Annotated in this window: 51 protein-coding genes, 1 tRNA gene and 3 pseudogenes (2 of these 55 running past the window's edge); 28 read left to right on the top strand and 27 right to left on the bottom strand. The window is 68.1% G+C overall.

Going from position 1 to position 56761, the window contains the following annotated elements; genetic code table 11:
- From ACTWP6_RS05735 to metH, 3 genes are all read right to left on the bottom strand, one after another.
- Positions 1-511, bottom strand: the start of a protein-coding gene (locus ACTWP6_RS05735) for a sugar porter family MFS transporter (RefSeq protein WP_260753404.1). 962 nt of this gene lie to the left of the window's left edge; the window shows 511 of its 1473 coding nt (coding positions 1-511); its start codon is at positions 509-511; the stop codon falls past the left edge of the window.
- 110 nt (positions 512-621) lie between these two features.
- A complete protein-coding gene (locus tag ACTWP6_RS05730; RefSeq protein ID WP_260753405.1) occupies positions 622-1305 on the bottom strand; it encodes an HAD family hydrolase in 684 nt (227 codons plus the stop codon).
- Between the two features lie 148 nt (positions 1306-1453).
- Positions 1454-5233, bottom strand: a complete 3780-nt coding sequence (gene metH, locus ACTWP6_RS05725; protein WP_443187099.1) for a methionine synthase — start codon at positions 5231-5233, stop codon at positions 1454-1456.
- 398 nt (positions 5234-5631) lie between these two features.
- Between metH and ACTWP6_RS05720 the strand changes: the two genes are divergently transcribed.
- Positions 5632-6522 (top strand): PAC2 family protein, encoded by an 891-nt coding sequence (locus tag ACTWP6_RS05720; protein WP_443187098.1) that lies wholly within the window; start codon positions 5632-5634, stop codon positions 6520-6522.
- A 27-nt stretch (positions 6523-6549) separates the two neighbouring features.
- Here ACTWP6_RS05720 and ACTWP6_RS05715 read toward each other — a convergent pair whose 3' ends face one another.
- The 9 genes from ACTWP6_RS05715 to ACTWP6_RS05675 are packed head-to-tail and all read right to left on the bottom strand — an operon-like array spanning position 6550 to position 14291.
- On the bottom strand, positions 6550-7995 hold the full coding sequence (locus ACTWP6_RS05715; protein ID WP_443187097.1) for a DUF1254 domain-containing protein: 1446 nt from the start codon (positions 7993-7995) through the stop codon (positions 6550-6552).
- Positions 7995-8873, bottom strand: coding sequence for an SDR family oxidoreductase (locus ACTWP6_RS05710; RefSeq protein ID WP_443187096.1), 879 nt, complete (start codon positions 8871-8873; stop codon positions 7995-7997). The genes ACTWP6_RS05715 and ACTWP6_RS05710 overlap by 1 nt, the downstream gene beginning before the upstream one ends.
- A 28-nt stretch (positions 8874-8901) precedes the next feature.
- Positions 8902-10140: a cysteine--1-D-myo-inosityl 2-amino-2-deoxy-alpha-D-glucopyranoside ligase gene (mshC, locus tag ACTWP6_RS05705; RefSeq protein WP_443187095.1), complete on the bottom strand. Its 1239-nt coding sequence runs from the start codon at positions 10138-10140 to the stop codon at positions 8902-8904.
- A 47-nt stretch (positions 10141-10187) separates the two neighbouring features.
- Positions 10188-10967 carry a 3'(2'),5'-bisphosphate nucleotidase CysQ gene (locus ACTWP6_RS05700; RefSeq protein ID WP_443187094.1) on the bottom strand — a complete coding sequence of 260 codons (780 nt, stop codon included), beginning with the start codon at positions 10965-10967 and terminating at the stop codon, positions 10188-10190.
- 17 nt (positions 10968-10984) lie between these two features.
- Positions 10985-11791: an SCO1664 family protein gene (locus tag ACTWP6_RS05695; RefSeq protein ID WP_260753414.1), complete on the bottom strand. Its 807-nt coding sequence runs from the start codon at positions 11789-11791 to the stop codon at positions 10985-10987.
- Positions 11778-12362, bottom strand: coding sequence for a DUF3090 domain-containing protein (locus tag ACTWP6_RS05690; RefSeq protein ID WP_443187093.1), 585 nt, complete (start codon positions 12360-12362; stop codon positions 11778-11780). Before ACTWP6_RS05690 ends, ACTWP6_RS05695 begins: the two co-directional genes overlap by 14 nt.
- A gap of 19 nt (positions 12363-12381) precedes the next feature.
- Entirely contained in the window at positions 12382-13086 is a 705-nt protein-coding gene (locus ACTWP6_RS05685) for a histidine phosphatase family protein (RefSeq protein ID WP_260753422.1), read from the bottom strand.
- Complete coding sequence (locus ACTWP6_RS05680) at positions 13083-13913, bottom strand: undecaprenyl-diphosphate phosphatase (RefSeq protein WP_260758150.1); 831 nt, start codon at positions 13911-13913, stop codon at positions 13083-13085. The genes ACTWP6_RS05685 and ACTWP6_RS05680 overlap by 4 nt, the downstream gene beginning before the upstream one ends.
- A 54-nt stretch (positions 13914-13967) precedes the next feature.
- Positions 13968-14291: a hypothetical protein gene (locus tag ACTWP6_RS05675; RefSeq protein WP_260753424.1), complete on the bottom strand. Its 324-nt coding sequence runs from the start codon at positions 14289-14291 to the stop codon at positions 13968-13970.
- A 123-nt stretch (positions 14292-14414) separates the two neighbouring features.
- Here ACTWP6_RS05675 and ACTWP6_RS05670 point away from each other — a divergent pair, with 123 nt between their 5' ends.
- The 3 genes from ACTWP6_RS05670 to ACTWP6_RS05660 are packed head-to-tail and all read left to right on the top strand — an operon-like array spanning position 14415 to position 16771.
- Positions 14415-15449, top strand: coding sequence for a YncE family protein (locus ACTWP6_RS05670; RefSeq protein ID WP_443187092.1), 1035 nt, complete (start codon positions 14415-14417; stop codon positions 15447-15449).
- 17 nt (positions 15450-15466) lie between these two features.
- Positions 15467-15706 carry a DUF5703 family protein gene (locus ACTWP6_RS05665; RefSeq protein WP_260758152.1) on the top strand — a complete coding sequence of 80 codons (240 nt, stop codon included), beginning with the start codon at positions 15467-15469 and terminating at the stop codon, positions 15704-15706.
- Complete coding sequence (locus tag ACTWP6_RS05660) at positions 15707-16771, top strand: quinone-dependent dihydroorotate dehydrogenase (protein WP_443187091.1); 1065 nt, start codon at positions 15707-15709, stop codon at positions 16769-16771. It begins immediately after the preceding gene.
- 121 nt (positions 16772-16892) lie between these two features.
- Here ACTWP6_RS05660 and ACTWP6_RS05655 read toward each other — a convergent pair whose 3' ends face one another.
- Positions 16893-17429 (bottom strand): YbhB/YbcL family Raf kinase inhibitor-like protein, encoded by a 537-nt coding sequence (locus ACTWP6_RS05655; protein WP_443187090.1) that lies wholly within the window; start codon positions 17427-17429, stop codon positions 16893-16895.
- 27 nt (positions 17430-17456) lie between these two features.
- Positions 17457-18803 (bottom strand): M20/M25/M40 family metallo-hydrolase, encoded by a 1347-nt coding sequence (locus ACTWP6_RS05650; RefSeq protein ID WP_443187089.1) that lies wholly within the window; start codon positions 18801-18803, stop codon positions 17457-17459.
- A gap of 81 nt (positions 18804-18884) precedes the next feature.
- Between ACTWP6_RS05650 and ACTWP6_RS05645 the strand changes: the two genes are divergently transcribed.
- Positions 18885-18970 (top strand) — tRNA-Leu (locus tag ACTWP6_RS05645).
- Positions 18971-18996: 26 nt separating this feature from the next.
- On the opposite strand, the gene ACTWP6_RS05640 is transcribed toward ACTWP6_RS05645, so the two are convergent.
- Positions 18997-20145 carry a tyrosine-type recombinase/integrase gene (locus tag ACTWP6_RS05640; protein ID WP_443187088.1) on the bottom strand — a complete coding sequence of 383 codons (1149 nt, stop codon included), beginning with the start codon at positions 20143-20145 and terminating at the stop codon, positions 18997-18999.
- Positions 20132-20644, bottom strand: a complete 513-nt coding sequence (locus tag ACTWP6_RS05635; protein ID WP_443187087.1) for a helix-turn-helix domain-containing protein — start codon at positions 20642-20644, stop codon at positions 20132-20134. Before ACTWP6_RS05635 ends, ACTWP6_RS05640 begins: the two co-directional genes overlap by 14 nt.
- A gap of 146 nt (positions 20645-20790) precedes the next feature.
- Here ACTWP6_RS05635 and ACTWP6_RS05630 point away from each other — a divergent pair, with 146 nt between their 5' ends.
- The 13 genes from ACTWP6_RS05630 (at position 20791) to ACTWP6_RS05570 (ending at position 29201) form a co-directional block, all read left to right on the top strand.
- Positions 20791-21036: a helix-turn-helix domain-containing protein gene (locus tag ACTWP6_RS05630; protein WP_443187086.1), complete on the top strand. Its 246-nt coding sequence runs from the start codon at positions 20791-20793 to the stop codon at positions 21034-21036.
- On the top strand, positions 21033-21236 hold the full coding sequence (locus ACTWP6_RS05625) for a hypothetical protein (RefSeq protein ID WP_443187085.1): 204 nt from the start codon (positions 21033-21035) through the stop codon (positions 21234-21236). Before ACTWP6_RS05630 ends, ACTWP6_RS05625 begins: the two co-directional genes overlap by 4 nt.
- Positions 21237-21500: 264 nt before the next feature.
- Entirely contained in the window at positions 21501-22319 is an 819-nt protein-coding gene (locus ACTWP6_RS05620; RefSeq protein ID WP_443187084.1) for a hypothetical protein, read from the top strand.
- Positions 22316-22921 (top strand): hypothetical protein, encoded by a 606-nt coding sequence (locus ACTWP6_RS05615; protein ID WP_443187083.1) that lies wholly within the window; start codon positions 22316-22318, stop codon positions 22919-22921. The genes ACTWP6_RS05620 and ACTWP6_RS05615 overlap by 4 nt, the downstream gene beginning before the upstream one ends.
- Positions 22922-22927: 6 nt before the next feature.
- Positions 22928-23224, top strand: a complete 297-nt coding sequence (locus ACTWP6_RS05610) for a hypothetical protein (RefSeq protein WP_443187082.1) — start codon at positions 22928-22930, stop codon at positions 23222-23224.
- Positions 23221-23973, top strand: a complete 753-nt coding sequence (locus tag ACTWP6_RS05605) for a DUF7213 family protein (RefSeq protein ID WP_443187081.1) — start codon at positions 23221-23223, stop codon at positions 23971-23973. Before ACTWP6_RS05610 ends, ACTWP6_RS05605 begins: the two co-directional genes overlap by 4 nt.
- Positions 23970-24554: a hypothetical protein gene (locus ACTWP6_RS05600; RefSeq protein ID WP_443187080.1), complete on the top strand. Its 585-nt coding sequence runs from the start codon at positions 23970-23972 to the stop codon at positions 24552-24554. Before ACTWP6_RS05605 ends, ACTWP6_RS05600 begins: the two co-directional genes overlap by 4 nt.
- 131 nt (positions 24555-24685) lie before the next feature.
- The gene (locus tag ACTWP6_RS05595; RefSeq protein WP_443187079.1) at positions 24686-25522 is read left to right on the top strand and encodes a phage major capsid protein; all 837 of its coding nucleotides are present in this window, start codon (positions 24686-24688) and stop codon (positions 25520-25522) included.
- Positions 25523-25671: 149 nt separating this feature from the next.
- Positions 25672-26112 carry a hypothetical protein gene (locus tag ACTWP6_RS05590; protein ID WP_443187078.1) on the top strand — a complete coding sequence of 147 codons (441 nt, stop codon included), beginning with the start codon at positions 25672-25674 and terminating at the stop codon, positions 26110-26112.
- A gap of 102 nt (positions 26113-26214) precedes the next feature.
- Positions 26215-26409 carry a ribosome modulation factor gene (locus tag ACTWP6_RS05585; protein ID WP_443187077.1) on the top strand — a complete coding sequence of 65 codons (195 nt, stop codon included), beginning with the start codon at positions 26215-26217 and terminating at the stop codon, positions 26407-26409.
- Complete coding sequence (locus tag ACTWP6_RS05580) at positions 26406-27038, top strand: hypothetical protein (RefSeq protein WP_443187076.1); 633 nt, start codon at positions 26406-26408, stop codon at positions 27036-27038. Before ACTWP6_RS05585 ends, ACTWP6_RS05580 begins: the two co-directional genes overlap by 4 nt.
- A 136-nt stretch (positions 27039-27174) precedes the next feature.
- Complete coding sequence (locus ACTWP6_RS05575) at positions 27175-27690, top strand: hypothetical protein (RefSeq protein ID WP_443187075.1); 516 nt, start codon at positions 27175-27177, stop codon at positions 27688-27690.
- A 203-nt stretch (positions 27691-27893) separates the two neighbouring features.
- Positions 27894-29201, top strand: a complete 1308-nt coding sequence (locus ACTWP6_RS05570; protein WP_443187074.1) for an acyltransferase family protein — start codon at positions 27894-27896, stop codon at positions 29199-29201.
- Here ACTWP6_RS05570 and ACTWP6_RS05565 read toward each other — a convergent pair.
- Both ACTWP6_RS05565 and ACTWP6_RS05560 read right to left on the bottom strand, forming a co-directional pair.
- Complete coding sequence (locus tag ACTWP6_RS05565; RefSeq protein ID WP_443187073.1) at positions 29180-33112, bottom strand: molybdopterin-dependent oxidoreductase; 3933 nt, start codon at positions 33110-33112, stop codon at positions 29180-29182. The genes ACTWP6_RS05570 and ACTWP6_RS05565 overlap by 22 nt on opposite strands.
- 2 nt (positions 33113-33114) lie before the next feature.
- Positions 33115-34557, bottom strand: coding sequence for a nitrate/nitrite transporter (locus ACTWP6_RS05560; RefSeq protein ID WP_443187072.1), 1443 nt, complete (start codon positions 34555-34557; stop codon positions 33115-33117).
- A 209-nt stretch (positions 34558-34766) separates the two neighbouring features.
- Between ACTWP6_RS05560 and ACTWP6_RS05555 the strand changes: the two genes are divergently transcribed.
- Genes ACTWP6_RS05555 through ACTWP6_RS05545 form a run of 3 tightly spaced genes read left to right on the top strand, consistent with a single transcriptional unit; the run spans position 34767 to position 37905 of the window.
- Positions 34767-35120 carry a molybdopterin oxidoreductase gene (locus ACTWP6_RS05555; RefSeq protein WP_443187071.1) on the top strand — a complete coding sequence of 118 codons (354 nt, stop codon included), beginning with the start codon at positions 34767-34769 and terminating at the stop codon, positions 35118-35120.
- A gap of 2 nt (positions 35121-35122) precedes the next feature.
- Positions 35123-37591: a nitrite reductase large subunit NirB gene (nirB, locus tag ACTWP6_RS05550; protein WP_443187070.1), complete on the top strand. Its 2469-nt coding sequence runs from the start codon at positions 35123-35125 to the stop codon at positions 37589-37591.
- Positions 37588-37905, top strand: coding sequence for a Rieske (2Fe-2S) protein (locus ACTWP6_RS05545; RefSeq protein WP_260753441.1), 318 nt, complete (start codon positions 37588-37590; stop codon positions 37903-37905). The genes nirB and ACTWP6_RS05545 overlap by 4 nt, the downstream gene beginning before the upstream one ends.
- A 4-nt stretch (positions 37906-37909) precedes the next feature.
- Here the strand turns inward: ACTWP6_RS05545 and ACTWP6_RS05540 are convergent, their stop codons facing one another.
- A complete protein-coding gene (locus tag ACTWP6_RS05540) occupies positions 37910-38536 on the bottom strand; it encodes a TetR/AcrR family transcriptional regulator (RefSeq protein ID WP_260753443.1) in 627 nt (208 codons plus the stop codon).
- A 105-nt stretch (positions 38537-38641) separates the two neighbouring features.
- Between ACTWP6_RS05540 and ACTWP6_RS05535 the strand changes: the two genes are divergently transcribed.
- Both ACTWP6_RS05535 and ACTWP6_RS05530 read left to right on the top strand, forming a co-directional pair.
- The gene (locus tag ACTWP6_RS05535) at positions 38642-39589 is read left to right on the top strand and encodes a metal-dependent hydrolase (RefSeq protein WP_260753444.1); all 948 of its coding nucleotides are present in this window, start codon (positions 38642-38644) and stop codon (positions 39587-39589) included.
- Complete coding sequence (locus tag ACTWP6_RS05530; protein ID WP_443187069.1) at positions 39582-40739, top strand: hypothetical protein; 1158 nt, start codon at positions 39582-39584, stop codon at positions 40737-40739. The genes ACTWP6_RS05535 and ACTWP6_RS05530 overlap by 8 nt, the downstream gene beginning before the upstream one ends.
- Before the next feature lie 6 nt (positions 40740-40745).
- On the opposite strand, the gene ACTWP6_RS05525 is transcribed toward ACTWP6_RS05530, so the two are convergent.
- The 4 genes and pseudogenes from ACTWP6_RS05525 to ACTWP6_RS05510 all read right to left on the bottom strand — a co-directional run bounded on the left by ACTWP6_RS05525 (position 40746) and on the right by ACTWP6_RS05510 (position 44184).
- Entirely contained in the window at positions 40746-41141 is a 396-nt protein-coding gene (locus tag ACTWP6_RS05525) for a universal stress protein (RefSeq protein WP_443187068.1), read from the bottom strand.
- Positions 41138-42677, bottom strand: a pseudogene (locus ACTWP6_RS05520) (tripartite tricarboxylate transporter permease). Before ACTWP6_RS05520 ends, ACTWP6_RS05525 begins: the two are co-directional and overlap by 4 nt.
- On the bottom strand, positions 42677-43198 hold the full coding sequence (locus ACTWP6_RS05515; RefSeq protein WP_443187067.1) for a tripartite tricarboxylate transporter TctB family protein: 522 nt from the start codon (positions 43196-43198) through the stop codon (positions 42677-42679). Before ACTWP6_RS05515 ends, ACTWP6_RS05520 begins: the two are co-directional and overlap by 1 nt.
- A complete protein-coding gene (locus tag ACTWP6_RS05510) occupies positions 43195-44184 on the bottom strand; it encodes a Bug family tripartite tricarboxylate transporter substrate binding protein (protein WP_443187066.1) in 990 nt (329 codons plus the stop codon). Before ACTWP6_RS05510 ends, ACTWP6_RS05515 begins: the two co-directional genes overlap by 4 nt.
- Before the next feature lie 102 nt (positions 44185-44286).
- On the opposite strand from ACTWP6_RS05510, the pseudogene ACTWP6_RS05505 reads away from it, so the two are divergent.
- Both ACTWP6_RS05505 and ACTWP6_RS05500 read left to right on the top strand, forming a co-directional pair.
- Positions 44287-45898, top strand: a pseudogene (locus ACTWP6_RS05505) (ATP-binding protein).
- Positions 45891-46556: pseudogene (locus ACTWP6_RS05500) on the top strand (response regulator). The pseudogenes ACTWP6_RS05505 and ACTWP6_RS05500 overlap by 8 nt, the downstream one beginning before the upstream one ends.
- Here the strand turns inward: ACTWP6_RS05500 and ACTWP6_RS05495 are convergent.
- Both ACTWP6_RS05495 and ACTWP6_RS05490 read right to left on the bottom strand, forming a co-directional pair.
- The gene (locus tag ACTWP6_RS05495) at positions 46553-51079 is read right to left on the bottom strand and encodes a Calx-beta domain-containing protein (protein WP_443187065.1); all 4527 of its coding nucleotides are present in this window, start codon (positions 51077-51079) and stop codon (positions 46553-46555) included. The pseudogene ACTWP6_RS05500 and the gene ACTWP6_RS05495 overlap by 4 nt on opposite strands.
- Positions 51080-51126: 47 nt before the next feature.
- A complete protein-coding gene (locus tag ACTWP6_RS05490) occupies positions 51127-51678 on the bottom strand; it encodes a hypothetical protein (protein ID WP_443187064.1) in 552 nt (183 codons plus the stop codon).
- 694 nt (positions 51679-52372) lie between these two features.
- Here ACTWP6_RS05490 and ACTWP6_RS05485 point away from each other — a divergent pair.
- Positions 52373-53602, top strand: coding sequence for a cytochrome P450 (locus ACTWP6_RS05485; protein ID WP_260753452.1), 1230 nt, complete (start codon positions 52373-52375; stop codon positions 53600-53602).
- Between the two features lie 70 nt (positions 53603-53672).
- A complete protein-coding gene (locus tag ACTWP6_RS05480; RefSeq protein ID WP_443187063.1) occupies positions 53673-54404 on the top strand; it encodes a type 1 glutamine amidotransferase in 732 nt (243 codons plus the stop codon).
- Here the strand turns inward: ACTWP6_RS05480 and ACTWP6_RS05475 are convergent.
- A complete protein-coding gene (locus tag ACTWP6_RS05475) occupies positions 54386-55735 on the bottom strand; it encodes a TIGR01777 family oxidoreductase (RefSeq protein WP_260753455.1) in 1350 nt (449 codons plus the stop codon). The two genes, ACTWP6_RS05480 and ACTWP6_RS05475, sit on opposite strands and share 19 nt — an antisense overlap.
- 100 nt (positions 55736-55835) lie before the next feature.
- On the opposite strand from ACTWP6_RS05475, the gene ACTWP6_RS05470 reads away from it, so the two are divergent.
- Complete coding sequence (locus ACTWP6_RS05470; protein ID WP_260753456.1) at positions 55836-56480, top strand: phosphoribosyltransferase; 645 nt, start codon at positions 55836-55838, stop codon at positions 56478-56480.
- A gap of 9 nt (positions 56481-56489) precedes the next feature.
- On the opposite strand, the gene ACTWP6_RS05465 is transcribed toward ACTWP6_RS05470, so the two are convergent.
- Positions 56490-56761: the 3' portion of a phage holin family protein gene (locus ACTWP6_RS05465; RefSeq protein WP_260753458.1), read on the bottom strand. It continues 100 nt past the right edge of the window; the window shows 272 of its 372 coding nt (coding positions 101-372); the start codon falls outside the window, past its right edge — the gene reads right to left on this strand; it ends in the stop codon at positions 56490-56492.

Raw genomic sequence — 56761 nt, 5'->3', positions numbered from 1 at the left:
CGAACGACGCGAAGATGCCTGTCACTATGGCCAGCTGTTGCAGCGATCCGAGCCGACCGCGAATCCCGGGTGGGGAGGTCTCGGCGATGTAGGCCGGCGCGATCACCGATGCCACCCCGACGCCGATACCGCCGACGATGCGGAACAGCACCACGGTCCACACCTCGTGGGCGAAGCCGGTGCCGAAGGCGCTGACCAGGAACAGCACGGCGGCGATCTTCATCACCGCGATGCGGCCGATGCGGTCGGCGATACGTCCGGCGGTCATCGCGCCGGCGGCGGCACCCAGCAACGCCGAGGCGACCGCGAAGCCCAGTTCGGCGTTGCCGATGCCGAAGTCCTCCTGGATGGAGTCCACCGCACCGTTGATGACCGCGCTGTCGTAGCCGAACAGCAGGCCGCCGAGCGCGGCCACCGACGCGATCCGGATCGCGGTCTTGCCGGACGAGAAGTCCTGGCCTTTCTCATAGATCTCCGGGCTCTCCCCGACTGGACCACCGTGACCGGCCATGCGACGACCTTTCCCGCAACGACGCGTGATGAGAATCACATTTAATCACTCGAGACTTCCAGCGGTGGGTGTTCCCGGAAGTACGCGGGACTACGCCTGCGGGGTCGCGCTCAGGCGGTTCGGTCAGGAAGTTCTGCGTCGATCTCGTGATAGATCCGGCGCAGTCCGGCCACGTCGAGGGCGGCCAGTGAGTCGACGTGCCGGCGGCGCAACCCGCCGGGGACCGGCACCTCGTTGGGCACGATGAGCACCGCGCACCCCGCGCGTTCGGCGGCGGCGGCACCCGTCACCGAGTCCTCCACGGCCAGGCACTCCGACGGCGGCAAACCCAGCAGATCGGCGGCGCGCAGATACGGGTCGGGCGCCGGCTTGCCGCTCGGCACTTCGTCGCCGCACACCGTGACCGAGAAGTAGTGCCTGCCGATGCTGTCGAGCGCGCGCTCGGCGAGCTGGCGCGCGGTATTGGTCACCAGCGCCGTCGGCATGCGTTCGGCGGCCAGCGCTTCCAGCATCTCCCGGGCGCCGGGACACCACGGCAGGCCGTCGTCGAACAGGTCGGCGGTGTGGTCGTGCAACCAGCGGATCGACTCGGTCATCGCCACCGGGTCGGGATCCAGGCCCAGTTCGGCGTAGGCGGTCTGCATCGTCTCCTCCGCCGACGCGCCCACCAGCGCGGTCCTGGTCTCACGGCTCAGCACCCCGCCGTAGCTCTCATAGAGCGCCGAAAGTGAGACATCCCACAGCTTTTCGGAATCCACGAGGGTTCCGTCCATGTCCCACAACACAGCTCGCACGCGACCATTCTGGCATGCGCGGGGGAGGTGACGCCAACCGCCGGATACGCGGACCCGCCGGGGAGCTCCAGCACTGCGCACGCGGCCGACCTCCGGAAAGGACGCGCAATGCTCCTGAAACGCTTTGCGCCGGTGCACCTTTGGCGACTCAGTCCTCCGGGTTGTAGCCGAGATTGGGAGCGAGCCAGCGTTCGGCTTCCTGCAGGGTCCAGCCCTTGCGCCTCGCGTAGTCGGCGACCTGATCCTGGGCCAGCCGGCCGACCACGAAGTACTGCGACTGCGGATGCGAGAAGTACCAGCCGCTGACCGCGGCACCGGGCCACATCGCCATCGACTCGGTCAGCTCGATACCGGCGCGCTCCGTGACGTCCATCAACCTGAAGAGCGTCACCTTCTCGGTGTGCTCCGGGCACGACGGGTAGCCGGGCGCGGGGCGGATTCCGACGTACTTCTCCGCGATGAGCGCGTCGTTGTCCAGCTGCTCGTCAGGCTGATAACCCCAGAACTCCGTTCGGACCCTCTGGTGCATCCGTTCGGCGAACGCCTCGGCCAGCCGGTCGGCGAGCGATTCCAGCAGGATCGCGCTGTAATCGTCGTTGGCCGCTTTGAATTCGGCGATCTTCTCACCGCTGCCGATCCCCGCGGTGACGGCGAACGCGCCGATGTAATCGGCCAGACCGGTGTCTTTCGGCGCGATGAAGTCGCTCTGTGAACGGTTGGGAATACCTTCGCGGTGCTCACCCTGCTGACGCAGATTGTGCAACGTGGTCAGCACCTCGGCGCGGGTGTCGTCGGTGTAGACCTCGATGTCGTCACCGACGGCGTTGGCCGGGAAGAACCCGATCACCGCGTTGGCTGTCAGCCACTTCTCCTTGATCAGGGTGTCGAGCATTTCCTGGGCGTCGTCGTACAGCTTGCGGGCGGCCTCTCCCGACGCCGGGTTGTTCAGGATGTCGGGGAAGCGGCCCTTCATCTCCCAGGCGTTGAAGAACGGCTGCCAGTCGATGTACTCGCGCAGTTCGGCGAGGTCGTAGTCGCCAAACTCGCGCACACCGATTCCCTGGGCGGGCACCGGCGGCGTGTAACCGTCCCACTCGATCGGCGTCCGGTTCGCGCGCGCCTTCTCCAGCGTCACCATCGGCCGCTCGTTCTTCTGGGCGTGCCGTTCGCGCAGGGACGCGTAATCCTTCTCGGTGGCCTCCAGCAGCGCCGGGCGTTGCTTGTCGTCCAGAAGCGCGGCCGCGACGGGCACCGACCGGGAGGCGTCCTTGACCCAGACCACCGGACCGCGCCGGCGCGGCGCCACCTTCACGGCTGTGTGGGCGCGCGAGGTGGTCGCGCCACCGATCAGCAGCGGGATCTCCAGCCCCGCGCGCTCCATCTCGACGGCGAAGTTGACCATCTCGTCCAGCGACGGCGTGATCAGCCCGGACAGCCCGATGATGTCGGCGTCGTGTTCCCTGGCCGCGTCCAGGATCTTGCTCGCGGGCACCATCACACCGAGGTCGATCACCTCGAAGTTGTTGCACTGCAGGACCACCCCGACGATGTTCTTGCCGATGTCGTGGACGTCGCCCTTCACGGTCGCCATCACGATGGTGCCGTTGGTGTCCTTGGAGCCGGTGGTACCCGTCTCTTCCTTCTCCGCCTCGATGAACGGCAGCAGGTACGCGACGGCCTTCTTCATCACGCGCGCGGACTTCACCACCTGTGGCAGGAACATCTTGCCGGAGCCGAAGAGGTCGCCGACGACGTTCATCCCGTCCATCAGCGGGCCCTCGATCACCTCGATCGGCCGACCACCCGCCTCGGCGATCTCGGCCCGCAGCTCCTCGGTGTCGTCGTCGACGTGCGCGTCGATGCCCTTGACCAGGGCGTGCGTGATCCGCTCCCGGACCGGCAAGGATCGCCACTCGGCAGCCTGTGCGTCCTCCCCCTTGTCGGACTTGTTGAACCGCTCCGCGATCTCCAGCAGCCGTTCGGCCGCGTCCTCGCGACGGTTGAGCACGACATCCTCGATGCGGTCCCGCAGCTCGGGATCGATCGAGTCGTAGGGCACCAGCGCACCGGCGTTGACGATGCCCATGTCCAGGCCGGCCTTGATGGCGTGGAACAGGAACACCGCGTGGATCGCCTCGCGGACCGGGTTGTTGCCCCGGAACGAGAACGACACGTTCGAGATACCGCCGGAGATGTGCACCCCGGGCAGGTTCTCCTTGATCCAGGCGCAGGCCTCGATGAAGTCGATCCCGTAGGTCGCGTGCTCCTCGATACCCGTGGCCAGCGCGAAGCAGTTCGGGTCGAAGATGATGTCCTCGGGCGGGAAGCCGACCTCTTCGGTCAGGACCCGGTAGGCGCGCCCGCAGATTTCTTTGCGGCGTTCGAGGTTGTCGGCCTGGCCCTGTTCGTCGAAGGCCATCACGACGACGGCGGCACCGTACTTGCGGCACAGCCGGGCCTCGCGGATGAACTTCTCCTCGCCCTCCTTCATGGAGATCGAGTTGACGATCGGCTTGCCCTGCACGTTCTTCAGGCCGGCCTCGATGACCTCCCACTTGGAGGAGTCGATCATCACCGGGACGCGGCTGATGTCCGGCTCGGCCGCGATCAGCTTGGTGAACCGGTCCATCGCGGCGACGCCGTCGATCATGCCTTCGTCCATGTTGATGTCGATGACCTGCGCACCGACCTCCACCTGCTGCAGGGCCACCGACAGCGCGGTGTCGTAGTCCTCGGCCTTGATCAGGTTGCGGAACCGGGCGGAGCCGGTGATGTTGGTGCGCTCACCGATGTTGACGAACAGGGAGTCGTCGGTGATGTTGAGCGGCTCCAGCCCGGACAGCCGGGTCGCGACCTCGATCTGTGGCACATCCCTCGGTTTCACGCCGTCGACGACCTTGGCGATCGCGGCGATGTGCGCCGGCGTCGTTCCGCAGCAGCCGCCGACCAGGTTGACGAAGCCGGCCTCGGCGAAGTCGGCGACGTAGCCGGCCTGGCGCTCGGGGGTCTCGTCGTACTCTGCGAACGCGTTGGGCAGGCCGGCGTTCGGGTAGCAGGAGACGAAGGTGTCCGCGATCCGCGACATCTCGGCGATGTACGGCCTCATCTCCGGCGCGCCCAGCGCGCAGTTGAGCCCGACCGCGAGCGGATGCGCGTGCCTGATCGAGTTCCAGAATGCCTCGGTGACCTGACCGGACAGCGTCCGCCCGGAGGCGTCGGTGATGGTGCCCGAGATGATCACCGGCCAGCGGCGGCCGCGCTCCTCGAACAGCGTCTCGATGGCGAACACCGCGGCCTTGGCGTTCAGCGTGTCGAAGATCGTCTCGACGATGATCAGGTCGGCGCCGCCGTCGACCAGGCCTTTCGCTGCCTCCAGGTAGGCGGCGACCAGCTGGTCGTAGGACACGTTGCGGGCACCGGGGTCGTTGACGTCCGGCGAGATCGACGCGGTCCGTGTCGTCGGTCCCAGCGCCCCAGCGACGTAGCGCGGCTTGTCCGGGGTGCTGAATTCGTCACAGGCCGCCCGGGCCAGCGCGGCGCCGGCGAAATTCAGTTCGTAGCTCAGTTCCTCCATGCCGTAGTCGCCGAGCGAGACCGCGGTCGCATTGAAGGTGTTGGTCTCCAGGATGTCGGCGCCGGCTTCGAGGTACTCGCGGTGGATCGCCTCGATGATCTGCGGTTGCGTCAGGTTGAGCAGGTCGTTGTTGCCCTGCAGGTCGCTCGGCCAGTCCTTGAAGCGCTCGCCGCGGTAGCCGGCCTCGTCCGGTCGGTCCCGCTGGATGGCCGTGCCCATCGCCCCGTCGATGACCATGATCCGCCGGCGCAGAGCCGCCGTGAGTTCGTCGGTGCAGTCGGGCCGGATGTTCGGCTCGGGCGCAGTCGGCACGGAGGCGTTCGACCCGGAGATGCTCTGCTCAGAGGCGTTCACGTGCGTTCCTTCCGTAGCGGAAGGCGTCCTTGACTCTGCCGAGCGTGGCGGATACCGAAGGGACCCGGTCCCCCAGATAACCGTTGCAACGCCTCTCGACCTCAGAAAGTCTACGACGTCACCCGATCGACGTCTGGACGCCCATCTCGTCGCTGCGGTCGACCCCGACCCGCGTGGCGGTCGCGGTGCGCTTGACCGGCAGCGCGTAACCAAGGTTAACGGGAGTGGCGCCGACGGTATTTCGTCTCGACTCCGAACCCCGTCGACGACACGTCGCGCAGGTCCGTGCGGTACCCGCGGTTGTTTGCGCCAGTCACACCGCCAGGGTAGTCGGGCACACAACTCCCAGCGCGGGTCGATGCCCGTCATCGAGGGCACGCAAGGCTTACGCTGGCCTGGTGACACCCTCGGATTTCGGCGGTCCGAAGCGATCCGACCTGCCCGACCTGCGCGACACGATCGTCGTCGCGGCGTTCGAGGGCTGGAATGACGCCGGCGACGCGGCCAGCGATGCGCTGGAGCACCTGGACGCGATCTGGGAAGCCGAGACCATCGTCGAGATCGACGACGAGTCGTACTACGACTACCAGGTCAACCGGCCGGTGATTCGCCAGATCGACGGCGTCACCCGCGAGCTGGTGTGGCCGTCGATGCGGATCTCACACTGCCGCCCTCCCGGCAGCGACCGCGACATCGTGCTGATGCACGGCGTCGAACCGAACATGCGCTGGCGCACCTTCTGCGCGGAGTTGCTGACGATCGCCGAGAAGCTCAACGTGCATACCGTTGTCATCCTGGGCGCCCTGCTGGCCGACACGCCCCACACCCGCCCGGTTCCGGTGTCCGGCGCGGCGTATTCGGCGGACTCGGCCAAGACGTTCGGTCTGGAGGAGACCCGCTACGAAGGGCCGACGGGGATCGCCGGGGTGTTTCAGGACGCGTGTGTGCAGGCCGGTATCCCCGCGGTGACGTTCTGGGCCGCGGTTCCGCACTACGTCTCGCAGCCGCCGAATCCGAAGGCCACGGTGGCGCTGCTGCGCCGGGTCGAGGATGTCCTCGACATCGAGGTGCCGCTGGACGACCTGCCCGCTCAGGCCGAGGAATGGGAGCAGGCGGTCACCGAGATGACCTCGGAGGACGACGAGATCGCCGAGTACGTGCAGTCGCTGGAGGAACGCGGCGACGCCGAGGTCGACATGAACGAGGCGCTGGGCAAGATCGACGGCGACGCGCTGGCCGCGGAGTTCGAGCGCTACCTGCGCCGCCGCGGTCCCGGCTTCCGCGGCTGACGCGCTCGGCAGGAAGAGGAGCCCGCGTTAGATGCGCTCGGGCTGAGGCGACTTCCAGGTGCCGTTGAGCGCGTCGGGCTTGGGCCAGTACAGGCGCAGCACCAGCGCGAACGGCCCTTTCGGGGCGGGCAGCCAGTTGGCTTCCTTCTCGATGCCCGGTGATTCGTTCTGGATGTAGAACGTGTATCCGCCGTCGCTGTCGGGCACCAGGCTGGGCAGCATCTCCGAATTGATCAGGTAGCGGTTCATCGGGTTGGGCACGAGCCGGCTGGCCGGCAGTTCGTACATGGTCAGCGACCAGAACGAGTTCACCGGGGGCAGTTGGCCGGACGGGAACCGGAACACGTAGTCGTTCGCGCCCGACAGGGGCTGACCGGTGGAGTCGTTGAACGCGCCCGGATAGATGGCCTCGGCGGCGGTGTTGCCGTAGATGCCGAGGACGGCGCCGGCCATCCGGTACAGATAGTTGCCCTTGAGGTCCTCCCGCGTACCGAAGAACTGCGCCGAACCGACCTCGCCGGTGTCGACCTTGGTCTTCTTGAACGTGTCGAACTCGGTCCAGGCCTCGGCCATGCCGCCCTCGATCGCGGTGCGCATCTCGGGGCTCAAGGTGTCGGCGTCGAAATCGCCGTCCGGGCCCACCCCGATCCGCGCGAAGCGGTCCCGCAGCCCCTCCTCGCCGGGCAGCACCGGCGCGTACCGCAGTGCGAAGTTCAAGATCTCGAAGAACTGCGGCGACGTGCGCTGCTGTTCCGGCGGGAGCGGCGGGACGAAGTCGATCGCCGGTGCCGGCTCCGGCGAGGGCTGGTTGAGGTACACCGACAGCGGGGCGACCTGGTAGCCCGCCTGGATCTTGCGGACCTCCTCGATGTCCGACGGTCCAAACAGCTGGGTGCGGTAGAGCACGAAGGCCCTCTCGGTGTCCGAGCGGATGACCTCGTCGATGCCCTCGGGTTTCTCGCCCTGCCACCCGGGTCCGGCCAGCAGATACCGTCCGCCGCCGTTTCCGGTGGTGCGGCTGCCCGTGTAGGCGAAGTTGTAGGTGTAGCCGTCGACGAACTGAAGGGAGTAGTAGCGGTCCTGCTGGATCGGCGGCACGGTCAGTACCAGCGGCTCGGTCCGCAGGTCCGCCCCGACGAACGAGTACGGGGTGTCAGAGTTCGGCGTCTGGATCGCCGTGTCGTCGGGCGTATAGACCCGCGCGGTGCTGTGCACCTCATTCCAGCCGCCCTTGTACTCCGGGTCCTGTCGGTCGACGAAGTACGAATACTGCACCCGATAGTTGTCGACCATCGGGAAGCCGTAGACATAGGCCTGTTTGGCGATCGCCCGCGCCTCGGCGGGGCTGACCTGCGCGGCGGGCTCCGGCGCCGGCGACGTCGAGGTGTCCTCGGGTGTGGACGTGTCGGTGCCGCATGCCGCGAGCAGCAGCAAGGCCGCCGCGGCGGCGGTCGGGCGGCGCAGTGACAGCATCAACGGTCCTCCAGTTCCTGGGTGCGGGCGCCCAACGACCGGCCCAGCGCGGCGACCTCGGCGTCCATCCGGGGCAGCAGGTCGGGGATGAACTTGAGCACCTGCTGTTCGCCGAGGCGCGTGGAGAGCAGGGGTTTGAGCCAGCGCAGCAGCCCGACCCAGCCCGGACAGTTGATCTGGCGCCTGCGCTGTTCGATGCCGGCCACGAAGGCCTCCCCGCACGCCTCGACGGAGGTGGTTCTGTTCAGCGGGAACGGCAGCCGGCTGAGCATCTCGGTGAACGTCGACAGGTCGGCCTTGGTGTCGTTGACGAGCGGGGTGTCGATCCAGGACATGTGCGCCGACCCGACGGCGACGCCGCGGAACCCGACCTCCAGGCGCAGCGCGTTGGCGAACTGCTCGACGGCGGCCTTGGACGCGTTGTAGGGCGCCAGGCCCGGTGCGGCCGCGTACGCGGCCAGCGACGACACGATCAGCACGTAGCCGCGCCGCTCCAGCACCGACGGCAGAGTGGCGCGCACCGTGTGGAACACGCCGGTGACGTTGACCTCCATCAGCGTGCGGAAGGCTTTGGGGTCGACCTGTAGCACCGAGCCGTAGGAGGCGATGCCGGCGTTGGCCATCACGATGTCGATACCGCCGAACTGCTCCACGGCACTCGCGGCGGCGCTCTCCATGGCCGAGAGGTCACGGACGTCGGCGACCACGGTGTGCACCCGGTCGGTGCCCAGAGCCTCGCGCAGTGCGGTCAGCGGCGCCTCGTCCAGATCGGTGAGCACGAGGCGGGCACCTCTGGCGTGCAGGCGCCGCGCGACCTCGGCGCCGACGCCGCGCGCCCCTCCGGTGATGAACGCAGTTTTTCCGGCCACCGATGTCATGGCCGAAACCTACTCCCTGACCGCGGGTTTACAGCTGAACGCCGAGGAGCGCGTCGACCGCGGTGGCCACCGTCTGGCCCGCGGTCTCGTCGTGGCCGCCGTAAGACAACGCATCGGTGGCCCAACCATCCAGCGCCGCAAGAGCTTTCGGGGTGTCGAGGTCGTCGGCCAGGTAGCGGCGCACGCGGGCCACCACGTCGGCGGCGTCGGGCGCGCCGTCCAGGGCCGTCGCACTGCGCCACCGGTGCAGCCGCGCCAGGGCCTCGTCGAGCACGTCGGCGCTCCAGAAGCGGTCCTCGCGGTAGTGGCCGGCGAACAGCCCGAGCCGGACGGCGGCCGGGTCGACTCCGTCGCGGCGCAGCTGGGACACCAGCACCAGATTGCCGCGGCTCTTCGACATCTTGTGGCCCTCCCAGCCGATCATGCCGGAGTGGACGTAGTGCCGGGCGAAACGCCGCTCCCCCGAGACGCATTCAGCGTGCGCGGCGGAGAACTCGTGGTGCGGGAAGATCAGGTCGCTGCCTCCGCCCTGGATGTCCAGGCCGGTCCCGATGCGGCTGAGCGCGATCGCCGCGCACTCGACGTGCCAGCCCGGCCGCCCGGGACCGAACGGCGAGGGCCAACTGGGTTCGCCGGGACGCTCGGCACGCCACAGCAGCGCATCCAGCGGATCGCTTTTGCCGGGCCGGTCCGGGTCGCCGCCGCGTTCGCCGAACAGGGCCAGCATGGTGGCGCGGTCGTAGCCGGATTCATAACCGAACTGCACGGTGGCGTCGGCGCGGAAGTACACGTCCGGGTACTGCGCGTCGTCGACCACGTATGCCGCGCCGGAGGCCAGCATCTTCTCCACCAGTTCGATGACCTCGGCGATGGCCTCGGTGGCGGCGACGTAGTCGCGCGGTGGCAGCACCCGCAGGGCCGCCATGTCCTGTCGGAACAGCTCGGTCTCGCGGTCCCCGAGTTCGCGCCAGCCGATGCCGTCGCGCTGCGCCCGTTCGAACAGCGGGTCGTCGACGTCGGTGATGTTCTGCACGTAGTGCACGTCGTGGCCGCCGTCGAGCCACAGCCGGTGCACCAGGTCGAACGTCAGGTAGGTGGCGGCGTGCCCGAGATGGGTGGCGTCATACGGGGTGATCCCGCATACGTACATCGTCGCGGTGGCGCCGGACGCCACCGGCCGCACCTGACGATCCGCGCTGTCGTAGAGCCGCAACTGCGGCCCTCGCCCAGGCAGCGCCGGCACGTTCGGCGCGGACCACGATTGCATAGCCTCGACTCTAGACATCGTCGAAACCGACAATTCCGACGGCTGTTTCATTCCCGGTTGGCCGACCAGATCCCCTCCAGCAGGACCCGGGCCAACTCGGGTCGGCACATCAACAGATCCGGGAGGTAGGGATCGCGTCGGTTGTAGATCAGCGGTGAACCGTCGATGCGGGAGGCGTGCATCCCGGCGGCCCACAGCACACCGGCGGGCGCGGCCGAATCCCACTCCCACTGACCACCGGCGTGCAGGTAGGCGTCGACGTCGCCGCGCACCACCGCCATCGCCTTGGCACCGGCCGAGCCGATCCGGACCAACTCGATGTCGAGGTGTTCGCGCAGCCGCCACAGCACCGCGGGCGGGCGGTTGGAGCTGGCGGTGACACGGATGGGGCCCTCGCGGCGCGGCGGCGGCGGGCTGACCGTGTCGGTGCGGTAGACCTCGCCGCGGGCGGGCAACGCGACGGCGGCGTCGGTGATGGTGGGCGTGCCGTGCGCCGACGAGCGTTGCCACAACGCGATGTGCACCGCCCAGTCGGTGCGGCCGGGCATCGAGTACTCATAGGTGCCGTCGACGGGATCGACGATCCACACCCGGTCGGCGTCGACGCGCGACACGTCGTCGACAGCCTCCTCGGACAGCACCGCATCGTGCGGACGGGCCTCGTGCAGCCGGTCCAGGATGAGCGTGTTGGCGCGCATGTCCCCGGCGTCGCCGAGGTCGTACGGGTCGTAGAACGCTCCGGACCCGAACTGCTCGCGCATCGCCAGCAGCAGCTCACCGGCCTCTTCGGCCACCGCGGCGGCCAGTGCTGCGTCGGTGAGAGTCACCCGGCAAGTAGATCACGTCAGAATGCCGGCCATGGGATCGGCCGTCGCCGGTCGGGTGTCGGCATCACCGGATTGCGCAGCAGGCCAACGACTCTGGACCGCAAGGCGGCAACCTCACGGGGGGTGATCAGCCCGCACAGCTCGGCCCCGAGGTCGCCGTCGAGTTTCCCGCCCAGAACCGCGATGTCGGCGAGCATGTCGTCGTCGACCGGTTTGCCCGCCCACCCCCACAACACGGTGCGCAATTTGTCCTCGACGTGCAGCGTGACGCCGTGGTCGACGCCGTAGACGCATCCGTCGACACCGTGCAGCACATGGCCGCCCTTGCGGTCGGCGTTGTTGACCAGCACGTCGAACACCGCGATGCGGCGCAGTCGCACGTCGTCGGCGTGCACCAGGGTGACCTCGTCGCCGGCGTAGTCGTAAGCCTGCAGCACGGGCAGGAACCCCGGCGGGATCTCCCCCGCGGGCAGCAGGTCGATCAGGTCGGGACCGGCATCGGCCTCGGCGTCCGGGTCTTCGTCACCGGGCTGGTCGACCCAGCGCTGCAGCATGCCGGACCCGGCCGGACCGTCCCGAATGATGGTGTAGGGCACCACGTTCCAGCCCAGTGCCGCCGACACCAGGTACGAGGCGACCTCGCGTCCGGCCAGGGTCCCGTCGGGGAAGTCCCACAGCGGGGCCTCACCGCGGACCGGCTTGTAGACGCAGTGCGTGACGATCTCGCCGAGGGTGGCCTCGCACAGGAACGTGGCGTTGCTCGCCGATCGGATCCGGCCGAGCACGGTCAGCTCGCCGCGCTGCAGGACCTCAGAGCTCGTCATCGTCGGGACCGGAGAGTGCACCGCGCCGGTAACCGTTGGTTCGGACGCAGATGTGGCCCTCGGGGTCCAGCGGTTCCTCGCACAGCGGGCATGGCGGGCGCCCGGCCGAGATCACCCGGTTGGACCGGGCGGCGAACTGGCGGGCCGACTCGGGGGTCAGGAACACCCGCACCGCGTCGGGTCCCTCCTCGGCGTCGTCGAGGACGACGGAGGCGTCGAATTCCGTCTCCGAGGCGGCGAGCAGCTCGACGACGACGGTCTGGGCCTCCGAATCCCAGCCCAGCCCCATGGTGCCCACCCGGAACTCCGCGTCCACGGGGGTGATCAGCGGGCTGAGGTCGTCGACCTCGCCGGTCTCGGGCGGGATCGGGGTGCCGAAGCGGCGGTTGATCTCCAACAACAGCGCGGCGATGCGCTCGGCGAGCACGGCCACCTGCTGCTTTTCCAGCACCACCGACACGACCCGCTTGTCGTGGACGGCCTGTAGGTAGAACGTCCGGTTTCCCGGTTCGCCGACCGTCCCAGCCACGAAGCGGTCGGGTGTGCGGAAGACGTGGATTTCGCGGGCCATGGCAGTTTCCAAAATACCGTCAGCCGGTGGATCCGCCGACCACGGCGTCTCCGCTGGGAACCTCGCCGGCGTCGGGCTTGTCGGCAGCAGGTGGGGCCGACAGCGTGGCGTTCAGCGCCACACCGGTGTGATTGACGTGGATGACGAACGGGCGCAGCGGGGTGTAGCGCACGACGCTGACCGACGCCGGGTCGGCGTTGATGCGCTGGAAGCTGTCCAGGTGGCTGCCCAGCGCGTCGGCCAGGACGGACTTGATCACATCGCCGTGGGTACAGGCGATCCACAGCGCGTCACCGCCGTGTTCGTCGGCGAGCCTGCGGTCGTGTTCCCGCACCGCGGCGACCGCGCGTGCCTGCACCCCGGCCAGCCCCTCGCCGTCGGGGAACACCGCGGCGCTGGGCTGCTGCTGCACCACCGCCCACAGCGGCTCCTTGACCAGGTCGCCGATCTTGCGGCCGGTCCAGGATCCGTAGTCGACCTCGGTGATGCGGTCGTCGACGACAGGCTCCAAGCCCAGCGCGGCGGCCAGGGGTTCGACGGTGCGTTCGCACCGCAGCAGCGGCGAGCGCACGATGGCCCGGATCGGCAGCTCACCGAGCCGCTCGACCAAGGCCGAGGCCTGTTCGCGGCCGCGGTCGTCGAGGTCGACGCCCGCGGAGCGCCCCGCAAGCGTGTGTGCGGTGTTCGAGGTCGAGCGGCCGTGCCGCAGTAGCAGGACGGTCATGTCGCGGCCACCACCCCCGTGGAGAGCAGGATCAGCACCACGCTGCCGAGCAGCACGCGGTAGCCGACGAACCAGTACATGCTGTGCCGCACCAGGAACCGCAGGAACCACGCCACCGCGGCGTATCCGACCACGAACGCGATCACGGTCGACACGAGAAGCTGAGCTCCGCTGGCGCTCATGCCCTCTCCAGCAGGGTTGAACGCGTCGGGCAGCGAGAACAGCCCCGAGGCGAACACCGCCGGGATGGCGAGCAGGAACCCGAAACGGGCGGCGAGCTCGCGTTCCATGCCGAGGAACAGGCCCGCGCTGATCGTGGCGCCCGACCGCGACACCCCGGGTACCAGGGCCAGGCACTGCGCGAGACCGACGATCACGCTGTCCTTCCATGTGAGTTGCTCGACGCGCCGGGTCTGCCTGCCGGCGTACTCGGCGGCAGCGATCACGAACGAGAACACGATCAGTGCCGTGGCCACCAGCCACAGGTTGCGCGCGCCGGTACGGATCTCGTCCTTGAACAGCAGCCCGACCACGCTGATCGGGATCGTGCCGATGATCACCCACCAGCCCAGCCAGTAGTCGGCGTTGCGCTCGCCGGCGCGGAACAGCCCCGCGAACCAGGCCTTGACGATCCGCACGATGTCGCGCGCGAAGTAGACGAGCACCGCGGCTTCGGTGCCGAGCTGGCTCACCGCTGTGAAAGACGCCCCCGCGTCACCGTCGAAGAACACCTTCGACGCGATCGCGAGGTGTCCCGACGAGGACACCGGCAGGAATTCGGTGAGTCCCTGCAGCACTGAGAGGACGACGACCTGCAGCCACGACATCTCCGCCAGCCCCGTCACGACGACGACCGTACCGTGGCGCGGGCCGGGCCGCGCTCAGCGGCCGTTGCGGTTGACCGGCTGCGCGTCGGCGACCGCGTCGCGCACGGCGGCGATCACGCTGCGCTCGTCGGTCATGTCGATATCGGTGAGCTTGCGGGTCGCGACGGCCACCACGTCTTCGGCTTGCGGGACCGGATTGCGCAGGCGGGGTCGGTACACCTCGACGACCAATGTCACCTGACGGTCCGAGTGGGACGCGCAGAAAGCGAAGCTGCGCCCGTCGCCGAGTTCGCCGAAACCGCTGGCGTGCACGCCGGTGGTGATGACTTCGACCGTGAAGCCCCGGCCAGTGACGTCGCTGTCAGCTGTGAGGGTCATGGTATGGACCATACCGCCGTTGGACGCACCGAGGAGCCCCGACGCCACCGGACCACCGTTACGACGTTGCATACACTGACTCTCCGAATCGATCCCCGCCGAACCCGAACCGAGAGCTACCCGTTGTCGCGCCACATAAACTCACCAGGTCACCTGGTTCGTCTGGGGATCGCTGCGTTGGCGTTGACGCTGGTGACCGGCTGTTCGTCGAATCCGGTGGACGCGCCTCCCCCGACGATCGAGCCCGCGCGCGCCGCGGACTCGCCGCCGGTCACCACGGCACCGCAAGGACAGGTGTCACCCCTGGCCGCCGACGCGCTGACCGCCGCCTTCGACGCAGCGACCGGGTCGCTGCTGGTGCTCTCTGCCGGCTCGGACGGTGCGACGCTGACCGTGGTCGGGCGCTCCGGCGCGCAGACCCCGGTCACGCTGGCCGGCCCGGCGACGGCGGTGACCACCGACGGCGAGGGCCGGGCGTTCCTGTCGACCCGGGGCGGCTACTACCGGTTCGACATCGCAGCCGGCGCGGCCACCAAGGTGGACGTCGAAGGTCACGACGGGGTGGACTTCACCGCGATCGCCCGGCGCTCCGACGGCCGGTTGGTGCTGGGCAGCGCCGACGGGACGGTGTACACGCTGGCCTCCGAACGTTCGGTCGGCGCGCAGCTGAAGATCTTCGCCCGGGTTGATGCCCTTGTCACCCAGGGCGATACCGCGGTGGTGCTCGACCGCGGCCAGACCTCGGTGACGAGCCTGAACGTCGAGGGCACCAAGTCCGAACACGCGCTGCGCGCCGGTGAGGGCGCCACCACGATGGCCGCCGACGGCGCCGGACGCGTGCTGGTCACCGACACCCGCGGCGGCGAGCTTCTGGTGTACGGCCTGAACCCGCTGATCCTGCGGCAGCGCTACCCGGTGCCCGGTTCCCCGTACGGGGTGGCCGGCTCAGCGGGCCGCAACGGTCTGGCCTGGGTGGCGCAGACCGCGACGAACACCGTCGTTGGATACGATCTGGCAACCGGCATCCCCGTCGAGAAGGTGCGATATCGAACCGTGCGGCAACCGAACTCCGTGGCATTCGACGACACGTCGAACACCCTCTACGTGGTGTCCGGCGCGGGAGCCGGTGTGCAGGTGATCCCGGAGGCCGCGCCGTGAGCGCCGCACGCGGCCGGATGCCGGCGGCGTGGAGCAAGGCGGTGGCCGAGGATCCGGGCGATTACGAGTGGATCCCGCTGAAGTTGCCACCGGAGGTCACGCGGGTCACGGCTTCCACGCGGCTGGCGATCGAGGCGGAGTACCGCGGCTGGGAGCTGACCCGGGTCCGGCTCTACACCGACGGGTCGAGGCGCGTGCTGCTGCGCCGCAAGAAGCGCCCCGATGCCGCCCCCGGGCCCGACCAGCCGGGGCTGTAGATGTACACCGCACTGCGCAAGGCGCTGTTTCTGGCGCCGGCCGAACGCATCCACACGATCGTGTTTCGCGGTCTGCGGGCCGCCACCCGGCCCGCACCGCTGCGCCGGCAGCTGACCCGCCGGCTGGCCCCACACGATCCCGTTCTGGCCAGCACCGTGTTCGGGGTGCACTTCCCCGGACCCGTGGGCCTGGCGGCCGGATTCGACAAGGACGGACTCGGGCTGCACACCTGGGGCGCACTGGGTTTCGGCTTCGCCGAGATCGGCACCGTGACGGCGCAGGCGCAGCCCGGGAATCCGTCTCCGCGGCTGTTCCGGCTGCCCGCCGACCGGGCGCTGCTCAACCGCATGGGATTCAACAATCACGGGGCCGGTGAGCTGGCGACCCGGTTGGCACGCCATGCGCCCGACGTGCCGGTCGGCGTCAACATCGGCAAGACGAAGGTGACCCCGCCCGAGCGCGCCGCCGAGGACTACGCCGAGAGCGCGCGACTGCTCGGCCCGCTGGCGTCCTACCTCGTGGTCAACGTCAGCTCGCCCAACACCCCCGGTCTGCGCGATCTGCAGTCCGTGGAGTCGCTGCGGCCCATCCTGTCCGCGGTGCTCGCCGAGACGTCGACCCCGGTGCTGGTCAAGATCGCACCTGATCTGGCCGATCAGGACATCGACGAAATCGCAGATCTCGCAGTCGATCTCGGGCTGGCCGGTATCGTCGCGACCAACACCACCGTGTCGCGTGACGGCCTCGCCACACCCGGAGCGGCCGAACTCGGCGCCGGCGGGGTCTCCGGCCCTCCGGTGGCGCGCCGCGCGCTGGCGGTGCTGCGCCGCCTGTACGCGCGCGTCGGCGACCGTCTGGCACTGGTCAGCGTGGGCGGCATCGAGACGGCCGACGACGCCTGGGAGCGCATCACCTCCGGCGCCTCACTGCTGCAGGGCTACACCGGGTTCGTCTACGGCGGTGGGCTGTGGGCCAAGACCCTCAACGACGGCATCGCCGCCCGCCTCCGCGAGAACGGATTCTCCTGCCTCACAGAGGCGGTCGGCTCGACGATGGGCAAGTGAACCGGCACGAGGGCACGTCAGGTCCCACAGGCCCCACCTATCCACGCTTTGCAGGCGTTCTCTCGCACTTTCCCTGCAAAAGGTGGATAGGTGAAACGACTGTGGTCCGGAGCGCTCTGCGTCAGTTCTGTTCGTAGGTGCCGGTGATCAGCGCGCGGGCGATCGCATGCCCGAACAGGTTGAACCCGAGGTAGGCCGGGGTGGCGTCGGCGGGCACATCGAGCTTCTCGACCCCGACCGCGTGGACGGCGACGATGTAGCGGTGCGGGCCGTGCCCGGCCGGCGGGGCGGCGCCGATGAAGCGCTTCAGCCCGGCGTCGTTGGCCAGAGTGACCGCGTCACCGGGGAATCCGCTCGCGCTGCCGTCGCCGACACCTGCGGGCAGGTCGGTGACCGTCGCGGGCAGGTTGAACACCGCCCAGTGCCAGAACCCGGAGACCGTCGGGGCGTCCGGGTCGAAGACCGTGACGGCGAAACTGCGGGTCTCCTCGGGGAACCCGGACCAGCTCAGCTGCGGCGAGATGTCGGACCCGCCGGCACCCATGATGCCGCTGACCTGATCCTTGCCCCAGGGCTGACCGTCGTCGAACGACTGCGAGGTGACGGTGAAGGTGGGCAATGGGGGAAGGAACGAGTACGGGTCGTAGTCGAACGCCATGGCGGAGGATCCCTTTCAGTCGGATTACTACGAGTGCAGCAGGAAGTGCTCGAGCACCTGCGCGCCGAACTTCAGCGCATCCACGGGTACCCGTTCGTCGACGCCGTGGAACAGGGCGGCGAAGTCCAATTCGGGCGGCAACCGCAGCGGGGCGAAGCCGAAGCAGCGAATCCCCAAGCGGGCGAAGTGTTTTGCGTCGGTGCCCCCGGACAGCATGTAGGGCACGGTCCGCGCATCCGGGTCGGTGGCCAGGATCGCGTCGTTCATCGCACCCAGCAGTTCACCGTCGAACGGCGTCTCATACGACGGCAGGTTGGTGATCCACTCGCGTTTGACGTCGGGGCCGATCAGCTCGTCGACCTCCCGCTCGAACTCGGCAAGCCGGCCCGGCAGCACCCGACAGTCGATGACGGCTTCGGCGGTGCCCGGGATGACGTTGGCCTTGTAACCGGCCTTGAGCATCGTCGGGTTGGCGGTGTCGCGCAGCGTGGCGCCGACGATGCGGGCGATCCCTCCGAGTTTGGCGACCGTGCCCTCGATGTCGGGTGACGCGGGATCGAAGGTGTAGCCGGTCTCCTCACCGACCGCGGTGAGGAACTGCTCGACCGATTCGGTCAGCACGATCGGGAACCGGTGCCTGCCCAGCTTGGCGACCGCCTCGGCGACCGCGGTGACGGCGTTGTCGTCGTGCACCATCGAGCCGTGCCCGGCGCGGCCGCGCGCGGTCAGGCGCATCCACAGCATCGCCTTCTCGGCAGTCTCGATCAGGTACAGCCGCCGCTCGCCGCCGTCGCGGCGCGGCACGGTCAGCGAGAACCCGCCGACCTCGCCGACCGCCTCGGTGACGCCGTCGAACAGGTCCGGCCGGTGGTCCACGAGCCATTTGCAGCCGTAATTGCCGCCGGCCTCCTCATCGGAGACGAACGCGAACACCAGGTCACGCGGAGGCACGATGCCGTGGCGTTTGAAGTGCCGGGCGACCGCGATGATCATCCCGACCATGTCCTTCATGTCGACCGCGCCGCGGCCCCAGACGTAGCCGTCCTCGACGGCGCCGGAGAACGGGTGCACGCTCCAGTCCGACGCCTCGGCGGGCACCACGTCCAGGTGGCCGTGCAGCATCAGCGCGCCTCGGGAGCGGTCGGCGCCTTCGAGCCGGGCGAAGACGTTGGCCCGGCCCGGCGCGCCCGCCTCGACGTACTCGCAGGTGTATCCGACCTCGGCGAGCTGATCGGCCACCCAGCGGGCGCATTCGGCCTCGCCCCTGGTGGTGGCCGGCTCCCCGGTGTTGGAGGTGTCGAACCGGATCAGCGTGCTGACAAGGTCGACGACCTCGTCGGCCGGCGTGACGCCACCATCGGAAAGTCCGCTCACATGTCCCTTTCTAACACTGCCGTGCTCGGCTGGTTTGGGCCCGGGGCGGCTCATCCGTTAGCCTTAAGCGCCGCACAGCAGGTCCGAGTGGCGGAATGGCAGACGCGCTAGCTTGAGGTGCTAGTGCCCTATTAACGGGCGTGGGGGTTCAAGTCCCCCCTCGGACACAACACAGCAGTACTCATCGCCGCAGCTAGACGGCGGTTATGCGGCGCGGCCGGCGACGGTCGGCGGGCGCTTTGGACACAGTTTGGACACTCCCCGAAATTCTCGCGTCCAGATTGACGGCCACCGCATCGAGGTCGCTGTCGAACAGATCGGCATAGATGCGCAGCGTGACGCTCGGGTCTTTGTGGCCGAGCATCCGCGACACCGCCAGCACGTTGGCGCCGGAACTGACAGCCAGACTCGCGCACGTATGCCGCAGATCGTGCGGGGTGATCGTCTGCACTTCGGCACGCTCGACGGCCCGGTTGAACCATCCCGTCGTGTCGTAACTTGGCCGCTTCAAGTAGCCGCCGCCGCGCGCCGGGAACAGCAGATCGCCGGCGTCGCGATCTTCGCACCGGACCGCCAAGCGAGACAGCACCGACGCCGCTACCGGCACCATTCGGTTCTCCTTGCCCTTCGTCTGCCCGACCTCGAACTGTTGCCCGACCTGAACAGCGTTGCGGTGCACCGAGATTCGACGTTTCAGGAACTCGACGTCGGCGGCGGTGAGCGCGATCGCCTCACCCCACCGTAAGCCGGTGAACGCCAGCGTCAGCACCAGATCGGCGTAGCGGCCGGACTCTTCGGCGAGCCGGCACACGTCCGCCTCGGTGAGGTAGACGTGGCGCTTCGGTGCCTTCGTCGGCTTCTCGCCGCGCTTGAACCGGCGGGCCGGATTGAACGCGAGCGCGCGGTGCTCGATCGCGTCGTCGAGGATGCCGGCCAGAATGCCGACCGCGCGGTTGACGACGGTCGCGCTGGACCCGTCACGCGTCATGGCCGCGGCCCACGCCTTCACGTCCAGCGTGTCGACCTTCCCGACGGGGACGCCGGCCCACTTCGGTTCGATGTGTTTGCCGTAGGCGTAGGCGATGGTCCGGTAGTAGGACGGCGAGAGCGTCTGCTCCTGCCGTGCCAGCCATCCGACCGACAGGTCGCCGACCGTCACCCGGCCGCGCGCCGGCGACACGTAGGCGCCTTCGGCCTTCGTCGTCTCGACCTTCGACGCCCACGCGGACGCGTCGCGCTTCGTCGTGAATCCACGCTTGCGGCTGGTGGCGCCGTTCGGCTGCCGGTACCGGACTTCCCACCGTTCGCCCGCAGCCGTCGGGTAACGCTTAATCGTTGCCATCGGGCGAATCCATCTGGTCGATCATCTCGCGCATGGCTGACCTGAGCCCGCGTTCGCTGAGCAGTCGCTGCTCCATCGTCTTCGCGGCCCAGGTCGGCACCGCGCGGGCATAGAACGCGAGCGCGGATTCACCCGAGTCCGGCAACGGCAGGTCGCCACCTATCCACTCCCATGCGTACCCGGCGGGCACCTGCTCATTGCACCCGGTGAGGGTCACCGCATCCTCAGCGCTGGCACTTTCGGGCATCAACAGCGTGGCGGGTGAAACCCCAAGCGCCACAGCAATACTCACTAGATCGTCAACGTCCACCCGGCGCGTCCCGTCCTCGATCCTTCGCAGACCCAACGGTGGTATCGGCCGGCCGAGCGCTTCCAGTCGACGCGAAAGTTCGGTGACCGGGATGCCCAGCACTTCGTCTCGGATACGCCTGATGTTCGACTGCACCGTCTCGCCGGTCGCATCGAGCCGGCGACCCGCCTTGTCCTGACTTTGCGCCATGCCACACGACACTAGGTGATCAATTTTGATCTGTCACCTACTCACTCTTGACAAACTACACGGTTGTGATTCAACCTGATCACCGTGACGATCAAATCTGATCACCTCGACGATCAATCCCGAAAGGGCACATGGTGACCACCCCGATGACTCCGACCGCGCTGGACCGCCTCATCGCCGATCTCGAACGGTCGATCCCCACAGAAGCACTCCCGCCAGTGGCGACCGGCAAGCACGTCGCCGCGGTCATGGGCACGACCGAGGGCGCGCTCGCACAGGACCGGTATCAGGGTAAGGGAATCCCCTACACCCGCATCGGAAGCCGAATTCGCTACCTCCGGGCTGACGTGCTCGGGTTCCTGGCGTCGAACCGTGTCGACGGCACCCGATGAGAACCGCCGAAGCGCAGCTGATTGCGGCACGCCTCGCGGGAGCGAGCGAAGTGTTCCCGATCAAGCACGACGACGACTGGGATTCGACCGCACGCGTCACCGCGGAAGGCGACGTCATCACCGTCTTGGTGAGGGACCACATGGGCCGCGCGACACGCAAATACCAGGCCGTTGTCCAACAGATCGCCGAGGGCCCGTAGGCACTACGCCTCATGGATCACTTTCTACGAACGATGAAGCGAAGGGTGCGAGATGGCAGGCGACCAGTGGGACGTGTTCGTTCCAGTCGAGGAGGTACAGAGCGCACGCCTGCACGACTCCGGGAAGGCCGGTAAGTCCGTCGCTGTCGCACGTCCAGGCAATCAGTGCCCGTCCCAGTCGGCCGTGGCGAGTGCACCGTGAGACCGCCATTCATCCGGGCTGTCCCCGATGAGATCGAACGCTACGGCTTCGCCGGCGCCGTCGTGCTGGCGCATATCCGGTTCCGGTGCGAGTCCGAAGGCGCCAACCGCTTCGAGCGTGACGGGTTCCGGTGGTGGCGGGTGTCGCGTCGCGACCTCGGCGAGGAGATCGGAGCGTCGGCCGATACCGTCAAGCGGGCGCTGTGGAAGCTGGGCGACGCGGTGGTTTCAGCAAACAACTTGGACAACCCCGAGGACCAGACGCGAGCATACCGGCCTGCCGACGCCGGCGACGCCGTGAGCTGCCAGAAGGCGGATTCGCCACAGTCTGACCTGCCAGAAGGCGAAATCGCCGAGGACCTAGGCGAAATCGCCACACCCCCTGGGCGAAATCGCCACGGTACCGGGGCGAAATCGCCATCTGTACTACTTACAGAGACCTTGGAGACAGAAGATAGAGACGAGGGAGAAGCGCGCGCGGCAGAGCACGAACCGGCCGGCGCCCAAATCGTCCCCATTCAGCGAAACGATCGCTCGCGGCAAAGAGCAGACCCGACGGGAACACGTCTTCCTGAGGCGTGGGAACCGGACCGGGCCGTAATCGACGCGATGCGTGCCGAGTACCCGGACGTCGACCTCCGGGCCGAGCACGACAAGTTCACCGACTACTGGCGCGCGAAGGCCGGCAAGGACGCGCGCAGAGCCGATTGGAACGCCACCTGGCGTAACTGGATTCGCCGAGCGGCCGAATCGCCGCGGCAGCGATCAGGCTTCGGTGCCCAGCGAGACGCGGCCGGTAGAAGCCGCGGCGAAGCGAAGGTCGCCGGCTGGATGGAACTCGGCCAGCCCGAACCCAACAACTCGAAGGCGATCGAACGATGAACGACCCGCACGACTACCAGCAGACCGCAGCCAAGGCGCTCGCGAAGTGCGCCGCAAACGACCCCTGGTTCCCACAACCGAACCGCGCGACCGTCCTCGCTTGGGCCGAGCAGATCGCGGTGTACCGGCTGAACGAGTCCGACGTCCTGGCCGGCGTCACGATTGCGTACCGGGACCACGGCAACGACAAGATCGGCGAGCGGTTCCGGCCGCTGCCGCGCGACATTGTGCAAGCGGCAATCACGATCCGGCGGGATCGAATCGACCGCGAGACGACAGCCGAACGGCAGGCGCGTGAGGACCGGGCAGACGCTCGTCTCGAAGCGGGTCGGCCGGCCGCTGCTACAGCCGAAGCTGATCTGGCGGGCGCAATCCCGGCGCCCTACCGCGGCGCGATCGACCATCCGTGCCCGACGTGCGGCGCGGAGACCGGCCAGCCCTGCGTCGTCGAAGACGACCGCCGCGGCCGGCGCCGGCGGCGAGTGCCGTGCGTGCGTCGCTGCCCCCCGAGCCCGCCTGACTTCGAGCACCTGGCCGCGCCGGCGCGCCCTACCCGCTCGTTCAGCGAGCCCGTCCACCAACCCGACGACACCAAGGACTGACAGGCTATGCCTGACTGGAACACCCTGCGCGCGATGCTCGCCGGCATACCCGCGCTGCCCGGTGCGCGGTGCAAAGGCCGAGCTGCCGACTTGTACGAGCGGACCGACAGCGAGCACCGCATGACCGGCCGGCTCACCAAGACCGAACTCGACGACGCCCGCCGCGACGCGCTGCGGCTCTGCGCGCAGTGCCCCAGCCTGGCGCCGTGTCGAGACTGGCTCAACGCCCTGCCAGCCGCGCAGCGTCCGCGCGGTGTCGTCGCCGGCCAGGTCGTGAACGCGGCCGGCGTGGTGCGGCCATGAGCACAGCCCATGATGAAGCGTTCGCATTCGGACTGCTCGACGACGCGATCGACGCGCTGTCCGCGATCGCACACGGCAGCGATACCGACCAGAACACCGTGCCAGTAGACGCTGTGCTCATCGTCCGCGTCCAGCGTGACGACGACGACAGCCGTCGAAGCGGGCACGTCGCGATCTACCCGCGCGCCGGCGCCCAACCCGCATCCACCCGTGCGCTGATCAGCGAAGCCGGCACGCTGATCGACCAGGCCACCGCCGACTGCGACGCTGTTCGACCCGCTGCCGGCACCCCTGGCCGGGTAACCCCCTACCCCCACCCCAAGGCGCCACCCATGGCATACGCAGTGCCCCCCCTGGTTTCCCCCCAACAAAAAACAACCGAGAGGATCACGAAATTGACTGACAAAGACGACCTGCGCGCCGCGGCTCGGGAGCTGTTCGCCGGCGTGGGCGAGCGCCCTCCTGGCCCGCGGCATGAACTCACGCTGGCCGACGTCGAGGACTATTCGCGCCGCTGGGCGCAGAACCGGGAGGCCGGCCGGTTCACGACAACGGACGCCGACATTGTGGTCGACGCTGACGGCCGGCCGTTGGCGGTGAGCCGGTCGGTTCACCTGTTCCGGTTCAACTGGTTGGCGATCGACCAGGCGCACGCGGACCGGCTCGGCATCGCGGCGGCTATCGCGGCCGGCGACTATCCCGGCGTCCGAATCTTCGACCCATACGACACGAAGGGCAACGACCGATGACCACTACTGACACCACGACCGGCGCCGACACGACGGACACCGCCGACGCGGCGGCAGTCGAGCCACAGCCAGCCGGCACGAACCACGAAACCGCGTCTGTCGACACCGAGGGCACCGAGGCGGCAGACGCCAGTTCCGAGGGCGCCTCCGAGGTCGACGAGGACCAGGACGACGCCGCCGACGACGGCGACGGCGACGGACCAGGGCGGGAGGCGGCGAAGTATCGGCGCCGGCTGCGGGCAGCCGAAGCTGAACGTGATCGGCTCGCCGGACAGGTCGAGTCGTTGCAGCGGGCCGAGGTCGAACGGCTGGCGGCGGGCGCTGATCTGCGGCCGGCGGCTTTGTGGGCGTCCGGTCCTGACTTGGCGGACTTGCTGAGTGACGACGGCACGGTGGACGCGTCGAAGGTGTCCGCGGCGATCGACGGTGCGCGCGAGCAGTTGGGCATCCCGAACCCGCCGCCGCGGCGGAACTTCGTCAAGGGTGAGGGGCGGAACGTCGGGCGCACGGGCGGCAAGCCATCCGGGCGGGACGCAATGGCGGCCGTGGTCCAGGGTCGCGGTGTCGCCGGCGACGACTAGTATCGGGTGCCGTGGCCGGGTGTTGATCCCTGCGGGACGATCCGGCCACAGCGCAGCCCCCGGAGGGCGACCGCGGAAAGCCTTGCAGGCCAGCGGAAGTCGATAGAACTCGTCCTCCTGGAAGGCTCATCATGGCAATCAAGACCACCCCCACATCGCCGAAGGCGTGGGCGCCTGACCTGACCGCGTTCGTACCCGCCGACGTCGTTCCCGACGCGTTGATCCTGAACACGGCGACCGTCGTCGGGCAGATCGAAGGCGACGAACCGGCCATCCGGGTGCCATTCGTCTCCGACGACGGCGTTGTCGGGTTCGTCGCGGAAGGCGCCGAGATTCCCGACGCGAACCAGGAGTTCGACGAGGTTGTCGTGCTGACGGGCAAGGTCGCGGCGCTCGGGAAGTACAGCTACGAGACGTTGCAGCAGGAGCAGGCTGCGCGGATGGTCGTCGACTCACTGTCGCGCAGCGTCGTGACGAAGGCGAACGCCGCCTACCTGGGCAACGCGGTCGACGGACCCGGCCCGGTCGGGCTGCTCAACGCGGCCGGCATCGTCGATGGCGGCGCGGTCGCTGGCGACCTGGACGCCGTGGTCGATGCGGTGGCCGGCATCGAAGCCGACGGCGGCACCGCGACGCACATCATCGCGGCGCCGGACGCGTGGGCGTCGCTGTCGAAGCTCAAGCGGGCAACCGACTCGAATGAGTCGCTGGTCGGGGCTGGCACTGTGGCCGCTACTCGGGCGCTGCTCGGGCTGCCGGTACTCGTGACGCCGGCCATGCCCGCCGGGGCGCTGCTGGTCAGTGACCAGTCCGCGATCATCGGCGCGCAGAGCCAGGTCCGTCTGGCACGCTCCGACGACGCCTACTTCTCGTCGGATTCGATCGGCGTCCGCGTGACGTGGCGCCTGGGCTGGAAGGTCATGAACGCGGCGCGCGTCGCGAAGCTGACCATCGCCGCGGCGCCGTAGCCCACCAGAACCGTCTCCCGGTGAGCGTTGAGGGTTCGACGTAGGCCCGCGCCGGCGCTCACCGGGAGGCATCACAACGGTGACGACGGCCGGGATTGCCGTAGCCAGCGGTCCCGGCCGTCGTCACCCATGAGCGGGAGGCCGCGACCATGACCGATCCGACACCGGACACCGGGCCGCTGCTGACGCCGGCGGACCTGGCGAACTTCGCGACCATCCCGACGGCGAAGGCCGCGGAGATGATCGAAGACGCGCTAGCCATGGCTGCGGTCGTCGCGCCGTGCATCACGGCCGACGGGTTCGCGCACCGGGCGGCGGCGAAGGCCATCGTCCGGGGCGCGATTCTCCGGTGGCATGAGGCCGGCACCGGCGCGGCCGTCACGCAGTCGAGCCAGTCGTATTCGCAGACGCTCGACACCAGGCAGCCGCGCAAGGGGATGTTCTTCCCGTCCGAGATCGGCCAGTTGCAGAAGCTATGTCGGGCCGGCGACGACGGCGGGGCGTTCAGCATCGACATGTTCCCGCTGGCCGCGCCGCGGCTGTCTGCACGTGAAGCGTTCGAGCGCGACGCCGACACCACCACCTGGTGATCCGCAGGCCGGCGGTCCGGCCGGCCTGGTCGAGCGTCGTGGTCCTGGTCCTCGTCGGCGTGGGTCCGACGTTCTGGGCGTGCGTGCCTGCATCCTGACCGGGTGAGCAAGCGCGCTGAGTACATGTTCGCGCTCTACTCCGGGTCGCTGGCCGAACCCGGCGACCCCAACCCTTACGCCGGCAGCGACTCGCTGGTCCTGCCGCAACTGTGGATGCGCGGATACATGCGGATGCTGCGCGTGAGGATCGAAACCGGGCCGGCGATGCAGGCCTACCGTCGCGGGCGCGGCGCATGACACCGTTGTGGCAACTGTTCGTCAGCGGCGCTGTCGGTAGTTCCCTGACCTACGCCCTCACCTGGTGGCGCGAGCACAAGCGGATGCAGGACGCCAACCGTGCCCCGCAACGGCAGGCGATCGGCGACATACTCGCCGCAGCTCACCAGCTTCAACTGCGCGTCCTCAACTGGCGGCGCGTGCTGACGGACTTGATCGAAGAAATCCGGCAGGACCGCGCGGACAACCTGCCCGCGATCAGCGCCCAGATACATGAGACCGAGAGCGCCTACGCGACAGCCCTGCTGGACATGCGCCGCGCGTTAGAGGTCGGCTCGCTGACCGTGGTCGACGTCCGCTGCTGGCAAGAAATGGTCGTCGTGGCTGCCGCGTTCTCTCGGTTCGACGACGGGACGAACGGCGCAGAAGTGACGACCGCAGACGAGGCTGAACAGTTCGTCGCTCGGCTCGGGGAACGCGCCGACCAGTTGCGCGTAGCCGTGTCCGGGCTGGTGAAGACAGCCAACGAACGCGTCACCCCTGCGGAGTCGCGTCGGAGCCGGCGCCAACGTCGGACCGCGCAACGTCAGCTTGCCGAGTACCTGCGCGACGGAGCCGATCAGACCCCAGAGAAGCGACCAGACGTCTAAGGCGCACGGCGCGGACATAGCCGCGCCCCGCGCGCCGCGGTGGATCGCTCGTTGGTCGCGACGCTTGACTGGTCGAGCAGACATCTGACCACGTACACCGGCAGACTATCGGCGGGTTCGGCTATCGTCTGCCGCTATGTCACCGGGGGATATTGCGTCAATCGTCAGCGCCGCCGTCGCCGTAGCCGCCGCCGCGGGCTCTCTGTTCGGCTACTTGCGGGCGCGCGCGGAGAAAGCGGAGGCGGCTGAGCAAGCCGCCATCGCAACGAGGGCGGCGGTGGATGCGGCCGACGCAGAAAGGCGTTCCGCCGACGCTGCCGAGAGGTCGGCTGCCGCGCTGGAGGAGCAGAACACGTTGGCGTCGGCGCAGACATCGGCCGGGGAGGAAAGCCCTTGGCGATTCGAGCATGTCCGCGGTATGAGATGGCGGTTATGTAATCGGCTGGCCAAGCGCGCCTATGGCGTGCAGTTGCATCACGCGAATCAGTCGATGTTCAAGGGCGCGACAACACAGCAGCAGGTCGATGGACGAGGGTCGTTCGAGTTCATGCTCATCAACGGAGCCGGCGAGCAAGTCACCGTAACGTGGCACCGGCAGCCAGAACTGACCGATGCCGAGCAGCAGTGGACTGACGTTCTGCCGCGGTACTGAGGTCGCCCCGCCGCGTGGACACCATTTGGACACAAAACCCTCTGAATCCGGGACAACCCGCGTGAACCACAGTCACGTATTTCAACAGGTAGGAAGCGTTTTGCACCCCTGACCTGGGAGGTCTGCGGGGGTTCAAGTCCCCCCTCGGACACTCTTCTCCAGCTCCCCCACTTGTGGGGGCCGTACCCGCAGAATGGGCTGCGATGGACACCACCCGAGCCCAGGCACCGGCGCGCGAGCTCGCGCTCGACCTCTACCGATCCGCAGCGGTCATGATCGTCGTCATCGGGCACTGGCTGCTGTCGGTGATGACCTACCGCGACGGCGAGTTCGGCCGGGACAACCCGCTGGTCCTGATGCCGTGGACACAGTGGCTCACGTGGGGCTTCCAGGTGGTGCCGGTGTTTTTCGCGGTCGCCGGCTACGCGAGCGCGGTGTCATGGGCGCGCCGGGACACCGGGATGACGTCACGCCAGGAATGGGTGCGCCGCCGAGTCGCGCGCACGCTCGGGCCCACCGCGATCTACGCCGGCTTCGTCGTCGTGGTGATGGCGGCGCTGCTGGCCGCGGGCATCGACGGGTCCGTGCTCGCGCTCGGCGGCTGGGCGGTGGCCATGCATCTGTGGTTCCTGGCGGTGTACCTGATGGTGGTGGCCTTGACCCCGGTCGCGGTCGCCGCGCACCGCCGCTTCGGCCTCGCGGCCCCGGCCGTCCTGGCCGCGGGCGTGGTGATCGTCGACGTGATCGGGATCAGCACCGACCACCCACAGATCCGGACGCTGAACTACTTCTTCTGCTGGGCGGCGATCTACCAGCTCGGAATCGCTTGGCACGGCGCACTTCTGCGGCGCAGGGTACTGGTCGCGATGGCGGCAGTGGCCGCGGCCGCGCTTCCACTGCTGGTCACCTGGGGTCCGTATCCGATCGCGATGATCGGCGTGCCGGGCGTACGGGTGGAGAATTCCGCGCCGCCGTCGGTGGCGCTGCTGGCGCTGGCGACCGTGCAGATCGGACTGCTGCTGGCCCTGGTGCCGGTGATGAACCGGGTGCTGACCCGCGGTGCGTGGCCACGCATCATCGGGATCGCCAACGACAACGTGATGGCGCTGTACCTGTGGCACATGCTGCCGGTGATCGTGGTGACGCTGGTCGGCTACCCGACGGGACTGCTGCCGCAGCCGCCGATGGGCTCCGGTGCCTGGTGGCTGGCCCGGCTGGAGTGGGAGCTGGTGCTGGCGGTGGTGACCGCGGCGCTGCTGTGCCTGATGTTCTGGCAGCGGCGGATCTTCGCGGCGCCGGTGCCCACCATCGCGGTCCCGCTGCCCCCGCGGGTCGGCGAAGCGCTGCTCTACGCCGGCACCGCGTCGTGCGCGCTGGCGCTGGCGCTGCTGTCGGCCGACGGGTTCGCGCCCGGCGGTGGGCTGCCGGTGGTCGCGATGGCGTTGTTCGTCGCCGGCACCCTGTGCGTCGCGGCGCGTCCCCGCGTCTCTCAGTACACGTCCCTTACGTAACGCTTCTCGGCGACCATCTCGCGTTTGTACTCGCGGGCAGCCTCACCTTTCATGCGGCCGTGGGTGCGGATGATCTCGGTCAGCGCGTCGTCGACGTCCCTCGCCATCCTCGTGGCGTCGCCGCAGACGTAGAAGTGTGCGCCGTCGTCGAGCCAGCGCCACAGCTCGGCGCCCTGGTCGAGCATCTTGTGCTGTACGTAGACCCGTTTGGCCTGGTCCCGCGAGAAAGCCAGCTCCAGCCTGGTGAGGAAGCCGTCGTCAGCCATGTCCTCCAGGTCTTGGCGGTAGTAGAAGTTCTGCGCGCGATGCTGGTCGCCGAAGAACAGCCAGTTGGGTCCGCGGTGGCCGAGGGCACGCCGCTCCTGCAGGAAGCCTCGGAACGGCGCGATGCCGGTGCCGGGGCCGACCATGATCATCGGAGTGTGTGGGTCCTGCGGCGGACGGAAGTGCGGGGAACGTTGCAGGAACACCGGCACGGGCGTGCCGTCCGGCAGGTCGGCCAGATAGGTCGAAGCGACGCCCCCACGCGGACCTCCGTCGGTCCCTCGGTACCGCACCACCGACACGGTCAGCTGCACCTCGTGCGGACTTACCAACGGGCTCGACGAGATCGAGTACTGACGCGGGGTCAGGCGCACCAGCACCTCCTGCCACAGCTGCGGGTCGGCGCGGACGGTGAATTCGCCGACCAGGTCGAGGCCGTTGCGGTTCACCAGCCACTTGTCGAGTTCCCCGCGGTCGTTTCGCAGCCGCTTGGCGGTCGCGGCGTCCGGACAGTGTTCGGCGACGAACCGCACCAAATCCGACGTCACCTTGCAGACGTCGTAGTGTGATGTGACCGCGTCACGCAGCGCCAGCTCGGCACCGTCGACGACGACCGCTTCCTCACCGGTGAAACCGGTTGCAGTAAGCCATGTTTCGACCACAAAGTCGGTATTCACCACGTGTACGCCCAACGAGTCGCCGACCGAGTAGGTGACATCGTGCTCACTGATGTCGAAGCCGAACTGGCGCACCTCTTTGGCCGAGCCGACGGAGGTCAGCAGCGAGTTGCGGCACAGCGGAGCCCGGATCGGCTTCGCCCTGGTGAACAACCTTGAGGTTGCAGGCTTTTCAGAAGCCAGGCCAGAGGCCCCGACGAGCCCGGCGACCGTGTCGGTCCACTCGGTCAGTGGCTCATCGTCGTAGGCCTCGCATTCGGCGCGCTCGAGCATCCGGATGGCGCCCAGGTCGGCCAATCGCGTGTCGAGGGATTTGGCGTGCCCGCAGAAGTTGTCGTAGGAGCGGTCGCCGATGCCCAGCACCGTATACCGCACGCCCTCCAGTGACGGAGCCTCAGGGGAGGCGAGACGTTCCCAGAAGGCGGCGCCGTTGTCGGGTGGTCCCCCGTCGCCGAACGTGCTCGTGATGATGACGACCTCGCCGGCCTCGGGCAGTTCGGCCGGATCCACGTCGTCCATGGCGCGTAGTGTGGCGCCCTGCAGTCGCTCACCCACCCGGCCGGCGAACTCCTCGGCGTTGCCGGTCTGCGACGCCCACAGCACCAGGGGTGCATCTGTCGGCGCGCTCTCGGCGGTGGTGTCCATCCGGGAGTACCGACCGGCCAGCACGCCGTCGACCCACAGCCGGACCCGCGGTCCCAGCGGAGCCTTGGCGGGCAGCACCGGCACGCCGGGCAGACCCTCCTCGATGCCGGCGAAAAAGCCGGAGAGGTAGATTTTTTCGTCATCGGTGAGTTCGGGTGCACCGGAGGGAACCGCGACCAGCCGCACTGCGCACACCTTGAACTCGGGCTGCAGGGAGTCCGGATCGACGGCGTCGTTGGTCAGCGCGTTGATCGTCAGGTTCTCGCCGTGTTCGTCGTTCCAGTGGAACGGCACCCAGGTGTTGCCGGGCCGCACCCGGTCGGTGACCAGCGCCGGCAACACCGCCCGGCCACGCCTGCTCACCAGCTCGACGTCCCCGCCGTCGGAGATCGACAGCGCGGCGGCGTCGTCCGGGTGGACCTCGACGAACGGCGAGGGGTTGAGTTTGTTCAGTTTGGCCACTTTGCCGGTCTTGGTCATGGTGTGCCACTGATGCTGCAACCGGCCGGTGTTGAGGACCATCGGATAGTCGTCGTCGGGGAGTTCGGCGGGGTCCATGTGGGGCCGTGGATGGAACACCGCGCGCCGCGACGGCGTCGGGAACGCCAGCCGGGGACGGTGGCCGTCGGCTGCGACGAACAGGTCTTGCGAGATGCCGTCGTTGAGGTAGCGGATCGGGTTGCGGTCGGACACCTCGACCGAGGCGCACGGCCATTGCACCGGGGTGTCCCGCAGCCGCTCATAGGTGATGCCGCGCAGGTCGTATCCCGTCCGGGGATTGTGGAATCGGCGGATCTCGTCGAAGATCTGCTCGCTGGATTTGTAGTCGAACGCGTCACCGAACCCCAGTTGTTGGGCCACCCCGCAGATCAGTTCCCAGTCCGGGCGGGCGTCACCGGCCGGCGGGATCGACTGCGCCAGCAGCGTGAGGTTTCGGTCGGAGTTCACCATCACCGCGTCGGCCTCGGCCCACAGCGCGGCGGGCAGCACGATGTCGGCGTAGCGGTTGGTCGCGGTGTCGGCGTAGACGTCCGAGACGATGACCAGTTCAGCGGACTTCAGACCCGCGATCACGTTATCCCGATTGGACACGCTCGCAACGGGATTGGTACAGATGACCCACACCGCCTTGATGTCCCCGGCGCCGATGCGGCGGAACATCTCGACAGTCCCCGGCCCGACGTCGGCCCGGATGGTGCCCGGCGGCAGATTCCACTGCTCTTCGACGAAGGCACGGTCGTCGGCCGACAGCACCGCCCGCTGACCCGGCAATCCAGGTCCCATGTAGCCCATTTCGCGACCGCCCATCGCGTTGGGCTGTCCGGTCAGCGACATCGGGCCGCTGCCGGGGCGGCAGATGGCGCCGGTGGCCAGGTGCAGATTGCAGATCGTGTTGGTGTTCCAGGTGCCGTGGGTGCTCTGGTTCAGGCCCATCGTCCAGCAGGACACCCAGTTTCCCGCTGCGGCGATCATATCCGCGGCGGCGTGGATGTCGGCCTCGGCCAGGCCGGTGATGGCGGCGACCCGGGCCGGCGGGTAGTCGGCCAGGAAGGCCGGCATTGCCTCCCAGCCCTGCGTGTGCTCGGCGATGAAGTCGTCGTCGATGGCTCCCTTTTCCACAAGCAGGAGCAAGATGCCGTTGAGCAGCGCCAGGTCGGTACCGGGCCGGATCTGCAGGAACAGGTCGGCGTTGTCGGCGGTGGAGGTCCGGCGCGGGTCGACGACGATCAGTTTGGCGCCCGCCTTGAGCCGGTCGGCCATCCGCAGGTACAGGATCGGATGGCAGTCGGCCATGTTGGATCCGATGACGAAAAACAAGTCGGTGCAGTCGAAGTCGGTGTACGAGCCGGGCGGGCCGTCCGCCCCGAGCGACTGTTTGAAGCCGGTGCCCGCGCTGGCCATGCACAGCCGGGAGTTGGACTCCAGGTGCACGGTGCGCAGAAAACCCTTGGCCAGTTTGGTCGCCAAATATTGTGCTTCCATCGACATCTGCCCCGACACGTACAGTGCGACGGCGTCGGGGCCGTGCTTGTCGACGATGGCGCGCAGCCGCGCCCCGGCCTCAGCCAGCGCGTCCTCGACGTCGACGGCGACGGGGTCGGCGTCGCGCGACGGCCGCAGCAGGGCCGTCGTCAACCGCCCGTCGGTGGCGGCCATCAGCTCGGCGTGCGTGGCGCCCTTGGTGCACAGCCGGCCGAAGTTGGTGGGATGCAGCTTGTCGCCAGACACCCGGGCGATCACCGGGACGCCCGTAGCGGGGTCGGCGCGGGTCTGCACCGAGATGCCGCACCCCACCCCGCAATAGGAACAGGCGGTTCGAATCATGCCTAGCCGACGGGTACCGGAGCGGAGTCGCGGCCGATGTGCTCACCGCTGTGGGTACGGTGCTCCTGCAGCCTCAGGAACACGAACCACGTCACGAACGCGCACACCACGTAGAAGGCGAGGAACACCCAGAACGCGTTGGTGGCCGACTTCGCGTCGCTGACGTAGGACGCGCGCAGCACGACGTTGATGAACACACCTCCCAGCGCGCCCACCGCACCGGCGAACCCGATCAGCGCGCCCGACATCGCGCGCGACCAGGCGGCTTTCTCATCACGGCTCAAGTCGTCGCGGCCCTGGGCCTTGGCCTCGAAGATCGACGGGATCATCTTGTAGGTGGAGCCGTTGCCGAGACCCGACAACACGAACAGCAGGATGAATCCGGCGACGTAGCCGATCATCTGCGCGCCCGTCGGGGCGCCGGGCGCGGCGTCGTCCATCATCCCGGTGGTCACGAGGACGCCCGCGGAGAAGATCATTGCGACGAACACGTACAGCGTGATCTTCCCGCCGCCCACCCGGTCTGCCAGCCTGCCGCCGAACGGGCGTGAGATGGAGCCGAGCAGCGGACCGAGGAACGCGATCTGCGCGGCGTGCAGAGAAGCCTGCGCGGCGGTGTCACCGGAGGCCAGGTAATTGATCTGCAACACCTGCCCGAACGCGAACGAGAACCCGATGAACGAACCGAAGGTGCCGATGTAGAGGAAGCTCATGACCCACGAATGCTTGAACCGCATGGCCTCGACGAGCGCGCCGAGGTTGGATTTCTGGTTGCGCAGGTTGTCCATGTACACCGCCGCGCCCACCGCGGCGACGCTGATCGCGACAAGGTAAATCGCACAGACGATTTCGGGCCGGGTGTTGCCGATGGTGGCGATGACGAGCAGGCCGATCAGCTGGATGACGGGAACACCGATGTTCCCTCCGCCCGCGTTGAGTCCCAGCGCCCAGCCCTTGAGCCGCTGCGGATAGAACGCGTTGATGTTGGTCATCGAGGACGCGAAGTTACCGCCGCCGAGTCCTGCGAACGCGGCGATCACCATGTAGGTGGTGTAGGACGCCGGGTTCTTCATGTAGTACAGCGTCAGCAGGGTCGGGATCAGCAGCAGCAGCGCACTGGCGATGGTCCAGTTCCTGCCGCCGAACTTCGCGGGCGCGATGGTGTACGGAATCCGCATGAATGCCCCGACCAGGGTGGGCACGGCGACGAGGTAGAACTTGCCCGCCGCGTCGATCCCGTACACGTCCTGCGGCATGAACAGCACCATCACCGACCAGATCGACCACACCGAGAAGCCGACGTGCTCCGCCACGATCGACCAGATCAGGTTCCGTTTCGCGATCGCCTTGCCACCGGACTCCCAGGCCTCGATGTCCTCAGGATCCCAGTGCTGGATGTCGCGCCTCCGGCGCGGGCGCTCGATGTCGCGCGTTCGTTTCGCCATGGACCCAGTGAAAGGCCAGGTCATTCCGCATCCGTTGCACCTCGATGACCGGGGTGAAAACTCGCCCTCACACCGCGGCAGCACTCACGGTGAGGGGTTCGGGTTGTGATCGCAGGGATTCACAGGTGACCCGTGGGAGAAATGATCCCGAAACACGGCGCTCTTAACTTTCAAGACATGACCGACGAGCGCTCGTGCGAGGAGCAGAGATGACCGACGGAAGCGCGCCACGATTCCTGCAAGGCGCATTCGGCTTCGACGGCAACGGCTACGACAAGCCGGTACCGCTCGACGACGCGCTGCGCTACGAGGTCCCGGCCGGGTCCACGACGCAGCCGGTCTACTTCCGCGGCGGAAACTCGACCAAGCAGATGGTCACCGTCGTGTTGTTTCGCGACGGAGTCCCGATGCGCTACTTCCCGATCGCGGCCAAGGGCGCCACTCATGTCGCGCTGCGCGTCGTGGAGGACCTGCTCGCCGACACCGTGCTGGAGCTGTACGTCGCCGCGCCAGAGGGGCTGAAAGGCACGGTCATCGTGGACCTGGGCCTGGTGGAGGTGTAGCGGTGGCGCAGCGTCTGGTGGTCGTCGGCAACGGCATGGCCGGCGTCCGCGCCCTGGAGGAAGTGCTGGCACGCGGCGGCGGCGACACGTTCGCAATCACCGTGTTCGGTGACGAACCCTACGGCAACTACAACCGCATCCTGTTGTCGAATGTGCTTGCCGGAATGGACGATCCCGCGGAGATCTATCTCAACGCGCTGTACTGGTACACCGACCACGGCATCGACCTGCGTGCCGGTGTGCGCGTGGTGCGCCTGGACACGTTCGCCCATGTGGTGCACGCCGACGACGGCACCACCCTGCACTACGACAAGTTGATCCTGGCCACAGGCAGCCGTTCCTTCTTCCCGCCGATGGCCGGGCTGTGGGCCGACAACAAGACGCTGGCCGACGGGGTGTTCGGCTTCCGCACTCTCGACGACACCGCGGCCATGATCTCCGAGGCCGCCAACCGCACCAAAGCCGTGGTGATCGGCGGCGGGCTGCTGGGCCTGGAAGCCGCGCGCGGGTTGCAGAAGCGCGGGCTGACCGTCGACGTGGTGCACGCCGGACCCACCTTGATGAACGCCCAGCTCGACGACCCGGCCGGCGCGATCCTGCGAAAGTCGGTGGAGGATCTCGGAATCGGGGTGCACACGGACAAGCGCACCACCGAGGTGAGCATCGGTGAGGACGGCAGGCTGCGGGGTGTCCTGTTCTCTGACGGCACGCGGCTGGACTGCGACATGTTGGTGATCGCGGCCGGCATCCGCCCCAATGTCGGGCTGGCACAGCGGGCCGGGCTGACCGTCGAGCGCGCCATCGTCACCGATGACCACATGCGCTCGATCGACGACGACGACGTCTACGTCGTCGGCGAGTGCGCCCAGCACCGCGGCCAGGTGTACGGGCTCGTCGCGCCGCTGTGGGAGCAGGCCAAGGTGCTGGCCGACCATCTCACCGGGGCCAACCCCGCCTCGGCCTATCACGGGTCACGGGTGGCGACGAAACTCAAGGTAGCCGGTGTCGACGTCGCGTCGATGGGCGTGAAGGCACCGGAACGCCCGGACGACGAGTTCGTGCAGTACGCCGAACCCCGGCACGGCGTCTACAAGACCGTCGTGATCCGTGACGGCAAGCTGGTGGGCGCCACCCTCGTCGGCGACGTGTCGAAGGTGTCGTTCCTGACGCAGGCGTTCGACAGCGGGCTGCCGCTGCCCGATGAACGGGTGTCGTTGATGTTCGACATCGGCACGCCGGAGGTGGGTGTCGGGGTGGCCGAACTGGCCGACGACGCGCAGGTGTGCAACTGCAACGGCGTGTCCAAGGGCGCGTTGGTGTCCTGCGTTCGCGGCGGCGAGACGTCGGTGAGTGGCGTGATGGCCAAGACCAAGGCGGGCAAGGGTTGCGGCTCGTGCAAGGAGCTGGTCGGCCAGGTCGTGGAGTGGGCCGCCGGCGGTGCGGTCACCGAGGATCCGTCGGCGTCGTGGTACGTGCCCGGCATCCCGTACGACAAGCCGACACTGATGCGACACATCCGGGAGCTCGGATTGCATTCGGTGTCTTCGGTGTTCGCCGCACTCGCGCCGGACGGCAAGGAGGACGCGGGATCGAAGATGGCGCTGGCGTCGCTGCTGGAGATGATGTGGGCCGACGAGTTCGTCGACGAACGCGACGCCCGCTACATCAACGACCGTGTGCACGCCAACATCCAGCGCGACGGCACGTTTTCGGTGGTGCCGCAGATGAAGGGTGGGGTGACCAGCGCCGCGCAACTGCGAAGGATCGCCGATGTCGCCGAGAAATACGAAATCCCGATGATCAAGTGCACCGGCGGCCAGCGCATCGACCTGCTGGGCGTACGCAAGGAGGACCTGCCGGCGGTCTGGGCGGACCTCGACATGCCGTCGGGGTATGCGTACGGCAAGAGCTTCCGGACCGTGAAAACCTGTGTGGGCAGCGACTTCTGTCGATACGGGGTCGGTGACTCGACGGCATTGGGCATCGCGATCGAGGAACGGTACAAAGGGCTGGCGAGTCCGGCGAAGATGAAGCTCGCTGTTACGGGATGTCCGCGCAACTGCGCCGAGGCGTTGTGCAAGGACCTCGGTGTCGTGGCTGTCGACGGTGGGCGCTGGGAGATCTACGTCGGCGGCGCGGCAGGGGCGCACATCCGCAAGGGCGACCTGCTCGCGACCGTCGACGACCCGCAGACGGTGATCACGCTGACCGGCCGGTTCCTTCAGTACTACCGCGAAAGCGCGAACTGGCTTGAGCGCACCTACAAGTGGGTGCCCCGGGTGGGTATCGATCACATCCGCGCGGTGGTCGTCGACGATGCCGAGGGTCTGGCCGAGGGGCTCGACGCGCGGATGCAGAAGTCGGTGGACGCCTACCGTGATCCGTGGCAGGACGGCCGGGAGCCGGTGTCGGCCGGTCAGTTCCGGTCATCGCTGCCGTTACTGCCGCTCCCCCAGGTTCCGGTGCGATGAGCGTCGGGGCCGGCAGCGCCATCGGTCGCGTCGACGAGATCCCGGTCGGCGAAGGCCGCACGTACTCCATCGACGGGACCCAGATCGCAGTCTTCCACCTGCGGGACGGATCCTTGCGTGCCGTCGACGCGGTGTGCCCGCACCGGGGCGGGCCACTGGCCGACGGCTTGACCGATGACTGCGTGGTGGTGTGCCCTCTGCACGGCCACACCTTCGACATGGCTTCGGGTGCCGAGGTTTCCGGCACCGACTTGTCCGTGCGCAGCTATCCGGTCGAGGCCGTGGACGGCATGATCCAGCTGACCCTTCGCTGACGAGTTACGCAGGTCGGCCACCCGACGGCGGCTGAGCCAGGATCGCGCCCCCGAGCCAGCGTTTGAGGAAGCGGCGTAGCTCGTCGGTCGGACGCTGCGCGTGGTTGGGCGCGACGAAGAACGACAACATGATCCGCAGGGTGAACTCGACCAGGTCACTCAACGCCGCGTCGTCGTAACCGTAACGCGCCCAGTCGACGTCGAACCGGGTGATCATGCGCATGCCGAAATCCCGCGCAAGATCCGAGGCGACCTCGCTGGGCCGCGCGGCCGAGCTCGGCGCCGACAGCAGGATCGCCAGGTGCGGGATTGTGACCACGGCGTCGAGGGTGAACATGACGCCTTCGGTCATCGCGTCCGCGGGATCGTGTATTCCGCGCACGTGTGCGGTGAGCTGATCGAGGAACCCGTCGACGGAGGCGATCGCAGCCGCGCGCATGAGCTCGTCGGCGGTCGGGAAGTACCGGTACACCGTCTGCCGGATCACCCCGAGCGACTCGGCGACCTCGGCGATGGTGATGGCGGCGCCGGTCTCGGCGATCAGGTCGACGGCTGCGGCGACGATGCGCTGCGCGGCTTCGGAGTCGCTGGCGGGCGGATCACCGCCCCAACCTCGGCGTTTGCGTGCCATCGTGGCACCGACGCTAGCACAGGCGTTGACGCCGGACCGGCAATGCAGTAATCATACAAACAGCCTGACAAATGTATGATTACTCCAGAATTGCCGAGGACCGGGATGACCGACCTGATCGTGCGCAAGCTGCGCTTCGCCTTCGCCAACCATCACGTCCCGTTTCTGTGGAATGAGGCCAACCCGGCGTTCTCGTCGATGGCCAACGCCGTGTCGTTCCTGGCGGTCGGATTCGAGAAGATGATCGGCGCCATGATCCCGGAGGCGATGCCGCTCATCGGCGATCCGGCCGTCGCCGAGGAAGCCGACGCGTTCGTGCGCCAGGAGGGCCAGCACTCGATGGCCCACCGCCAACACGTCAAAGGATTGATCAAGGCCTATCCGGGGTTGAAAGGCACCCTCGACAAGGTGATCGACGCCTACGACGACCTGACGGCGAACACGCCGCTAAAGTACCGGCTGGCCTACACCGCCGACCTTGAGGCGACCTTCACCCCGGTCTTCAAGCTCATGCTCGACCACGACGACACGCTGTTCGCACCCGGCGACGACCGGGTCGCGTCGCTGTTCCTGTGGCACTTCGTCGAGGAGGTGGAACACCGCAGCTCGGCGCTGATCATCTACGACGCGGTCGTCGACGATCCGTGGTACCGGATGCGGGTGGCGCCGTCGATCTTCAAGCACGTGATGGGGATCATCCGGCTGGTCTCCGAAGAGTTCAACCAGCACGTGCCGCTGGCGGAGCGCACGGTCGACGCAATGTCGACGTTCCGTCTCCACCGCCGCAAGAAAGCGCTGCTGCAACGTCTTCCGTTCATCGACGCACCCTATGACGGCCCGTTCGCGAACGCGTTCAGCCATCTGCCGCTGCGTGAGCAACTCGTCGCGCTCAACGGTGTCATCCGCAGTCAGATCCCCGGCCACGATCCGGCCCACGAGAAGTTGCCCGAGCTCGCCCAGGAGTGGTTCGACCGCTACGACGCCGGCTACGACGTGACCCAGTGGTACACGGCCACCGAGCGCGAGACCGTCAAGGAGGCCGCCGATGTCTGACCTGTGCACCCCCACCTTCGCCGATCTGGCGGCCCGGCTGGGGTTCTCGTGCGACACGGCGGGCGGGCTCGTCGAACTCCGCAATCCGTTCGCGCTGGAAAACTGGACACTGCCGGTGCTCGAGGTGACGATCGTCGTCGGCGCGGTGCTGGCGCTGCTGTACGCGATTGCGCGACTGCGCAGGCACAACGACCCGACCAACCTGGTGCTGTGGTTCGGCGCGATCGCCTATCTGCTCATCATCGAGCCACCGCTGTACTTTCCCGGCGCGTTCGGCATCGCCGAGCACGTCGACACCATGTTCGCGCACAACGTGTTCACCGTTGAGTTCCTCTGGGGGCGGCTACCGCTCTACATCATCGCGATCTATCCGATGATGGCGACGGTGGCGTTCGAGATCGTGCGGACGCTCGGAGTGTTTCGCCGCTACGGGACGCTCGTCGGCGCTGTCTGCGTCGGCTTCGTCCACCACGCGTTCTACGAGATCTTCGACCACCTCGGTCCCCAGTTGCGCTGGTGGGAATGGACATTGGAGCATCCGTTGAACCAGCCGTTCTTCGAAGCGGTGCCGCTGCCGAGTGTGGTGGTGTTCGCGACGCTGTGGCCGATGTCGCTGGCGCTGTGCGTGCAGTTCTTCGTCGGCCGCCATGTGGACCAGGGGCGGCGGTTGCGGCCCTCACAGATCGTCCTGCGCACGATCGTGGTCGGCATCCTCGCCTCCGTCGGCACCGTGATCCTGCCGCTGCCCGCCACGCTGGCGGCCGCGATCTCGGGCAGCACCACCGTGGGCGGGGTGGTCTACGCCCTGGAACTGGTCGTCATCAGCGTCGTCGCGATCCCGGTGCTGTTGGTTCAGTGGCGCCGGCGCGGCGACACTGCAGCGGTGCGCGCGGATGCTCCTCACCTGATGTTCGGTTACGCCGCAGCATATCTGGTGGTGATGGCCGCGCTGTGGGCTGCAGCGCTGCCTGCCTACCTGTCGGCCGGTGCCGGGGTTACCGCAGCCGGCGACCCGACCGGGAGCCTCTGGTACACGGTGCTGTGCTTCGTGATCGCCGGGCTGAGCCTTGCGGCGGCGTGGAGTGCGACTCGGCGCGGCACGTCGGTGAACCAGTCGACGACTGTGCCGGCGAACAGCGCCGGGTCCTGACCGTGATCACACCTCGTCGGGCTTGACCGCCAGCACCGGCTTCGGGCACTCGAGGATCACCTTCTGCGCGACGCTGCCGAGCAGCAGCTTCCCGACCGGGTTGCGGTTACGGATGCCTACTACCAGCAGCTGTGCGTCGTCACGTTCCACCGCGGTCAGCAACTCCTCGGCCGCGTCCACCCCGACCGGCTGGCGCAGCTCGTAACGCACTCCGCACTCGGCGAGCCGGGTTTGGACGTCCTGCACCTCGGATCGGCCGGCGAATCGCGCGTCGACGTAGGACTCCCCCGAGGTGGCGTTGATGACGACCACGCTGGTGTCACGAAGCCTGGCCTCGGCGATGCCGTGTTCCAGTGCCGCGTGACCGAACGGGTCGGCTGTGTATCCCACGATGACCGTCATTGCTGGGCCGCCTTCTCCCTCTGATCCCTGTCGTCTTCGACCACCAGCAGCGTCTCCTCGCTGCGATGCATGAGCCGCAGCACCAGGGGAGCGGCGAGTAGCAGGATCATCAGCACGTAGGTGATGATCGCGACGGGCTCGGTGAACAGGCTGCCCCAATCGCCGCCGCCGAGCTGCAGACTCTGGCGCAGCTGACGCTCGATGCGCGGACCGAGGATGACACCGATGATCAACGGCAACACCGGCAGTCCGAAGCGGCGCATCATCAGGCCCATCAATCCGAAGATCAGTAACAGGGCCAGATCCAGTGGTTGCAGATTCACTGCGAACGCGCCCAGTGTGGCGAAGAACAGGATGCCTGCATACAGGTATGGCCGCGGCGTGCGGAGCAGCTTGGCCCACAGGGGCGCCAGCGGCAGGTTGAGCACGAGCAGCAGGAAGTTGCCGATGAACAGGCTCGCGATCAACGTCCAGATCAGCAGTGGTTCCTTGTCGAACAGCGTGGGACCCGGCTGGATGCCGTACGAGACGAACGCGGTCAGGATCACCGCGGCGGTGGCGTTGGTCGGCAGACCCAGAGACAGCATCGGCACCAGAGTCCCTGCGGCCGAGGCATTGTTCGCCGCCTCCGGTCCCGCCACCCCCTCGATGGCACCCTTGCCGAACTCCTCGGGGTGCTTGGACAACTTCTTCTCGGTGATGTAGCTGAGGAACGTCGGCAGTTCGGCGCCGCCGGCGGGCAGCGCACCGAACGGGAACCCGAACGCGGTGCCGCGCAACCACGGCTTCCACGACCGGCCCCAGTCCTGCTTGCTCATCCACGGGCGGCCGACCGGAATGACGTCGGCGGGCCGGCGCCGTAGATGTGCTGCAACCCAGAGCGCTTCGCCGACGGCGAAGACGGCGACGGCGATGACGACGATGTCGATGCCGTCGCTCAGAAGCGGGATTCCGAAGGTGGCACGGGGCTGGCCCCAGCGAGTCGATGCCGACGATGCCGATGCCCAGACCGAGCAGCAGCGAGATCAGGCCGCGCATCTTCGACGAGCCGAGGACCGCGGTGACCGCGACGAGGGCGAACAGCATGATGGCCAGGTAGGACGGCGCGCCGAGGGTGACCGCGAACCGCGAGATCACCGGCGCGAATGCCGCGAGCAGCGCGGTGCCGATGGCGCCGGCCACGAAGGATCCGATCGCCGCCGTGGCGAGCGCCTGCGCGGCCCGGCCGACTTTGGCCATCTTGTTGCCCTCGATCGCGGTGATGACCGACGACGATTCGCCCGGGGTGTTCAACAGGATCGACGTCGTCGACCCGCCGTACATCCCGCCGTAGAAGATGCCGGCGAACATGATGAACGCCGAGCTGGGGCTGACGTTGTACGTGATCGGCAACAGGAGCGCGACCGTCATCGCCGGCCCGATGCCGGGCAGCACGCCCACAGCGGTGCCCAGCAGGACGCCGATCACGGCGTACAGCAGGTTCATCGGGGTGGCGGCTTCGGCGAACCCCTGCATGAGCCAGTCGAAATTCTCCATTACAGAATCCCATCCAGAATGCCTGCGGGCAGCGGGATGCCGAGCCCGGAGTAGAACGCGTAGAAGCTGCCGACGGCCAACACGGCGCCGATGACGACGTTGCGCACGTAGTGCCTGCTCCCGAGCACGGTCGCGCAACCGGCGAAGAAGAGTGCACCGGCGATCGCCCAACCCAGCGGCTCAACGAGCACGATCAGCATGACGAACAGGCCGACGAGCAGGCCGACGGTGCGCCAGTCGCTGGGCATGTCGGGGTCGATGTCCTCCCCCGCTTCGGCCTCGCCTGTCAACCCGCGCGGGATGGCGATCGCGAGCACGACCGCCATCACCAGCAGACCGACGCCGATGACGATCGGAAACAGGCGTGGGCCAACAGGATCGACCTCGGCGTAACCGCCGGGGATGGACAGCGCGTCGTAGATCAGGAACGCGCCGACCGCGACCATCACCGCGCAGACGACATATTGGGCGTAGTCGGGGCGGCGCGACGCCGCGGTCTCGGTTTCGATTTCGGTGCTCATACCAGCCCCAGGTCTGTCAGGGTCGTCTCGACACGTTGGTCCTGTTCTCTCAGAAATGCCTCGAACGGCTCCCCGGTCATGAACGCATCACTCCACCCGTTCGTCACCAGCGCCTCCTTCCACGCATCCGTGGCGTGCAACTCCTCGAGGATTCTGACCATCGCGGCCCGGTCCTCGTCTGAAATCCCCGGCGGGGCAATCACTCCGCGCCAGTTCGTGAACGTGAGGTCGATGCCGGCCTCGGTCAGCGTGGGCGCGTCGACACCCTCGACACGCTCGTCGCCGGAAACGGCGAGCACCCGCACCTGGCCGGACTCGATCTGGTCGACGTACTCCCCGAGCCCCGAGGTGCCCGCAGCGATCTTGTTGCCCAGCAATGCGGTGAGCAGATCACCGCCGCCGTCGTAGGACACGAAGTTGACCTTCGTCGGGTCCACCCCGACCGCCCTGGCGGTCTCCATGGGGAACAGGTGGTCGGGACCGCCCGGGCTGGACCCACCGCCGACGGTCACCTTCGCGGGGTCGGCCTTCCACGCGGAGACGAAGTCCTGCACCGTCCGGAACGGCGAATCGGCCGGGACCAGGATCCCCTCCTGTTCCTCGACCATCTTGGCCAGCGCCGTCGCGTCCGACGCCCGCGCCGCCGAACCATTGGTGAACGTGGCCCCGACGACGCCCAGGCCCATCATCATCATCAGGTCGCCGTTGCCGCGTTCGTTCATCAATCGGGCCATGGCCACCGTGCCGCCGGCGCCGATGACGTTGAACACCTCGACGCGGCCCGTGATCTCCTCGTCCTCCATGATCTTGACCGCGGTGCGGGCGGTGAGGTCATAGCCGCCGCCCGGACTGTTGGGCACCATCATTCGCAGACGGTGCAGACTGGTCTGCTCGCCGCGGGTGACCCCGCAGCCGGACAGCAGCAGCGCGGTGATCACGGCGACGGCCACGCCGACGATCGCGCCGCGCCGGCTGGATGCGAACATGTCGTCCCCCATCGCTTGGTTGTGGTGCTCAGCAATACTGGAACCCCGGACGTGACCCACGTCACCGATATGAACGCAAAGGAAGTAGTGGTCATTAAGAACATGCCGTCAGCGGTCGCCGGCCTGGTGCGGGGACGTAGCCTCGCCGGGCAGTTCCTGGTGTTCCAGCTGATGGTGGTGGCCGTGGTGCTCGTCGCCGTCGCCGCGGTGTCGGTGGCGCAGTCCGAGCGCGAATTCCGTGATGTGCGCGGGCAACGGATGATCGCCGTCGCCGAGAACATGGCGTCGACGCCGATCGTGCGGGAGCGCAGCGAACAACACCCGGACGACCCGTTCGCCGCCCGCACGCTGGCCCCGGAGGTGGACCGGGCGGTCGCGCTGTCCGGCGCCACGCTCGCCGAGATCCTCGGACCCGACAGCACCGTGCGGGCATCCTCGGATCCGTCGCGGATCGGCGCGCGGGTCGATCTGGGCCCCAGCCGCGCCGACGAGGGGCGAGCCTGGTTCGGCGATGCCGACGTCGACGGCACGCACAGTCTCATCGGCCAGGTGCCTGTGCTGTCCACCGACGGCGACGTGCTGGCCATCGCGTCGGTGAGCCAACGGTATCCGTCGACATGGGCACTGCTCAGCGGCGCCGGCGAGCGCCTGCTGGTCTACCTCGGGCTGGGCGCGGCGCTGGGGTTGGTGGCGTCCTGGCTGCTGTCGCGGCGGATCAAGCGGCACACGCGCGGGCTGGAGGTGGCCGAGATCGCCAACCTGGCCGACCACCGCGAGGCGCTGCTGCATCCGGGAGGGCGTCATCGCGGTGAACAACGACGGCGAGATCACGCTGCTCAACGACGGCGCTCGGGATCTGCTCGACGTACCCGAACACGCGGTCGGGCAACGGGTGGACACCGTCGGGATCGACCCGGCGGTGGTGTCCTTCCTGGTCTCCGCGGACACCGAGCAGGACACGGTCATCGCGACCAGGACGCGGGTGCTGGCGGTGAGCCGTCGGCCGGCGACCAGTCAGGGCCGGCGGATCGGGACGGTGATCACCATGCGGGACAGCACCGAACTCGCCGCACTGCAGGGACAGCTGTCGTCGCACAAGAGCGTCACCGACACCCTGCGCGCTCAGACCCACGAGTTCGCCAACCAGTTGCACACGATCTCCGGTCTGGTGCAACTCGGCGAGTACGACGCGGTCCGTGACCTGGTGGGCACGTTGACGCGACGGCGCGCCGAGATCAGTGACGCCGTCACGCAACGGATCTCCGATCCGGCGGTGGCGGCGCTGCTGATCGCCAAGACATCGCTGGCCGCCGAGAGCGGGGTGTCGTTGCGGCTGGACCCGGACTCGCACCTGCAGGCGCTCGACCCGGCGCTGGCGACCGATGTGATCACGTTGCTGGGCAACCTGATCGACAACGCCGTCGATGTGTCGGTGGGCGCACAGGAGGCCACCGTGACCGTGTGCATCGACGATCGCGACGGGCTCGTGGTCTCGGTGCTCGACTCCGGACCCGGTGTGCCCGAGCATCTTCGCGAAGCCATCTTTGCCCGCGGGGTCACCTCCAAACCCGAGGTCCCCGGCGGCCGGGGCATCGGCCTGGCACTGGTGCGGCTGGTGGCCGCGCAGCACGGCGGCACCATCGAGGTCGGCGACGCCCCGGCAGGCGGGGCCCGCTTCCTGGTACGGCTGAAGGCGGTGGCGCCCCATGCGTGATGTGCTGGTCGTCGATGACGATTTCATGGTGGCCGAGATTCACCGCCGCTTCGTGGACCGGGTGGACGGGTTCCGTGCCGTGGGTGTCGCCCGCACCGGAGCAGAGGCGTTGACCGCGACGCGGGAGCTGCGTCCGCAGCTGATCCTGCTCGACGTGTACCTGCCGGACATGACGGGACTGAAAGTGCTGCAGCGCTTGCGTTCCGAGGGAGATCGCGTCGACGTCATCATGATCACCGCGGCGCGGGAGCTCGACACCGTGCGCGGCGCGCTCGACGGCGGCGCGACCGATTACCTGATCAAACCGTTCGAGTTCCCGCAACTGGAGACCAAGCTGCGGGCCTATGCCGCACGCGCCGACGCACTGCAGTCGGCGCGCGGGGCCGACCAGACGCTCATCGATGCGCTGTTCGGCGGTCCGGCTGTCGCGGCGGCCAAGGCTCTCCCGAAGGGTCTGGGCGCAGAGACCGGCGAGATGGTGCTGACCGCCGTGCGCGACGCCGGTGAGGTGTCGGCGGCTGAATGCGCCGACCTGGTGGGGATCTCGCGGGTCAGCGCGCGCCGTTACCTGGAGCATTAACTCGGCACCGGAGTGCTGGAACTGCGACTGCAGTACGGGGTGGGTCGGCCGGAGCGCCGGTACCGCATCGCCGGCTAGACGATCACCCGGTCGACGCTGGTGCCGGTCCCGGTTGAAGTAGGCCCGTTGACGACGAAGTTGGTGGCCGTCGCCGAGGCACCACCCGGGGACGCCTGGAAGCCGAAGCTGACGGTCTGGTTCGCCGCCACCTTGGGGTTCCAGGAGGCGTTGCGCACCACGTAGTGATTGCCGACCCTGCTGACGATCTCGGCGTTCCAAATGTTGTTGATCTGCGCCGGGGTGTCGAATTCCACTGTCCAGCCGTCCAGTCCGGCCGACCCGGCCGTCACGGTGACGGTTGAGGTGAAGCCCGAACCCCAGTTTTCGTTGACCACCAGAGTCGCCGTCGAGTTGCCCGGCGTCGGGGTGGCGGCCACGTCGTCGTCGGTGACGGTGCCGACCGCCCAGCCGTCGGCGATGGTCACCCCGTTCGGGTTCGACAGGGTCAGCGCGAACGTCTCGTCCTGCTCGACGACCGTGTCGCCCAGGATCGGGACCGTGATCTGCGCGGTGGCCGCACCGGCGGCGAACGTCAATACACCTGATGTCGCGGTGAAGTCGCTTCCGGCGGTCGCGGAACCGTTCGACGTCGCATAGGCGATGCTCACCGGCGACCCCGACGCCTTGTCCAGAGTCACCAGAAACACCATGTTCTTTGTACCGCTGTTGGATTCGGTGACACTGGCATCGGCGATCGAGACCTTCGGCAACACCACCGGAGCCGGGCCCTGACCGCCGGCGGGCAACCCGTTGACCACGAAGTTGGTGGCCGTCGCCGTGGCGCCGCCCGGGGATGCCTGGAAGCCGAACTCGACGGTCTGTCCGGCGGCGACCTTGGGGTTCCACGAGGCGTTGCGCACCACGTAGTGATTGCCCACCTGGCTGACGATCTCGGCGTTCCAGATGTTGCTGATCTGCGCCGGTGAATCGAATTCGACCGTCCAGCCGCTGAACCCGGATGTTCCGGCGGTCACGCTGACGGACGCGACGAAGCCCGAGCCCCAGTTGTCGTTGACGACGTACGTCACCGAGGAATTGCCCGGGGTCGGGGTGGTACCCCCGTCGTCGTCGGTGATGGTGCCGGTGGCGGTCCCGTCGGCGATGGTCGCACCGGTGGGACTCGACAGTGTCACGGTGAACGTCTCGTTCGATTCGGCAACGGTGTCACCCACGATGTCGACGTGCACGGTGCGCGACGTGACACCCGGGGCGAACTCGATGACACCCGAGGCCGCGGTGTAGTCCACGCCGGCGGTCGCGGTGCCGTTGGCGGTGGTGTAGCGCACCGTGACCGCCTGGGTGGACGCCCTGTCCAAGGTCACGACGAACATGAAATGGGCGTGATCTCCGTTGCCTTCGGCCACCGCGAGATCGGCGATGGAGATCGCCGGCGGCGGCCCGGACACCGGATTCACCGTGCCGTAGTCGTTGAACACGTTGCTGAAGCTGCCCTCGGGGGCGTTGGTCCCGGAGGTGTTGGTGGTGGCCTGGCCGAGGTTGCCCGGTTTGTCGCGGTTCACCGACCACATCGACAGCATTCCGAGCTTCTTTGCGCGGGCGAAGTCTTCGAGCGCCTGCGCATCGGCGACGGTGAACACCTCGGTCAGGACGTCGTTGACGCCGATCATCGGCGTCACGCCGAGCTGGTTCCAGCCGAAGCTCTGCCCGTGCTGGGTGTAGAGCGCCGAAAGCTGGGCGTGGGTCGACTCTGCCGCCTGGATCGCGTAGGCGCCCATGGTCTTTGCGTTCGGCCCGCTGGTAGGCGCGGCCGACTCACCGTAGTCCATCGCCATCACGTTGACGCCGTCGAGCTTGACACCGGCGCTCAGCGCGGCGTGCACAACGTTGAGGCCGTCGGCGGTCAACCCGGTGGGCAGCACCGGCAGGGTGTACCAGATCTCGAGGTCGGGCTTTCGCTGTTGCAGCAGTTTGAGCGCCTGGGCATTCAGCGCAATCGACACCTGATCGGCCACCGCGGCGCCTTCGATGTCGAAGTCGATGCGGTTGAGGCGGTAGGTGTCGACGATGCCGCCGTACGCGGTCGCCAGTGCCTGGGCGCTGAGCCCACGGGTGGCGTACCACTGCGCCAGGCTGGTTCCCGACGCCCCACCCAGGGAGATCATCACATCGCCGCCGGCGGCCTGCAGCGCCGCAATCGACTGGTTGATCGCCTTCGCTTGCTCGAAGTCGGAATCCGGGGTGAGAGCCGAGAGCCCGGCCCACGCCAGCTTGCCGTCCGGCGTCGCCTGCAGGAAACCGAGGGTGATCAGCGACGTTCCGTAGTTCCGGGCGATGGCCAGCAGATTCGGCACCGGCCACGCACCCATGTCGACGTAGGGCGCGAAATACGCCTCACCCCAGAGGGCGTCGCCGGGGTTACCGGAGTTGACGCCGCCGGCGCCGGGTGTCACGGTGTCGTCGTCGAGGATCGTCCCGATCGCCGAACCGTCGCCGATGGTGGCGGCAGTCGGGTTCGACAGCGTGACGAAGAAGGTCTCGTTGCCCTCGACGGCGCTGTCCCCCACCACGTCGACGTGCACCAGTTGCGACGTCACCCCGGGCGCGAAGGTGATGGTGCCCGAGGTCGCGCTGTAATCGAGGCCGGCGATCGCGGTGCCGTTGGAGGTGGCATAGCGGACGGCAACCGTCTCCGTCGACGCCTTGTTCAGGGTCGCGACGAACATGAAATGGCTGTGCTCGCCGTTGCCTTCGGTGACGGACAGGTCGGCGATGGACACGGTCGGCGGTGTGGCCGGCGCCTGGTCGACGTCGTCGTTGCCGATCGTGCCGACACCGCTGCCGTCGGCGATGGTCGCGTTGCGCGGGGAGGACAATGTCAGCGTGAATTGTTCGTCGAGCTCGACGAGGGTGTCGCCATTGACCGTGACGGTGACGGCCTTGATCGTCTCTCCGGGCGCGAACGTCAGCGTGCCGACCGCCGGGGCGTAGTCGCCGCCGGCCGCGGTGGCGGTGCCGTTGCTCGTGCTGTAGCTGACCGTGACCGTCTCGGTAAACGCTTTCGACAGAGTGACGGTGAAGTTCATCGTCGACGTCCCGGAGTTGCCCTCGGAGACGCTGCCGTCGCTGACCGACAGGCTCGGCCACGAAACAGGTTGCCCCGCATTGTAGATGAGGTTGCTCCACTTGATCCGAGCGCCGTTGTCGAGCGCGATGATGTTGCTCGTCTGCAACTCACCGATGGCCACACCGGTGAGGGTGTAGGACTGGTTGTTTCCGGTGATCGCGATGCGGGTGGAGCCGGCGACCTCGGTGATGTCGAACTCGTGGGCCTTGAACCAGCCGAAGTCGAGCTTGTCCTCGGACGGGTCGAAGTCGAGCGTGGTGTGGCTTCCGTACTGCCAGGAAATCGTTGTGGTGGTCCCGGTTTCGCCGGCGGGCGGCTGGCCGTTGCCCGCGGTGGTGGGCCAGCTGTCGGTACCCGCCATCGGAACACCCTGCGGCCGGACTTGCGAGTCGGGCACCGTGCCGATTCCCAGCTGCTGGTTGAGCCGGTCCCCGCGCACTTGGGCGTTGTGGAAGATGAAATTGCTCGCGGTGAGCTGGCTTTTCGTGACACCTTGCAGAATCAGCGCCTGGCCGGTGCCGGCATTGGAGATCACGACGCCTTCGGGGGTGTCGGACATGTACAGCTGTTCGCGGGTGCCGAAGTAGCGGAAGTCGACGACGTCGGTGGCCGCATTGAAAGCCACCCTGTCGATCTGTCCGAGTTCATGCGATCGTGCATAGACGGTGTTGGGTTGCGCGGTGACACCGTTCTCCCAGGCGAGTGCGCCCGAAAGGTCCTGTCGGAGGTGGTCGTTGATGACCGGTGTGAAGTTGTCGACGGTGAGCTGGCCCAGCGACACCCCCTTGACGACGGCGGTCTCGCCGGACCAGGGGTTGCGGAAGCCGACCCCCTCGGGGGTGTCGACGACGATGAAGTTGTGCACCGACACCTCCCCGAGATCCAATTTGTCTCTGGCAGGATCGAATCCGACGATGTCGGGCCCGGACGTGGTGACGTGGTGGATCGTGCCGGACGTGGCGCCACCCGCGGCCGCCACGGCGCTGGTGCCGCGCTCGGAGGTTGTCCGGGTGAGCACGCCGGTCCCGTCGACGGTGATCGCCACCGGGACCCGAGCCCTGGTGGGGTTCACCGAGATCAGGTGAAAGCCGGTGTCACGCACCTGAATGACGAAGTTGTCGGTACCCCCGGCGGCCGCGAGCACGGGATTGACGGTGTAGGTGAAATTGCCCGAGCTGTCGACGGTGACGGTGCCCCTGGTGGGTGCCTGCACCACGGTGTAGACCAGCCGGTCTCCCTCCGGGCCGGACGCGGTCACGGAACCGGTGACCACACCAGGCTGCGATTGCGTGGACCAGGCCAACGCGGCCGTCGGACCGTTGTTGGCGAACAGTCGGTCCATCTCGCGGCGGATGGCACCGAGGACCACGGTGACGAACTCGAAGGTCGGCAGCGGGGTGCCGCTGTTGGTCGCCGACGGGCCGATGCCCAGCAGCCCGAGGAACTTGGACAGCATCGTGGTCAATCCGGAGGACGTGGTCGCGGTCCGCGACGACGTGTTCTCTACAGCAGAGGGTCGGACGAGCGCCGTGACGGCGGTGGGAGCCTCGGCGGTAGCGGCCGGCGGGACCGTCTCGGCCTGCTCGTCGACCTCGGCCTGCGGGTCGACGTCATCACGCTGGCGGTCTCGGTGACATCGTCGACGAGGTTGTCGCGGGCGGCCGGCGCTTCGGTGGTGCCGCGTGCGTCCGTCTCCTCCTGGTGGGCGGAGTCGACCGGTTCTCTGTCGCTGTCGGTCACATCGCCGCGTGAGGATGCAGCGTTCTCGTCCCCGGCTTCCGGCGTGGGCGCACCGTCGGACTCCTCACCGAGGTCCCTGTCCGAGACGAGATCGTCGGATTCTGCATCCGGTGAATCCGAAGCGTCGAGCGGGTCGTCGATGTTCGACCCGCCCGGCTGTGTGGAGGAATCGGCGACGTCGGCCTGGCCCGGCTTCGAGGAGCTGGCCGCACTGCCTGTGCCGCCGACGTTGGTGCTCGATTCTCCGGCGGTGCCGTCCTCACCGGAATCGGCGGCGGCGACCGCCGGTCCCGCCAGCCCGATTCCGAGGGCCACAGCTAATGCACCTACACGGCCGACAAATCTCCCGTAGCCCATCAGCAACCCTCTCAGTCGAATGCGGGACCTCCCACAGACACAGCTGTGGCAAAACTCATCGCCATCCCCGAACGAGATATTGACGACTTCGAAAGGCATAGAACACCACTGTTCATGAATCGTCAAGCAATGCTGCCGGCCTCTGAAGAGATAGCTGATCATTGGACAGTTTTCTAGACAAGCAAACTTATTATCCAGCGCGCATGCGGAATATCGGCGTGTAAAGCAGCTTTACAAGGAGCCTTCTCTCGGGCAGCGAACTTCATTGCCGGCAATCACCGGTATCAAGGGCTTCGCTTCGGCGCGTGGACAGTGCCGGCTCGCCCGCCGTCCTCCCATCGACGCGGGCGCGTCGATTTCAGCGAATGTCATCGCCATGGAAGGTCACTCTGATTCGCATGGCGACCTCGCCGACGGAGCTCCAAGCAAATCCCGGGATCCCGCAGGTCAGGACTCAGGGCCAGAATCAGCAAATCTGGTTGACACAGGTTGGGCCGTTGGGTGCCCTCAGGCGGTTTCAGGGTCGCCGTGCCGGTTCCGGCGCGCCACGTAGTGAGCCGGGCCGAAACAGGTAGTCCACCACTGGCCACGCATCCGCCGTCTCGCCGCAGACTCGCTCCATCGCTACCGGACGGCCGGAGGGGAAACGATCTTGACCATCCACGACATCGCACCGGAGAACATCCTCGAACCCGATCTGCCCACCATCGCCTACGAGCATGCCGCCGGCCCGACCGAGGCGCATCGGCTCATCGCCACCGCCCGGGCCCGGGGGCCGCTCGCGATGGGGCCGCACGGCCCCGAAGCGCTGACGTACGAGGCGGTACGCATCGTGTTGCGCGACGACCGCTTCCGGATACCCGAAGGAGTCGCGCTCGCCGCGCAGGGTGTCACCTCCGGCGAACTGTGGGACATCGTCGTCAAGGGACTGCTGAGCCTCAACGGTGAGGAGCACCACCGCCAACGGCGGCTGGTGGCCAAGGCTTTCACGCCGCGTGCGGCGGGGCGCCTGCGGAACACCTGCTCGGAGATCATCGCCGGCCTGGTCTCGGGCGTCGAGCGGCGCGGACGGTGCGACGCGGTGGCCGATATCGCCAGGCACTACCCGATCCCGGTCATCTGTGAGCTGCTGGGCACCCGGCGTCAGGACTGGAATCTGTTGTCCGCCTGGGCTGATGACATCTTCAAGGTCTTCGACTGGAACGTGGTGGAAGACGGACCCGTGATCGTGCGGGCCTGGCGGGCGCTGGAGGCCCACCTGGAGGACATGGTCGACGGCCGCCGCGAGTCTCTGACCGACGACCTGCTCTCGGACATGATGCGTGCCGAGGTCGACGGCGACCGCCTGTCCCATGACGAACTGCTCACCCTCGCGGCGACGCTGCTGATGGCGGGCACCGACACCACTCGCAACCAGCTCGCCGCCGCGCTGGAGGTGTTCTGCGACCATCCCGAGCAGTGGGCGATGCTCGCTGCACATCCCGAGCTGGCACCGGCGGCCGTCGAGGAGGTGATGCGGTACTCCCCCGTCATCTTCACCACGGTGCGGGTCGCCGTCGAGGATGTCGAGCTCGCCGGATACACCGTGCCTGCAGGCACTCTGGTGATCGCCAACACCGCCTCGGCGAACCGTGACGCCGCCGTCTACCCCGACCCCGACCGGTTCGACATCACCCGCCGTGACGCTTGCCCAATGTTGACCTTCGGCGGCGGCGTGCACTACTGCCTCGGCGCGCATCTGGCCCGCATCGAACTCGCCGAGGCGCTGACCACCATGGCACGGCGGATGCCGGGCATCCGCAGGGACGGACCGTGCGCGTGGAAGACCCTCACCGGGATCAGCGGGCCCGCGTCGTTACCGATCGCCTTCGGTGACCGCTAACCTGGACAGCGTCTGCCAATTGCGCGGTGAGGGAGGGTCAACCGCGAGATGCGCCGGTCCGGCCGAGATAATGGCCGGCGTGGCATCGAGAGTTCTGTTTCTGGTCAACGAGCACATGGCTACCGAGGCCCTGCTGGGAGACGCGTTCGCCGAGGAGGGCTTCGACGTCGACACGTTCGAGGTGGTGCCCGCCGACCGTGTCGACGATCCCGCCGGCGAGGTGAACTTCCCGGACCCGACCGGCTACGACGTGATCGTTCCGCTGGGTGCGTCCTGGCCCGTCTACGACGAGGCACTGCGCCGCACCTGGGTAGGCACCGAGATGCAACTGCTCCGTGACGCGGCAGAGGCCGGGATCGCGCTGCTGGGCGTGTGCTTCGGTGGCCAACTGCTGGCTCAGGCGTTCGGCGGATCGGTGACACGCGCGCCGCGCCCGGAGATCGGCTGGTACGACGTGCTCAGCGAACGGCCCGACGTGGTGCCCGGTGGACCCTGGTTCCAGTGGCATTTCGACCGCTGGACCCTGCCTCCCGGTGCGACCGAGATCGCGCGGACCCCCAACTCGTCGCAGGCGTTCGTGAGGGGACGCACCCTTGCGCTGCAGTTCCATCCGGAGGTCGATGCCGACCTGATCAAGACCTGGCTGGCCGCCGACCGCGACGGCGACGTGATCGCCGCCGGCTTGGATCACGACGAATTACTCAACCGCACAAGCTATCTCGCCGAAGACACCCGGACGCGGATCCAAACGCTGGTGCGCGGCTTCCTCACCCACGTGGCGGGTCAGCCCCTGCCGAGTTGATGAGCCAGGGCGTCCGCGACGTCGGGGTGCCGGAACCGGTGCCCGGCAGCCAGCAGCTTCGACGGCACCACCCGCTGGCTGGCCTCGGCCAGCTCACGCGCGCCCTGCTCGCCGAGCAGGACCCGCGGTCCCAGCGCCGGGACCGGAAGCAGCGCGGGCCGGTGCAGCACCCGGGCCAGCTCCCTGGTGTAGTCGGCGTTACGGACTGGCTCCGGGCCCACGGCGTTCACCGGCCCGCTGAGCCCGTCGTCGTAGAGCACCCGGTGGTACACGTCGACGAGGTCGTCGAGACCGATCCAGGACAACCACTGCCTGCCGCTGCCCAGCCGCCCGCCCAGACCGGCCGCGAACAGCGGCCGGAGCAGTCGCAGCGTCCCTCCCGCGGCCGCCTGCACGATGCCGGTACGCACCGTCGCCACCCGTAACCCCGCGTCGGAGGCGGGCGCCGTCGCCGCCTCCCAGTCGGTGACCACGTCGGCCAGGAAACCGTCGCCGCGGCTGCTGTCCTCGGTCAGCAGGGTGTCGCCCCGGTCGAAACCGTAGATCCCGATCGCCGAGGCGCTGATGAACGTGCGGGGCCCGTTGGGCGCCGACGCCGCGGACGCGGCGAGCAACCTCGTCGGCTCGATCCGGCTGTCGCGGATCGCGGCGCGGTGCGCATCGGTGAATCGACCCGCGATGGACGCCCCGGCGAGGTGCACGACCGCGTCGACGCCGGTGAGCAGATCGGCCGCAGGGTTCCGCGGATCCCAGTGCCGCTCGTCCCCGCCGCGCGCCGGCGTCCGCACCAACCGGATCACCCGGTGACCGCCGGTGCTCAGGAACGCCGACAGCGCCGAGCCGACCAGCCCCGACGCTCCAGAGATCGCCACCACCAGCGGCGCGGCGCCGGCGATCGCCGCCCTGCGGTGCGCGGCCAGGTCGTCGGTGAGCTGGCGCTGCCGGTATACGAACGTCGACCGCAACGCCGCGGCGGGTATCGGGGCCTCGACGCGATCGCGCACCCGGGTTCCGCTGCCGGCGTCGCTGAAGGTGTGGGTGTGCCGCCATCCGCCGAGCACCCGGGGCGGCCACGACGCCGGTCCCTGTGACGAGAGCTCATCGGCGAACTGAGCACCCGCCACGAACGCCGACGGATCGTGGCGCGCCACCCAGCGCAGCCCGCCCGGCAGACCGAGCACCGCCACCCCATCGGCGAGCGACGACGCCTCCGAGATCACCGTCATCGGCTGCCACGGCGGCACCAGCCGGCGCATCGCGCCCGGGCGGGTGTGCCACTGCCAGACCTCGTCGCGGGGGTGGTCGACGATGCAGTCGTACTCGATGCCCATGGCGCTCCCGGGGGTAGGGGTTGTCGGTAGGCATTCGGTGCCGGCGCCGGTCCGGATTGCCCGGTACCGGACGAGGGTATTCCCGCGGCGGGACGGTGCCATGGCCGACAGGAAACGGACTTTCCGAGACCGCCGAGAAGCGGGTCGGCTACTGGCGCGCGACCTGTGCCGGTACCGGGGCCGGCCCGATGTGCTCGTACTCGGCCTGGCCCGAGGCGGGGTCCCGGTCGGCCGCGAGGTCGCCGACGCCCTGTCCGCGCCGCTGGACGTGTGCCTGGTCCGCAAACTCAGCGTGCCGCAGTGGCCCGAGCTCGCGATGGGCGCGCTGACCAGCGGCGACGGGATCGTGCTGAACGAGAATCTCGTCCGCGACCTGGGCGTGGCAGAGAGCGCGCTCAAGGCGGCCATCGAGCGTGAGACCGCCGAACTGCACCGGCGCGAAGAGGTCTATCGCGGTGATCGTGGACCCCTGGTGCTGTCGGGCAGCGCGGTGATCCTCGTCGACGACGGCATCGCCACCGGCGCCAGCATGATCGCGGCCGTGCGAGCCGTGCGGCGGGCCGGGGCCAAAGAAGTGATCGTCGGGGTCCCGGTCGGGCCGGCGTCGGTGTGCCGCCGGTTACGCGAGGAGGCCGACGAGGTGGTGTGCTCGACGATGCCCGCCGATTTCCACGCCGTCGGACAGGTTTACGCGGACTTTCATCAGGTCAGCGATGACGAGGTTCGGGAACTGCTGACCGCGTGAAGTCGCCGCTCACTGCCTCGGGGACTCGTCGTCGGAGTCCACCGCAGCCGGCTCGACAGGTTCGTGATCCACCGGTTCGCGCTCCACGTCGACCGCGAGCGTGTCGTCGGTCGGCGCCTCGTCGTAGTCCTGCGCCAGCGGCGCCTCGTCGGGATAGTCCTCGACGTACTCGGTCTCCGGTTCATCGGAATCCATTGCCGCAGGGGCGGTTTCATCGGACTTGCGGTTAGAGCGATCGCGCAGCGCGTCGACGATCAACAGGATGACGCCGACGGCGCTCG

Origin of the sequence: Mycobacterium sp. 4D054, assembly GCF_052245755.1 — a bacterium.
Lineage (GTDB): Bacteria > Actinomycetota > Actinomycetes > Mycobacteriales > Mycobacteriaceae > Mycobacterium.
Note: the sequence above shows the minus strand (reverse complement) of the source record. Positions and strands in the feature narration are given on the sequence as shown.

Excerpts from the sequence above, each read along its gene's own strand:
- ACTWP6_RS05695 (WP_260753414.1), bottom strand. The coding sequence starts at position 11,791 with ATGACGAGCTCTGAGGTCCTGCAGCGCGGCGAGCTGACCGTGCTCGGC.
- ACTWP6_RS05595 (WP_443187079.1), top strand. The coding sequence starts at position 24,686 with ATGGCAATCAAGACCACCCCCACATCGCCGAAGGCGTGGGCGCCTGAC.
- ACTWP6_RS05710 (WP_443187096.1), bottom strand. The coding sequence starts at position 8,873 with ATGACATCGGTGGCCGGAAAAACTGCGTTCATCACCGGAGGGGCGCGC.
- ACTWP6_RS05665 (WP_260758152.1), top strand. The coding sequence starts at position 15,467 with ATGCCGGCGGCGTGGAGCAAGGCGGTGGCCGAGGATCCGGGCGATTAC.
- ACTWP6_RS05615 (WP_443187083.1), top strand. The coding sequence starts at position 22,316 with ATGAACGACCCGCACGACTACCAGCAGACCGCAGCCAAGGCGCTCGCG.
- ACTWP6_RS05545 (WP_260753441.1), top strand. The coding sequence starts at position 37,588 with ATGAGCGTCGGGGCCGGCAGCGCCATCGGTCGCGTCGACGAGATCCCG.
- ACTWP6_RS05475 (WP_260753455.1), bottom strand. The coding sequence starts at position 55,735 with ATGGGCATCGAGTACGACTGCATCGTCGACCACCCCCGCGACGAGGTC.
- ACTWP6_RS05605 (WP_443187081.1), top strand. The coding sequence starts at position 23,221 with ATGAGCACAGCCCATGATGAAGCGTTCGCATTCGGACTGCTCGACGAC.
- ACTWP6_RS05535 (WP_260753444.1), top strand. The coding sequence starts at position 38,642 with ATGACCGACCTGATCGTGCGCAAGCTGCGCTTCGCCTTCGCCAACCAT.
- ACTWP6_RS05655 (WP_443187090.1), bottom strand. The coding sequence starts at position 17,429 with ATGGCGTTCGACTACGACCCGTACTCGTTCCTTCCCCCATTGCCCACC.
- ACTWP6_RS05640 (WP_443187088.1), bottom strand. The coding sequence starts at position 20,145 with ATGGCAACGATTAAGCGTTACCCGACGGCTGCGGGCGAACGGTGGGAA.
- ACTWP6_RS05690 (WP_443187093.1), bottom strand. The coding sequence starts at position 12,362 with ATGGCCCGCGAAATCCACGTCTTCCGCACACCCGACCGCTTCGTGGCT.
- ACTWP6_RS05495 (WP_443187065.1), bottom strand. The coding sequence starts at position 51,079 with ATGCTGTCCAAGTTCCTCGGGCTGCTGGGCATCGGCCCGTCGGCGACC.
- ACTWP6_RS05680 (WP_260758150.1), bottom strand. The coding sequence starts at position 13,913 with ATGTCGTGGCTGCAGGTCGTCGTCCTCTCAGTGCTGCAGGGACTCACC.
- ACTWP6_RS05515 (WP_443187067.1), bottom strand. The coding sequence starts at position 43,198 with ATGAGCACCGAAATCGAAACCGAGACCGCGGCGTCGCGCCGCCCCGAC.
- ACTWP6_RS05580 (WP_443187076.1), top strand. The coding sequence starts at position 26,406 with ATGACACCGTTGTGGCAACTGTTCGTCAGCGGCGCTGTCGGTAGTTCC.
- ACTWP6_RS05625 (WP_443187085.1), top strand. The coding sequence starts at position 21,033 with ATGAGAACCGCCGAAGCGCAGCTGATTGCGGCACGCCTCGCGGGAGCG.
- ACTWP6_RS05675 (WP_260753424.1), bottom strand. The coding sequence starts at position 14,291 with ATGACCCTCACAGCTGACAGCGACGTCACTGGCCGGGGCTTCACGGTC.
- ACTWP6_RS05560 (WP_443187072.1), bottom strand. The coding sequence starts at position 34,557 with ATGGCGAAACGAACGCGCGACATCGAGCGCCCGCGCCGGAGGCGCGAC.
- ACTWP6_RS05685 (WP_260753422.1), bottom strand. The coding sequence starts at position 13,086 with ATGACCGTCCTGCTACTGCGGCACGGCCGCTCGACCTCGAACACCGCA.
- ACTWP6_RS05600 (WP_443187080.1), top strand. The coding sequence starts at position 23,970 with ATGACCACTACTGACACCACGACCGGCGCCGACACGACGGACACCGCC.
- ACTWP6_RS05590 (WP_443187078.1), top strand. The coding sequence starts at position 25,672 with ATGACCGATCCGACACCGGACACCGGGCCGCTGCTGACGCCGGCGGAC.
- ACTWP6_RS05635 (WP_443187087.1), bottom strand. The coding sequence starts at position 20,644 with ATGGCGCAAAGTCAGGACAAGGCGGGTCGCCGGCTCGATGCGACCGGC.
- ACTWP6_RS05660 (WP_443187091.1), top strand. The coding sequence starts at position 15,707 with ATGTACACCGCACTGCGCAAGGCGCTGTTTCTGGCGCCGGCCGAACGC.
- ACTWP6_RS05480 (WP_443187063.1), top strand. The coding sequence starts at position 53,673 with ATGGCCGGCGTGGCATCGAGAGTTCTGTTTCTGGTCAACGAGCACATG.
- ACTWP6_RS05525 (WP_443187068.1), bottom strand. The coding sequence starts at position 41,141 with ATGACGGTCATCGTGGGATACACAGCCGACCCGTTCGGTCACGCGGCA.
- ACTWP6_RS05575 (WP_443187075.1), top strand. The coding sequence starts at position 27,175 with ATGTCACCGGGGGATATTGCGTCAATCGTCAGCGCCGCCGTCGCCGTA.
- ACTWP6_RS05570 (WP_443187074.1), top strand. The coding sequence starts at position 27,894 with ATGGACACCACCCGAGCCCAGGCACCGGCGCGCGAGCTCGCGCTCGAC.
- ACTWP6_RS05540 (WP_260753443.1), bottom strand. The coding sequence starts at position 38,536 with ATGGCACGCAAACGCCGAGGTTGGGGCGGTGATCCGCCCGCCAGCGAC.
- ACTWP6_RS05630 (WP_443187086.1), top strand. The coding sequence starts at position 20,791 with ATGACTCCGACCGCGCTGGACCGCCTCATCGCCGATCTCGAACGGTCG.
- ACTWP6_RS05510 (WP_443187066.1), bottom strand. The coding sequence starts at position 44,184 with ATGTTCGCATCCAGCCGGCGCGGCGCGATCGTCGGCGTGGCCGTCGCC.
- ACTWP6_RS05610 (WP_443187082.1), top strand. The coding sequence starts at position 22,928 with ATGCCTGACTGGAACACCCTGCGCGCGATGCTCGCCGGCATACCCGCG.
- ACTWP6_RS05470 (WP_260753456.1), top strand. The coding sequence starts at position 55,836 with ATGGCCGACAGGAAACGGACTTTCCGAGACCGCCGAGAAGCGGGTCGG.
- ACTWP6_RS05530 (WP_443187069.1), top strand. The coding sequence starts at position 39,582 with ATGTCTGACCTGTGCACCCCCACCTTCGCCGATCTGGCGGCCCGGCTG.
- ACTWP6_RS05565 (WP_443187073.1), bottom strand. The coding sequence starts at position 33,112 with ATGATTCGAACCGCCTGTTCCTATTGCGGGGTGGGGTGCGGCATCTCG.
- mshC (WP_443187095.1), bottom strand. The coding sequence starts at position 10,140 with ATGCAATCGTGGTCCGCGCCGAACGTGCCGGCGCTGCCTGGGCGAGGG.
- ACTWP6_RS05715 (WP_443187097.1), bottom strand. The coding sequence starts at position 7,995 with ATGCTGTCACTGCGCCGCCCGACCGCCGCCGCGGCGGCCTTGCTGCTG.
- ACTWP6_RS05555 (WP_443187071.1), top strand. The coding sequence starts at position 34,767 with ATGACCGACGGAAGCGCGCCACGATTCCTGCAAGGCGCATTCGGCTTC.